The 57,671-nt window shown below is 37.8% G+C and carries 52 protein-coding genes, 1 pseudogene and 1 riboswitch (2 of these 54 cut by a window edge); of the genes and pseudogenes, 23 read left to right on the forward strand and 30 right to left on the reverse strand.

Annotated elements, in window-relative coordinates; translation table 11 throughout:
* Positions 1-967, reverse strand: the 5' portion of a protein-coding gene (locus tag NSQ40_RS26225) for a UDP-glucose dehydrogenase family protein (RefSeq protein ID WP_003202043.1). The gene continues 359 nt to the left of window position 1, outside the view; 967 of the gene's 1,326 nt are visible here — the first part of the coding sequence; the start codon lies at positions 965-967; its stop codon lies beyond the left edge, outside the window.
* 643 nt (positions 968-1,610) lie between these two features.
* On the opposite strand from NSQ40_RS26225, the gene NSQ40_RS26230 reads away from it, so the two are divergent.
* The 3 genes from NSQ40_RS26230 (at position 1,611) to NSQ40_RS26240 (ending at position 6,393) form a co-directional block, all read left to right on the forward strand.
* The gene (locus tag NSQ40_RS26230) at positions 1,611-2,681 is read left to right on the forward strand and encodes a glycosyltransferase family 4 protein (protein WP_003202041.1); all 1,071 of its coding nucleotides are present in this window, start codon (positions 1,611-1,613) and stop codon (positions 2,679-2,681) included.
* 199 nt (positions 2,682-2,880) lie between these two features.
* The gene (locus NSQ40_RS26235) at positions 2,881-3,615 is read left to right on the forward strand and encodes a polysaccharide deacetylase family protein (RefSeq protein WP_003202039.1); all 735 of its coding nucleotides are present in this window, start codon (positions 2,881-2,883) and stop codon (positions 3,613-3,615) included.
* Between the two features lie 102 nt (positions 3,616-3,717).
* Positions 3,718-6,393 carry a sigma 54-interacting transcriptional regulator gene (locus NSQ40_RS26240; protein WP_003209045.1) on the forward strand — a complete coding sequence of 892 codons (2,676 nt, stop codon included), beginning with the start codon at positions 3,718-3,720 and terminating at the stop codon, positions 6,391-6,393.
* Positions 6,394-6,436: 43 nt separating this feature from the next.
* Here the strand turns inward: NSQ40_RS26240 and NSQ40_RS26245 are convergent, their stop codons facing one another.
* Positions 6,437-6,862: a CHRD domain-containing protein gene (locus NSQ40_RS26245; RefSeq protein ID WP_003202035.1), complete on the reverse strand. Its 426-nt coding sequence runs from the start codon at positions 6,860-6,862 to the stop codon at positions 6,437-6,439.
* A gap of 225 nt (positions 6,863-7,087) precedes the next feature.
* On the opposite strand from NSQ40_RS26245, the gene NSQ40_RS26250 reads away from it, so the two are divergent.
* The gene (locus tag NSQ40_RS26250; protein WP_033796541.1) at positions 7,088-8,248 is read left to right on the forward strand and encodes a chromate transporter; all 1,161 of its coding nucleotides are present in this window, start codon (positions 7,088-7,090) and stop codon (positions 8,246-8,248) included.
* A gap of 199 nt (positions 8,249-8,447) precedes the next feature.
* Here NSQ40_RS26250 and chbG read toward each other — a convergent pair whose 3' ends face one another.
* From chbG to NSQ40_RS26300, 10 genes are all read right to left on the reverse strand, one after another.
* Positions 8,448-9,152: a chitin disaccharide deacetylase gene (gene chbG, locus NSQ40_RS26255; RefSeq protein WP_258248362.1), complete on the reverse strand. Its 705-nt coding sequence runs from the start codon at positions 9,150-9,152 to the stop codon at positions 8,448-8,450.
* Between the two features lie 53 nt (positions 9,153-9,205).
* Entirely contained in the window at positions 9,206-10,531 is a 1,326-nt protein-coding gene (gene celF, locus NSQ40_RS26260) for a 6-phospho-beta-glucosidase (RefSeq protein ID WP_033797439.1), read from the reverse strand.
* Positions 10,532-10,534: 3 nt separating this feature from the next.
* A complete protein-coding gene (locus NSQ40_RS26265; RefSeq protein WP_003202028.1) occupies positions 10,535-10,858 on the reverse strand; it encodes a PTS lactose/cellobiose transporter subunit IIA in 324 nt (107 codons plus the stop codon).
* Positions 10,859-11,039: 181 nt separating this feature from the next.
* Positions 11,040-12,347 (reverse strand): PTS cellobiose transporter subunit IIC, encoded by a 1,308-nt coding sequence (gene celB, locus NSQ40_RS26270; protein WP_003202026.1) that lies wholly within the window; start codon positions 12,345-12,347, stop codon positions 11,040-11,042.
* A 17-nt stretch (positions 12,348-12,364) separates the two neighbouring features.
* A complete protein-coding gene (locus tag NSQ40_RS26275; protein ID WP_003202024.1) occupies positions 12,365-12,667 on the reverse strand; it encodes a PTS sugar transporter subunit IIB in 303 nt (100 codons plus the stop codon).
* 542 nt (positions 12,668-13,209) lie between these two features.
* Positions 13,210-13,623: a DUF3021 domain-containing protein gene (locus NSQ40_RS26280; RefSeq protein WP_033797440.1), complete on the reverse strand. Its 414-nt coding sequence runs from the start codon at positions 13,621-13,623 to the stop codon at positions 13,210-13,212.
* Between the two features lie 4 nt (positions 13,624-13,627).
* Positions 13,628-14,077 (reverse strand): LytTR family DNA-binding domain-containing protein, encoded by a 450-nt coding sequence (locus NSQ40_RS26285; RefSeq protein WP_033797441.1) that lies wholly within the window; start codon positions 14,075-14,077, stop codon positions 13,628-13,630.
* 133 nt (positions 14,078-14,210) lie between these two features.
* Positions 14,211-14,528: a PTS lactose/cellobiose transporter subunit IIA gene (locus NSQ40_RS26290; RefSeq protein WP_003202017.1), complete on the reverse strand. Its 318-nt coding sequence runs from the start codon at positions 14,526-14,528 to the stop codon at positions 14,211-14,213.
* Positions 14,529-14,537: 9 nt separating this feature from the next.
* Positions 14,538-15,839 carry a PTS cellobiose transporter subunit IIC gene (gene celB, locus NSQ40_RS26295; RefSeq protein WP_003202013.1) on the reverse strand — a complete coding sequence of 434 codons (1,302 nt, stop codon included), beginning with the start codon at positions 15,837-15,839 and terminating at the stop codon, positions 14,538-14,540.
* Between the two features lie 14 nt (positions 15,840-15,853).
* Entirely contained in the window at positions 15,854-16,156 is a 303-nt protein-coding gene (locus tag NSQ40_RS26300; protein WP_003202011.1) for a PTS sugar transporter subunit IIB, read from the reverse strand.
* A gap of 232 nt (positions 16,157-16,388) precedes the next feature.
* Here NSQ40_RS26300 and NSQ40_RS26305 point away from each other — a divergent pair, with 232 nt between their 5' ends.
* Entirely contained in the window at positions 16,389-17,606 is a 1,218-nt protein-coding gene (locus tag NSQ40_RS26305; RefSeq protein WP_026008517.1) for a dicarboxylate/amino acid:cation symporter, read from the forward strand.
* Between the two features lie 176 nt (positions 17,607-17,782).
* Here NSQ40_RS26305 and NSQ40_RS26310 read toward each other — a convergent pair whose 3' ends face one another.
* Positions 17,783-18,061 carry a hypothetical protein gene (locus NSQ40_RS26310; protein WP_003209040.1) on the reverse strand — a complete coding sequence of 93 codons (279 nt, stop codon included), beginning with the start codon at positions 18,059-18,061 and terminating at the stop codon, positions 17,783-17,785.
* A gap of 257 nt (positions 18,062-18,318) precedes the next feature.
* Here NSQ40_RS26310 and NSQ40_RS26315 point away from each other — a divergent pair, with 257 nt between their 5' ends.
* The gene (locus tag NSQ40_RS26315; RefSeq protein WP_003205094.1) at positions 18,319-19,488 is read left to right on the forward strand and encodes an acyltransferase family protein; all 1,170 of its coding nucleotides are present in this window, start codon (positions 18,319-18,321) and stop codon (positions 19,486-19,488) included.
* An 83-nt stretch (positions 19,489-19,571) separates the two neighbouring features.
* Positions 19,572-19,778 (forward strand): annotated as a pseudogene (locus NSQ40_RS26320) (LysR family transcriptional regulator); the annotation flags it as partial.
* 129 nt (positions 19,779-19,907) lie between these two features.
* Here the strand turns inward: NSQ40_RS26320 and NSQ40_RS26325 are convergent.
* Positions 19,908-20,993: a hypothetical protein gene (locus tag NSQ40_RS26325; RefSeq protein WP_003205092.1), complete on the reverse strand. Its 1,086-nt coding sequence runs from the start codon at positions 20,991-20,993 to the stop codon at positions 19,908-19,910.
* A 108-nt stretch (positions 20,994-21,101) separates the two neighbouring features.
* Positions 21,102-21,245: a hypothetical protein gene (locus NSQ40_RS26330; protein ID WP_003205090.1), complete on the reverse strand. Its 144-nt coding sequence runs from the start codon at positions 21,243-21,245 to the stop codon at positions 21,102-21,104.
* A 281-nt stretch (positions 21,246-21,526) separates the two neighbouring features.
* Between NSQ40_RS26330 and NSQ40_RS26335 the strand changes: the two genes are divergently transcribed.
* The 3 genes from NSQ40_RS26335 (at position 21,527) to NSQ40_RS26345 (ending at position 25,983) form a co-directional block, all read left to right on the forward strand.
* Positions 21,527-22,882, forward strand: a complete 1,356-nt coding sequence (locus NSQ40_RS26335) for a cytochrome ubiquinol oxidase subunit I (RefSeq protein ID WP_018781264.1) — start codon at positions 21,527-21,529, stop codon at positions 22,880-22,882.
* The gene (locus tag NSQ40_RS26340) at positions 22,875-23,900 is read left to right on the forward strand and encodes a cytochrome d ubiquinol oxidase subunit II (protein WP_018765147.1); all 1,026 of its coding nucleotides are present in this window, start codon (positions 22,875-22,877) and stop codon (positions 23,898-23,900) included. The genes NSQ40_RS26335 and NSQ40_RS26340 overlap by 8 nt, the downstream gene beginning before the upstream one ends.
* Before the next feature lie 724 nt (positions 23,901-24,624).
* Complete coding sequence (locus NSQ40_RS26345) at positions 24,625-25,983, forward strand: arsenic transporter (protein ID WP_018781262.1); 1,359 nt, start codon at positions 24,625-24,627, stop codon at positions 25,981-25,983.
* A 151-nt stretch (positions 25,984-26,134) separates the two neighbouring features.
* Here NSQ40_RS26345 and thiC read toward each other — a convergent pair whose 3' ends face one another.
* Positions 26,135-27,895, reverse strand: coding sequence for a phosphomethylpyrimidine synthase ThiC (gene thiC, locus NSQ40_RS26350; RefSeq protein WP_003205081.1), 1,761 nt, complete (start codon positions 27,893-27,895; stop codon positions 26,135-26,137).
* A 266-nt stretch (positions 27,896-28,161) separates the two neighbouring features.
* Positions 28,162-28,277, reverse strand: a riboswitch (TPP riboswitch).
* Between the two features lie 426 nt (positions 28,278-28,703).
* Here thiC and NSQ40_RS26355 point away from each other — a divergent pair.
* Positions 28,704-28,886 carry a hypothetical protein gene (locus tag NSQ40_RS26355; RefSeq protein WP_003205080.1) on the forward strand — a complete coding sequence of 61 codons (183 nt, stop codon included), beginning with the start codon at positions 28,704-28,706 and terminating at the stop codon, positions 28,884-28,886.
* Positions 28,887-29,012: 126 nt separating this feature from the next.
* Here NSQ40_RS26355 and NSQ40_RS26360 read toward each other — a convergent pair whose 3' ends face one another.
* The 3 genes from NSQ40_RS26360 to NSQ40_RS26370 all read right to left on the reverse strand — a co-directional run bounded on the left by NSQ40_RS26360 (position 29,013) and on the right by NSQ40_RS26370 (position 31,970).
* A complete protein-coding gene (locus NSQ40_RS26360) occupies positions 29,013-30,677 on the reverse strand; it encodes a lactate permease LctP family transporter (RefSeq protein ID WP_033798201.1) in 1,665 nt (554 codons plus the stop codon).
* A gap of 382 nt (positions 30,678-31,059) precedes the next feature.
* On the reverse strand, positions 31,060-31,554 hold the full coding sequence (locus NSQ40_RS26365) for a metal-binding protein (RefSeq protein WP_003209033.1): 495 nt from the start codon (positions 31,552-31,554) through the stop codon (positions 31,060-31,062).
* Positions 31,555-31,604: 50 nt separating this feature from the next.
* The gene (locus NSQ40_RS26370; RefSeq protein ID WP_016112579.1) at positions 31,605-31,970 is read right to left on the reverse strand and encodes a YkvA family protein; all 366 of its coding nucleotides are present in this window, start codon (positions 31,968-31,970) and stop codon (positions 31,605-31,607) included.
* Positions 31,971-32,785: 815 nt separating this feature from the next.
* Between NSQ40_RS26370 and NSQ40_RS26375 the strand changes: the two genes are divergently transcribed.
* The 5 genes from NSQ40_RS26375 (at position 32,786) to NSQ40_RS26395 (ending at position 39,997) form a co-directional block, all read left to right on the forward strand.
* The gene (locus NSQ40_RS26375) at positions 32,786-32,926 is read left to right on the forward strand and encodes a hypothetical protein (protein WP_003205072.1); all 141 of its coding nucleotides are present in this window, start codon (positions 32,786-32,788) and stop codon (positions 32,924-32,926) included.
* On the forward strand, positions 32,895-34,823 hold the full coding sequence (locus tag NSQ40_RS26380; protein ID WP_033796538.1) for an LTA synthase family protein: 1,929 nt from the start codon (positions 32,895-32,897) through the stop codon (positions 34,821-34,823). The genes NSQ40_RS26375 and NSQ40_RS26380 overlap by 32 nt, the downstream gene beginning before the upstream one ends.
* Before the next feature lie 431 nt (positions 34,824-35,254).
* Positions 35,255-36,139, forward strand: a complete 885-nt coding sequence (locus tag NSQ40_RS26385) for a D-amino-acid transaminase (protein ID WP_003209031.1) — start codon at positions 35,255-35,257, stop codon at positions 36,137-36,139.
* Positions 36,140-36,349: 210 nt separating this feature from the next.
* The gene (locus NSQ40_RS26390) at positions 36,350-38,065 is read left to right on the forward strand and encodes a C40 family peptidase (protein ID WP_003209029.1); all 1,716 of its coding nucleotides are present in this window, start codon (positions 36,350-36,352) and stop codon (positions 38,063-38,065) included.
* A gap of 720 nt (positions 38,066-38,785) precedes the next feature.
* Positions 38,786-39,997, forward strand: coding sequence for a NupC/NupG family nucleoside CNT transporter (locus tag NSQ40_RS26395; protein ID WP_003205061.1), 1,212 nt, complete (start codon positions 38,786-38,788; stop codon positions 39,995-39,997).
* Positions 39,998-40,352: 355 nt separating this feature from the next.
* On the opposite strand, the gene NSQ40_RS26400 is transcribed toward NSQ40_RS26395, so the two are convergent.
* Entirely contained in the window at positions 40,353-40,487 is a 135-nt protein-coding gene (locus NSQ40_RS26400; RefSeq protein WP_003205060.1) for a hypothetical protein, read from the reverse strand.
* Between the two features lie 254 nt (positions 40,488-40,741).
* On the reverse strand, positions 40,742-42,256 hold the full coding sequence (gene opuD, locus NSQ40_RS26405; protein ID WP_003205058.1) for a glycine betaine transporter OpuD: 1,515 nt from the start codon (positions 42,254-42,256) through the stop codon (positions 40,742-40,744).
* A gap of 656 nt (positions 42,257-42,912) precedes the next feature.
* On the opposite strand from opuD, the gene NSQ40_RS26410 reads away from it, so the two are divergent.
* Both NSQ40_RS26410 and NSQ40_RS26415 read left to right on the forward strand, forming a co-directional pair.
* Complete coding sequence (locus NSQ40_RS26410) at positions 42,913-43,809, forward strand: cell wall-binding protein EntA (RefSeq protein WP_003209025.1); 897 nt, start codon at positions 42,913-42,915, stop codon at positions 43,807-43,809.
* Between the two features lie 244 nt (positions 43,810-44,053).
* The gene (locus NSQ40_RS26415; RefSeq protein ID WP_003203149.1) at positions 44,054-44,347 is read left to right on the forward strand and encodes a DUF3910 family protein; all 294 of its coding nucleotides are present in this window, start codon (positions 44,054-44,056) and stop codon (positions 44,345-44,347) included.
* A gap of 58 nt (positions 44,348-44,405) precedes the next feature.
* On the opposite strand, the gene NSQ40_RS26420 is transcribed toward NSQ40_RS26415, so the two are convergent.
* From NSQ40_RS26420 to NSQ40_RS26430, 3 genes are read right to left on the reverse strand one after another with little or no spacing between them, the layout of a single operon-like run.
* Complete coding sequence (locus NSQ40_RS26420) at positions 44,406-45,785, reverse strand: zinc ribbon domain-containing protein (RefSeq protein WP_003203148.1); 1,380 nt, start codon at positions 45,783-45,785, stop codon at positions 44,406-44,408.
* 12 nt (positions 45,786-45,797) lie between these two features.
* Complete coding sequence (locus NSQ40_RS26425) at positions 45,798-47,336, reverse strand: zinc ribbon domain-containing protein (RefSeq protein WP_341286160.1); 1,539 nt, start codon at positions 47,334-47,336, stop codon at positions 45,798-45,800.
* Between the two features lie 5 nt (positions 47,337-47,341).
* Positions 47,342-47,833, reverse strand: a complete 492-nt coding sequence (locus NSQ40_RS26430; RefSeq protein ID WP_018765163.1) for a zinc ribbon domain-containing protein — start codon at positions 47,831-47,833, stop codon at positions 47,342-47,344.
* A 153-nt stretch (positions 47,834-47,986) separates the two neighbouring features.
* Here NSQ40_RS26430 and NSQ40_RS26435 point away from each other — a divergent pair, with 153 nt between their 5' ends.
* Positions 47,987-49,606 (forward strand): SWIM zinc finger family protein, encoded by a 1,620-nt coding sequence (locus NSQ40_RS26435; RefSeq protein ID WP_003209022.1) that lies wholly within the window; start codon positions 47,987-47,989, stop codon positions 49,604-49,606.
* Complete coding sequence (locus NSQ40_RS26440; RefSeq protein ID WP_098159067.1) at positions 49,590-52,346, forward strand: DEAD/DEAH box helicase; 2,757 nt, start codon at positions 49,590-49,592, stop codon at positions 52,344-52,346. The genes NSQ40_RS26435 and NSQ40_RS26440 overlap by 17 nt, the downstream gene beginning before the upstream one ends.
* A gap of 81 nt (positions 52,347-52,427) precedes the next feature.
* On the opposite strand, the gene NSQ40_RS26445 is transcribed toward NSQ40_RS26440, so the two are convergent.
* The gene (locus NSQ40_RS26445; RefSeq protein WP_003203138.1) at positions 52,428-52,913 is read right to left on the reverse strand and encodes a VanZ family protein; all 486 of its coding nucleotides are present in this window, start codon (positions 52,911-52,913) and stop codon (positions 52,428-52,430) included.
* A 109-nt stretch (positions 52,914-53,022) separates the two neighbouring features.
* Between NSQ40_RS26445 and NSQ40_RS26450 the strand changes: the two genes are divergently transcribed.
* Positions 53,023-53,247, forward strand: a complete 225-nt coding sequence (locus NSQ40_RS26450) for a DUF1659 domain-containing protein (protein WP_003203136.1) — start codon at positions 53,023-53,025, stop codon at positions 53,245-53,247.
* A gap of 28 nt (positions 53,248-53,275) precedes the next feature.
* Positions 53,276-53,491: a DUF2922 domain-containing protein gene (locus NSQ40_RS26455; protein WP_003203134.1), complete on the forward strand. Its 216-nt coding sequence runs from the start codon at positions 53,276-53,278 to the stop codon at positions 53,489-53,491.
* Between the two features lie 20 nt (positions 53,492-53,511).
* Here NSQ40_RS26455 and NSQ40_RS26460 read toward each other — a convergent pair whose 3' ends face one another.
* Positions 53,512-53,910, reverse strand: a complete 399-nt coding sequence (locus NSQ40_RS26460; protein ID WP_026008518.1) for a DUF4359 domain-containing protein — start codon at positions 53,908-53,910, stop codon at positions 53,512-53,514.
* Positions 53,911-54,250: 340 nt separating this feature from the next.
* Between NSQ40_RS26460 and NSQ40_RS26465 the strand changes: the two genes are divergently transcribed.
* Positions 54,251-54,742: a competence protein ComK gene (locus NSQ40_RS26465; protein WP_258248368.1), complete on the forward strand. Its 492-nt coding sequence runs from the start codon at positions 54,251-54,253 to the stop codon at positions 54,740-54,742.
* A gap of 62 nt (positions 54,743-54,804) precedes the next feature.
* On the opposite strand, the gene NSQ40_RS26470 is transcribed toward NSQ40_RS26465, so the two are convergent.
* The 4 genes from NSQ40_RS26470 to NSQ40_RS26485 form a co-directional block, all read right to left on the reverse strand.
* The gene (locus NSQ40_RS26470) at positions 54,805-55,278 is read right to left on the reverse strand and encodes a sigma-70 family RNA polymerase sigma factor (RefSeq protein WP_003203127.1); all 474 of its coding nucleotides are present in this window, start codon (positions 55,276-55,278) and stop codon (positions 54,805-54,807) included.
* A gap of 214 nt (positions 55,279-55,492) precedes the next feature.
* Positions 55,493-56,188, reverse strand: a complete 696-nt coding sequence (locus NSQ40_RS26475; RefSeq protein WP_003203125.1) for a Yip1 family protein — start codon at positions 56,186-56,188, stop codon at positions 55,493-55,495.
* A 267-nt stretch (positions 56,189-56,455) separates the two neighbouring features.
* Positions 56,456-57,655 (reverse strand): ABC transporter permease, encoded by a 1,200-nt coding sequence (locus NSQ40_RS26480; protein WP_018765168.1) that lies wholly within the window; start codon positions 57,653-57,655, stop codon positions 56,456-56,458.
* On the reverse strand, positions 57,652-57,671 hold the 3' end of the coding sequence (locus tag NSQ40_RS26485) for an ABC transporter ATP-binding protein (protein WP_018781240.1). It continues 661 nt past the right edge of the window; the window shows 20 of its 681 coding nt (coding positions 662-681); the start codon falls outside the window, past its right edge; the stop codon is at positions 57,652-57,654. The genes NSQ40_RS26480 and NSQ40_RS26485 overlap by 4 nt, the downstream gene beginning before the upstream one ends.

Raw genomic sequence — 57,671 nt, forward strand, 5'->3', positions numbered from 1 at the left:
CTGTATTCGGCTTAAAGGCTGCTCCTAACACCGCAACCTGCTTTCCCCTCATATCCATTACGCTTCTAGCTTTCCGAACAAGCAACATCTGTTGTTTGTTATTCACTTCAATTACTGCTTTTAACAATCTAAAATCATGCGCAACATTACCTGCAATTTGAACGAGAGCATTTGTATCTTTTGGGAAACATGAACCCCCATAACCGATACCTGCCTGTAAAAAATGGGGACCGATTCGCCGATCTATTCCCATGCCACCTGCTACTTCTAACACATCTGCGCCCACTTTCTCACATATATTAGAAATTTCATTTATGAAGCTAATTTTCGTAGCCAAAAAAGCATTTGAAGCATATTTAATCATCTCCGCACTGCGGATATCTGTAACAAACGTTTCAATTAACAGCTTACTGTATAGCCTCTCTACCTTCTGCGCGATTTCTTCTGTCTCCGCTCCTATGACGATGCGATCACCATGAAAAAAGTCATGTATACCAGAACCTTCACGTAAAAATTCCGGATTCGATACCATATGTATCATATGCCGCCCTTGTAGCTTCTCCTGAATCCATTCTTTCATTTGATCGTTCGTACCTACAGGAACCGTACTTTTTGTAACCACAATTATATCTGAATTGGCACACATACCAATTTCATAACAACTATTACGAATATATGTTAAATCTGCCGTTCCATCCGGTAAAGATGGTGTTCCTACTGCTACAAATATGAAATCTGAATGTTTAAATGCCTCTGTTTGACTTGATGTAAATGCTAATCGTTTTTCTTGGACTGCTGCATCTACTAATTGCCCCAGACCAGGTTCATAAATTGGCATTTCCCCTTGCTTCATTCTCGCTATTTTCCCTTGATTTATATCAAAACAAGTAACCGAATGACCTAATGTGGCTAATCCTACTCCAGTAATTAATCCTACATATCCAGTACCTATCACCGTAATTTTCATTAGATGTTCCGCCCAGAATACCTAAGATTATAGTTTAGATATTCTGGGCTTCCCCCTTTCATACTAAAACTGAATATATGTCGATGTCTTTAAGGCACTCTTTTTCCCATACTAAGACATGAAGTTGTTGCTTTTAAATATATAAAAATGAGATAGCATGCAAGCCCTCACTCCCTATTATATGAGACACCTGCCCTTTCCTTTTTTAAGATTTTGTAAAATAACGCCCTCCAATTGGACATTTTTCTTTACAAACCGCTTTATTACTGGCTCATTTCATATTTCCATATTTTAACGCGAAACGTACGTATTTTAACGTGCAACACTTATAGTAAAGAGAATCGGTCACATCCTACCATCCCTACTAGGAACAGACTTATATGTAAATGTCATAAATCTGTACCACAATTTAAAAACTATGCCATACAAGTTAATGATAAGATATATTATAACCTTCTTGTGCGACATCGTATTTATTATAAACTTGTCATATATTTTATCTATTTCCAATTACAGTGAATAGAAAAAAAGATTGAATTCTAATCTTTTTGTGATACCATATGTTATGAGCCTGCAAACAATCATCATAATTTTCAGATAACTTGTTCAAAAATTACGTTAAAATATAAAAGGTGGGGTATTAATGGACTCACAAGTGATTTATGCTGTTTTGGCATCTTTCATTACCGTATTAGTTGTTACTCCTTTCGTTATCAAATTAGCATTTAAGATTGGAGCAACTGATAAGCCAAACGCACGTAAAGTACACCAAAAAATTATGCCTCGTCTAGGTGGACTGGCAATTTTCATTGGTGTAGCCGTTGGGTTCTTTGTTAGTGGATTATATGAACAAAGAATGATGTCGATTACTATAGGTGCTGTTATCATTATCATCATCGGTATTTTAGATGATATGTACGAATTATCAGCAAAGGTAAAGTTCGGTGGACAACTGTTAGTTGCCGTACTTATTGTAAAAAGTGGATTATTAGTACAGGTGTTGTATATTCCAATCTTAGGAGATACTGAACTTGGTATCCTTGCATATCCAATTACAGTATTTTGGATTGTAGGTATTACAAATGCCATTAACTTAATTGATGGATTAGATGGATTATCCGCTGGGATTTCATCTATCGTTCTTGCAACATTAGCATATATGGCCTTTACTAGCCCTATGGGTACTGGTGCTGTTATTATTCTGCCACTAGCACTCATTGCACTTGCAAGTACACTTGGATTTTTATTCTATAACTTCCATCCAGCAAAAATTTTCATGGGAGACACAGGTGCATTATTTTTAGGATATTGTATTTCTGTTATATCGTTACTGGGATTATACAAAAGTGTAACGTTATTCAGTTTCCTTGTTCCTATTATTATTTTAGGTGTACCTATCTTCGATACCACATTTGCAATTATCAGACGAATTGTGAATAAAAAACCAATTTCTGCACCAGATAAATCGCATTTACATCATCGTCTATTGGCAATGGGCTTTTCTCATCGTACGACGGTACTTATCATTTACGCATTTGGTATTTTCTTTAGCGTAAATGCAATTATTTTCACTAGCGCAACATTGTGGTTATCCATTATCCTTCTGTTCGCTTTAATCTTCTTTACTGAAATCGTAGCAGAAGTAATTGGTCTTGTGCACGAACGTTACAAACCAATTATTTCCTTCTATAAAAAAGTAAAAAAACGCGAATAATAACTGTAGTATAGCCTTTATTAGTGTAAAATATTCAAATAGCACTCTTTCTTCTTAAGAAAGAGTGCTATTTTTTATTTCCAAAATATAGTTTGTTTGAGAGTTCTTCTATTGGAGAAAGATATACATGTAAAGAGGATAATGAGACTACAATCTTAACTCCTTCTCCATGACTGTTAGACTGAGGGTGAGTATTTTGATGAAGCAAATGTTTCAATGTATTATTATATTTTTAAGTATTACTACATGTTCGGTATCTTATACTGAAGCAGCCGCTAACTCCCCACTTACACATCAATCTACGATTCAGAACGCGGCCCTTCCGCCTAAAATTGCATACTTAACATTTGATGATGGGCCAAACAAATACACATCACAAATTTTAAACATCTTAAAGCAAAAGCAGGGAAAGGCAACCTTCTTTGTAATTGGTGGCAAGGCTTCACATTATCCACAAACAATGAAACGTTTCATACAAGAAGGTCATTATATCGGTCTTCACAGCATGTCTCATGACGTAAAGCGTTTATATACTGGTGATCCATCCGTTTTAATTACCGAAATGGAGCAGGCCCGCTCTATTGTCCGCCATATAGCAAATTTAGATACACACCTTGTTCGCGTCCCATATGGTAGTATGCCTTATTTAAAAAAGAATTATCGTGATGCACTTGTTTCCGCTCAGTACAAAATGTGGGATTGGACAATCGATACATATGACTGGAAAAGTTATCATAATCCTTCTGCTATATTAGAGCGTGTTATGAACCAAAGCGACGAACAAGTTGAAGTTATTTTAATGCATGATTCTAGCGTTACAGTAAAAATTCTTCCAAAGGTAATTGACTACCTTAAGGCGAAAGGATACACACTTCTTCCCTATAATCCTTCCTCTCATTCAGAAGTGAATTTCTGGAAGGACGAAAGATTGTAACAGCTTTAGTATATACTAGAGCTGTTTATTCTTTTTCTCTTCCCACACTTCCCATTTTTGTGTAAAATTTTAAATAGTGACGAAGTTTCGAGGTGAAGAAAAATGAAACGAATGGACCTCATTTATAATGCAATGCAAAAAGGGAATTACTCAGAAGGTGTAACAGCATCTGAACTCGCTACACTTCTACAGCTAGACCGTGCAAATGTAAGCAGCGATTTAAATAAACTTGTGAAAGATGGTCGTTTATCCAAAACGGGAACACGCCCTGTCCGTTTCTATTTAGGAGCCAACTCCCACGTGGAAACGCATTCACAAAATAATACTTCACTCGATGCCTTTGCAAGAAAAAACACAAGCCTCAAAATTGCGATTGAAAAAGCAAAGGCTGCTGTACTCTATCCTCCAAATGGTATGCATACATTACTACTTGGAGAAACGGGTGTCGGGAAATCTATGTTTGCCTCTTTAATGCACGAGTATGCAATTGAAGTAAATCAGCTCCCAAAAGATGCACCGTTTATCGTTTTTAACTGTGCGGATTACGCAAATAATCCACAGCTCCTGCTTGGACAACTTTTCGGGATAAAAAAGGGGGCTTACACTGGTGCAAGTGACCAAAAAGGGTTAATCGAAAAAGCCCACGAAGGAATTCTCTTCCTGGATGAGGTGCACCGCCTCCCGCCAGAAGGTCAAGAAATGTTATTCACATTTATTGACCGCGGTGTGTATCGTCGCCTTGGAGAAACAGAGAACGAGCGCCGAGCACGCGTATTAATTATTACTGCAACAACAGAAGAACCAAACTCTTTTTTACTCAAAACCTTTACAAGACGGATTCCGATGACCGTAACGCTTCCACCACTTCGTGAGCGAACGCATCAGGAACGCTTCGCCCTCTTGCAGCTCTTTTTTACAAATGAAGCAATTCGTCTGCGAAAAAAAATTCATGTCAGTCCGAACGCAATGCGTGCTTTCGTCTTTTATCAATGTCCAAACAATATCGGACAATTAAAAACCGATGTACAAATTGCCTGTGCGAAAGCCTATTCTGATTTCGTAACAAAGAAAAGAGATCATGTCCGCGTTTCAAGTGCTGACTTGCCATGGTACATGAAGGAAGGCTTGTTTATTGAAAGAAAAAGCCGTCATCTGTATCAAGTGCCAAACGAAACATTTGTATTTACGAGTGACGAAGGATGGAGCAAACATAAAACAGAAGATTCACGTTCTTCCATTTATGATTACATTGATCATAAATATGAAGAATTACAAGCACGCGGTATTGAAGAAGAAGAATTAGAATTACTAATAGACAATGATCTCCAAAGCTTTTTCGTTCAGTATTTTAATCAAATGTCACAAAAGACAAGTCATGAAAATGTCTTTAAAATTGTCGACCGCAATATTGTTTCTGTATGCGAAAAAATCGCTGAACTAGCCGAAAAACATTTAGCTAAGACATTTGATGAAAAAGTCTTTCTTGCTTTAAATTTACATGTACAGACAACTTTACAACGACTGCAGGGCGGGAAACAAATTCATCATCCGCAGCTGAATCAAATTCGTACGAAATATAAAGAAGCTTTCTCAGTTGCCATGCAATGTATTCAACTATTAGAAGAAGAATTACAAGTAACGATGCCAATTGATGAAGCTGGATTCTTAACGATGTTTTTCGTTGTTGATCCCATTCCTGCTTCCCAAACAGAAGTAAAAGTATTAATTTTAGCCCACGGCAATGGTATCGCAACAGAAATGGCAAATGTCGCGAATGAACTCCTCGGTATTGATGAAGTAACAGGAATTGATATGCCGCTTCATGAATCACCGAAAGATTTCTTAGAACGAGTAAAAGTGTACATGAAAACACTGAGACATATAAATGGTCTTCTCTTACTTGTCGATATGGGTTCACTCGCCTATATCGGGGATATACTAGAGACAGAATTTCATATCCCTGTACGCGTTCTTTCGATGACAAGTACGCCGCACGCATTAGAAGCAGCAAGAAAAGCTCAGCTCGGGTACTCATTAGATGCATTATACGAAACCGTGAAAAACTTAACACCGTTTTACCTTAATGTACAAGAAGAAAAGAAAAAGCCACTCGCTCCAATGAAATCAGTCATTTTAACAGCTTGTTTAACAGGAGAAGGAAGCGCACTGGCCATTCAAAAAATGCTTGAAAACTATTTACGATTCGATAAAGATTTAATAGAAATTATTCCGATTAGTATCGTTCATGAAAAAGATTTAACAAAAATGATCGAAAATATAAAGAAAGAACGCAATATGATTTGTATTGTGACAAACTTTGATGTACAAGTACCATGTTTAACTTATCATTTCCAAGATATTGTAAACTACAAAGCCATTCAACCGATTCAAGAATTAATTACCTATGAAGAAACATATGCAAAAATGGCTGATATTCTCGGGCAACAAATGCAGCGCGATGATGGGGCACTGATGATTAAAACAATACGGTACGCGCTCAATACAATTCAAGAGTTCATCTCCTTACAGTTAAACCCCGATAGTTTAATGGGAGTTATTTTGCATATGAGCTGTATGATTGACCGGCTACAAAAGGGAGAAAAGCTCCTTCCTTATCCTGACAAAGAAGCACGTAGACAAGATGAATATTGGATGTATATGAAAGTAAAAAAAGCATTGCAACCAATTGAAAATACATTTGAAATACAAATTCCAGATGATGAAGTTTTTTATGTAATGGACTTCTTCATAAAGAATCAACCAGAAAAAAAAGAGTAACGTAAACATGCCCATGAACTTCAAAATTCATGGGCATGTTTATTTACCGGCTCATGGACCTGATATATTCTTTTACCTTCCCACGAATTTCTCCGCTTGCATGTGCTTTTGTATGAACATTTACATATGCATTCGCTTCATCAATTGCCTGCACAAGATTTTCAAACGTCTTCCCTTGCAAAGGTCCCTCTAAATCTTCAGTGGACACCACACCCGTTATCGTTCCTTCATTTACGCTAATTCCATGCTTCACAGGTCCATATAAAAACACAACTACTGGCCCGGTCTGATTCCCTTTCCCTAAATGAATTTGACAAGATGTTACCTTCTCAATATTTTTCAATATCACCCTATAATGTAGTTTCGTAAAGTCGCTATTAAAAATAAGCTCCGCGACCCCATAGGCTTTCGATTTTACAGGAGGTAATTCATTACCGCCTTTCAGCTTAGCAACAAAATGTTTTGTCATACTAGCAACATTCTCCTTATATAAATTTCAATTTGAATAGCTGGTATCTCTTTAACTAATTTATTGCCGGGACACGATTAATTATGACTCTTTCAGAAATGCTTTTTCATGATGGTTATTCTACTCAAGAAATATTTACAAAAATATTACATAACAATCATTCCTGACAGCACACTGCTTACTATATAATGCACGTAGATTTAAAATTTCTTTAGGAGGTTCTTCTTGAAAACAATAATAGAAATCTTTCTCGTATCACTCAAGTTAGGCCTTACTTCTTTTGGAGGACCCGTGGCTCATCTTGGGTACTTTCATCACGAATATGTACAAAAACGAAAATGGATGGATGAGCGGGGCTATGGGGATTTAGTGGCACTCTGTCAATTTCTACCCGGTCCTGCAAGCAGCCAAGTTGGAATTGGCATCGGTTTATCACGAGGCGGGCTCCTTGGAGCTGTAGTCGCTTGGATTGGCTTTACACTCCCGTCAGTTCTCGTTCTTGTTTTTTTCGCTTCACTACTCCAGCAATTTCATGTGGTGGAAGCTGGCTGGATTCATGGATTAAAACTTGTAGCAGTAGCGATTGTCGCACATGCGATATGGGGAATGGCACAGAAATTAACACCGGACCGTAACCGAGCAACAATTGCAATTATTACTGCTGCAATTGCGTTATTATTTCCAAGCGCTTGGACACAAGTCACGCTTATTCTACTTGCTGGTCTTCTCGGTTGGCTCTTATATCGTAAGCATGAAATTCCATCTGCTAGCAAAACACATATTCCTGTTTCACGTATAACAGCTACCCTTTGTCTCTTACTATTCTTTAGTTTATTATTCTTGTTACCACTATTACGACCATTTTCGCACTGGATTGCCATGTTTGATAGTTTCTATCGCTCTGGCTCACTCGTGTTTGGCGGAGGACATGTCGTTCTTCCCCTTCTTGAAAATGAATTTGTATTAAATAGCATGATGACAAAAGAACAGTTTCTAGCAGGATACGGCTTAACACAAGCGGTTCCAGGTCCTCTTTTTACATTTGCATCTTACATAGGAACGGTACTAGGCGGGGCACTAGGAGCTACTATTGCGACAATCGCTATCTTTCTCCCGGCATTCTTACTTGTCATTGGTGTATTACCATTTTGGGATCAAGTGAGACGCTTGTCTTATGTACAAGGGGCACTCCTTGGCATTAATGCCGCCGTCGTCGGTATTTTACTAGCTGCTTTTTATAACCCTATTTGGACAAGCACAATCATGAGTAAAACTGATTTTGTTATCGCTTCTCTCTTATTTTGTCTATTAGCATTTTGGAAAGCACCTCCATGGATCGTTGTTGTTCTTGGTGCTTTAAGCGGTTATATTCTTTCTATTATCTAGCCATACAAAAAGACGGTCTTACTAAACCGTCTTTTCTACTATAGATTTTCAAACGTCTAAATCGCGGCCATGGAAAACAAAAAGTGACCTGTACTCATTTTCTCTCTTTGTTTTCACTTGGCATGGGGCTAAAAAAGGATCTGACCGCTTCTATGCATGGCCGGATCCTCTCTCCCTCCTAAAAGGAAAGTTTTTTATATTAAAATTTCACAAGCTCTATTCCTTTTGGTAAAACACTTTCCGTTAAAATCTGTAGTTCCTTCACACGGTCCATTACATAGGAAGAACGCTTTACAAGCTCTGGATCAATGTAAGCAGGGTGTGCCATTACCTCTACTGTTTTTCCATCCTGTACACGCTCTGCTAATTTGACAAAGTAATCTTCCTGCACGCCATCGCTATAGAAGTCACTATAAAACACATCAGAAAATGGACGCACCGCCCTCTCTTCTGCGCAGCGGCGGATTGGCACATTATATTTATCTGCTAATCGTTCAAGAACATCGTGCAAAATCGGTAAACCATGTGCATGATGATGACTATCTAAATGTGTTGGCTTTAATCCGTAAGATAGAAACTTTTCAATTTGAGCCGTCCACTCTCTTTCAACTTCTTCAGGGTTTATGTTTCCTTCTCTTACTACACTTTGCTTATGAAACAATCCATCTTCACCTACAAGAGACAGAACATCTGTAAGAAGAGATTTTCCCGCAGTTAAGACGAGATGCACCCCTACTCCTAATGTCTTATATTCTTTTGCTAAGCGTACTGCATGCTCCGTCCCTGGCATGTTCATCATCATCGTCGTAGAATTCACAATCCCGTTTACATGTCCTTCAATAATGCCGTAATTTGTACCTTCTGTAAGACCAAAATCATCTGCATTTACAATTAATCGAATCATAGATTTTTTCCCTCCTGCAAAATGAAAAAAGCGGGCTGAGTCAGCGCCGCTTTTTACTTTTCTACTTTTTTGAAGAACTGCGGAAGATATTCTTTATGTGCTTCCAACATTTCATCTAAAATTTGTTTTGCTACTTTATCTGATGGTACAAGTGGATTAATTGTCATAGCAAGCAGCGCTTTATGATAATCCCCTGTAACAGCAGCTTCAATTGACGTGCGCTCAAATGATTTAATTTGCTGAACTAAACCGCGAACAGGAACCGGTAAATCACCTACTGCAATCGGCTTTGGACCATCCTTCGTAATGATACAGTTTACTTCAACAGCAGAATCATGTGGCAAGCTTGCAATTGCACCATTGTTTCTTGTATTAACAGGTTGGATATCACCTTTATTATTATAAATAGACGTAATTAAACTACATGCTGCATCACTGTAGTAAGCCCCGCCGCGCTTTTCTAATTGCGGTGGCTTACTATCTAAATTCGGGTCTTTATATAACTCGAATAAGTCATCTTCTAATTTTTTCACCACTTCTGCACGTGTCCCTTTTTCAATAGAAGCTTGTTTTTCCTCTTCTAACATTTCACGTGTTTTATAGTAGTAGCGATGGTATGGACATGGAATTGCACGAAGTCCGCGAATGAAATCTGGCTCCCAATCAAGTGCAGCGATGTTTTCCATCGTAATTTGCTTTTCCGGATCTGTTACAAGTTCTAACACGCGATCCATCACACTTACTCCATCTAAATACACATTTAATCCATAAACCATGTGATTTAAACCAGCAAAGTCAACATGCACACGGCTTGCATCTACTTCAAGTAATCTTGCAAGTCCCATACGAATACCAATTGGAACATTACATAAGCCAACTACCTTTTGAATACTTGTATAACGCAGTACAGCCTCTGTTACCATACCAGCTGGATTTGCAAAGTTAATGAGCCAAGCATTTGGACAAAGTTCCTCCATATCCTTACAAATATCCAAAATAACAGGAATCGTTCTCAATGCTTTGAATAAACCACCCGGACCATTCGTTTCCTGACCGATTACGTCATATTTTAATGGAATGGCTTCATCTTTCGCGCGCGCTTCTAATAAACCAACGCGAAGCTGTGTTGTTACAAAGTCAGCATCTTTTAATGCTGCACGGCGATCCAGTGTTAAATGAATATCAATTGGTAAACCAGCTTTTTTCACCATACGTTTTGCTAAGTTACCAACGATTTCTAACTTCTCTTTTCCCGCCTCAATATCTACTAACCAAATCTCACGAACAGGAAGCTCATCATAACGCTTAATAAACCCTTCAATTAACTCCGGTGTATAACTAGAGCCACCACCGATTGTAACAATTTTAATTCCGCTCATATCTTACTCCCCTTTCGCATCAAGCTTTTTATAAAGGTCGATAAATTCCGCTGCTAATTCTTTCACAGTCATTGAATTCATTAAATGATCTTGTGCATGAATTAAAAGAACACTAATCTCTGTTTTTTCTCCTCTTGCTTCTGATTGTATGAGTTCTGTTTGGAAATGATGTGCTTCATTAATCGCTTCTTTCGCTTTTGCCATCGCTTCATCTGCTTCCCCTAATTTCCCCTGTTTTGCATATTGCAGTGCTTCCATCGCATAGCTTCTTGCGTTACCGCTGTGTAAAATTAATTGGAATGGGATTTGTTCTGCTGTAGTCATCATAAATACCGCCCTCTCTATATAGTTCAACCGATTAAAATACCCCTTCAGTTTAAACGTGTCTATGAAAATATTATTTTCTTAAATTGGTTTTGGTGTTCTTCTAGATGTGTGCCATCTTTCTGAACAAGATATAAAGTTATTGTTCTCACGAGCTCGTTTCACCCGTGAGAACAATCATGTATTACATAGGTACAGATTGATTATTTCCTTGTGCCGCTGCTTTTTCAGTTTTAACAATAGAACGGTCACATAATACAACGAATGGATAATAAATAACCATCGCAATTACAAAGTTGAATAACTGTAGAATTGCACCGGAAATGTGTCCGCCTGTTACAAGGTAACCACTAATGATTGGTGGTGTTGCCCATGGAATCATCGCAACTGTTTTTGGAACAAATCCAAGAGATATAGCCATGTAAGAAGTAATTACTAATACAACTGGTGTCACAATAAACGGAACGAATAAAATTGGGTTTAAAATAATTGGTGTACCAAAGATTACTGGTTCGTTAATGTTAAACGCACCAGGTCCAATTGATAATCGGGATACCCCGCGCAATTGCGCACTTCTTGCTACAATTAATACAACCACTAAGAATGCTAATGTTGCACCAGAACCACCAAGATATACGAAAGTATCAAAGAATGGTTTTGTAATAATGTTTGGCACATCAAATGAAGACACGCCATCTTGGAACATCTTGATGTTTTTTTCTAATGCCGGTAAGTATAATGGCTCGATAATCCCACCAACAATGTTTGGACCATGTAAACCAAAGAACCAAAGAACGTGAACAAGAATTACAATTACAATCGCACTTGGTAATGTACCTGCTAAACCTTGTAATGGTAATTGAATTGTATTAAAGATAAATTCATGAACACTTGTACCTGCTAATTTCACTGCTAATTGAATACCCGCAACTACTGTTAAAATAACAAACGCTGGAACTAATGCTGCAAATGATCTTAAAACTGCTGGTGGTACTCCGTCTGGCATTTTGAAAGTAATTTCTCTTTGTACAAAGAAGCGGAATGCTTCAGTAACAAGAAGCGCTACAATGATTGCTACGAATAAGCCTTGTGACCCTGTCCAAGCTAAGTTCAATCCGCCCTCTTTCGGTGTTGTTGGTGTAAGAATAATTAACGCACCAAATGAAATAATACCCGCTGACAATCCATCAACACCGTAAGATTTTGCTAAGTTATAACTTGTTGTAAACGCTATAATTAGTGCTAAAATTGCGAAAGACCCTGTCCACATTCCACCGCCGACGTCTTTCCAAACTTCTCCGAATGTACCTTTCATAAAGTTTTGGAAAGCCTCGGATGGAAAACCATTAATAAGTGATGCAAATGCACCAACTAAGATAAGTGGCATAACCGCGATAAACCCATCACGGATCGCAGCTAAATGACGTTGTGACCCGATTTTACCAGCGACTGGAACAATATATTTTTCCATAAATGCGATAAACTTTTGCATTTTCTTTCCCTCCCTAATTATTTTTTAAGTGTTAAAGCGTGATCTAAAACTGCTTCTCCATTCATCATGCCGTAGTGCATTGGATTAATAACATCGATACCAACGTTCCTCTCATCAGCAAGCGCTTTCATCGAAGACAGCATATAACGAACTTGTGGTCCTAGTAATAATACGTCTGCTTCATCAATATTGTTTTTTACTGCATCCCCAGATACAGCCCAAATCTTTCCTTCTAACCCGCGAGCCTTTGCAGCTGCTTCCATTTTTGTAACTAGTAAACTTGTAGACATTCCTGCTGAACAACAAAGTAAAATATTCATTAATTAGTCCCCCTATGCATGTAAACTATTTTTGTTTATTTGTTTTTCTTTACGCCTTTTATTAATGCAACTTCCGTGCCAATTTTTTAAACCGCCTAAAATTAACGTTTTTCTCTGTGTTTTCATTGTGTGTTATCGCTTTCAAAAAGTGTGTTACCCAAAATATTGATAGTGTGTTATAAAACAACACGCTTGTAACACATATCTGTATGAAAATAGATTAGTGTTTAGTTGTCTAGTTGTGCTTAAAACATAAAATAAAATATTTTTATAAAAAACATTCATTTTCTTTGTAATAAGAAAAAATTTATGGGAATTATATTTTTCAATATACAAAAGGATAAATTAAGAGGAAAGAACTCATATATGTCAACTATGAAAAACGAGGACTTTCAGTCATAACAGTACCATCAGTGGATTCACTGATGGTACTGTTATGATTCATACAAGACTAAATGTGATTAAACCGACTCTCGATTTATCATTGAACTCCACCAAAACAATATGATTTTCACTAAATGGCCTACTTCATTTCGATTCCTTTATTTCAAGCTATTATTCAATCCCTCAATTTTCTTTTTCCAATACATTGTCATCGCAAACCATATAATGAAGTAAATAACGATGAAGCTACCTGTGCAAATGAGAAGCGGAACGAGATGATTTGGAACCCAACCAACCCAAATTGCAGTCGGTAAAAATGTGCCTAATAAAATGATGAAGTGAATGATTGTTTGCTTTAAAATGCCCCATTCTTCTTTCTCAAATACAAAGGAAGCAAACGAGAAAATCAGCCCTACAATATTTGATGCTACAAGGTGAGTAAGCAGTATTTTTGTCTCTAATACATCCATTCCATTTACATAACCAATTCCTAAAAACAATAAGCTATAAAGCATCGCCATCGCCATTCCTGCGATAACCTTGGCACCTATCCTATCAAACAAAGTAACCATATTCCTAACCTCCTCCCATATTCAAAGCTTCTTTAATAAGCGGTACATATTTTCTTGAAACGTATTCTTTCATTCCATTTGAAAAGTGTGCACACATACTGCCGCTAAATGACATTTCAAAGTTTATTACATGTTGCAAGTTAGCGAGTGTAGACTTTGAAAATCGTACAAAGCGATCACCCTGTAATTTTGTTTCTAACTCATACAAACGAGATTTCACTTCAAGACTTCCTTTCATCGTTTGAGCCATTACCTTTCGATCCTCTGTATAAAACCAATAAATATCTTTTGGCTCTAACAAATAATATTGTTGCTTCAATACTCCAACAATTTGCTTCACATTCCCCCCTTCTATCCTTTTTAAAAGTTGCTGAACTTCATCTGTCACTTCTTTTGCTTTAACAATAATCTCTATCTCATCTTGTGATGGATTTAATTCAAGGTGAATTTTCACTGCCTTCCACCTCCCTTACGCCCTTATTGTTACATATATTTCAAAAAAAGAAATAGATTGGTACATGAGTGGTATTCTTTACGTCATAACTGACTCTTTTTCAAACATAAAAAAACCTTGCATACGCAAGGCCTCATTCTTTCGCTAACATTTTCTTATATAACTCTACAAATTCACTCGCTAATTCCTTCACCATAATCGCATTCATTAAATGATCTTGCGCATGAACCATGAGCAGTGTAATCTCTGTCTTTTCCCCCCCAGCTTCCCTCTGTATTAAATCCGTTTGTAAACGATGTGCCTCTTGTAGTTCTTGTAAGGCCTCCTGCAATTTCGCCTCCGCTTCTTGAAATTCTCCCCGCTTTGCATAATCAATGGCTTCCATCGCACAACTTCTCGCATTTCCCCCATGTAAAATTAAATGAAAGGCTTGCGTCTCTAATATATCCATCTTAATTGCCTACTCCCCTTTTTCTTCGGCTACTTTTTGTTTATCCCACATTTTCAAGAACGGTAAATAAATCAAAAATGCAAGTATAAAGTTAACAATTTGCAAGACAACTCCTGAAATTTTCCCACCCGACCCTAAATATCCACTAAAAAGAATTGGTGTAGTCCACGGTACTGCCGCACCGCTTGGCCGAGCAACAAGCCCCCATTCCATTGCAAAATAAGAAACAAATGTCATAACGACAGGAACAAGTATAAATGGAATGAGCAAAAGTGGATTCAGTACAATTGGCATTCCAAACGTGACCATTTCATTAATATTAAAAATGCCTGGTGCGATTGATAGCCGACCCAAACTTTTTAATTGCTGACTCCGTGCAAATAATAACATCGCTACAACAAGTGCAAGCGTTGCACCAGATCCACCTGTGTAGATCCACAAATCAAAGAATTGTGCTGTTATCGTGTTTGGGACATCTTGCCCCGCCTGAAAAGCAATACGATTTTGATCCATTAATGATAACCAAACCGGGCTCATAACACCGCCTACAATTGCGGCCCCGTGAATCCCACATGCCCAAAGCACATGAACAACAATAACCGCTGCCACCGCGCCAAAAAGACTTGCTCCAAGTACACTAAGCGGAGCTTGCAGAAGCTGCCCTACAATATTATGAATACTACCAAAAGTGGTTTGCTCCAAAATTAAGCGCAGAATCCAAACAACCGTCACAACGATAAAACCTGGAATGAGTGCAGTAAATGAACGTGTTACAGCTGGTGGAACCGTTTCCGGCATTTTAATAATCATCTTCTTCTGGATAATAAACCTGTAAATTTCGGTAGATATAAGTGCTATAATCATCGCCACGAATAGCCCTTGACTCCCCATCAATGCAGCAGGTATAACCCCATCTACTACTACACTTTCCTTCGTACTAGGTATAATATGTGTCACTTGAAATGGAGTTGCTAGTAAAAAGGATACAAGTGACAATGCTCCTGCTGCTAATGCATCTACTTTATATTGTTCTCCCAGTCTGTAAGCGATTCCAAAAGTAGCTATTAAAGACATTATATTAAATGTTGCGCTAACTGGATACCCTAACGCCTTCTGCCAATTCCCTCCAAATAAACTTTCCATAAAACCGTTATATCCAGGTATTGGTAAAGCGCTGATAATAAGAAAAAATGAACCGATAATTAAGAAAGGCATCGTTAAAATAATCCCATCACGAATTGCTTGTAAATGCCGCTGCTGCGCAATTCTCCCTGCTACTGGCATAACATATTTCTCTAAAAACCGGACCATCTACTCCACTCTCCTTATGCTCTCATTGACAATGCTGCCTCTAATACGGCTTCTCCGTTACAAAGCCCATAATGTACAGAGTGAATAATATCAACAGGTATCCCTTTTTCTTCACACATTTCCTTCATCTTCGGTAATAAATAACGCACTTGAGGTCCAAGCAAGAGCACATCCGCTTCATCAATATGATTCCGTATTTCCGAACCCGATACAGCCCAAATTTTTACTTCTAACCCTTTTGCCTGTGCCGCTTTCTCCATTTTCGTTACAAGCAAACTAGTAGACATTCCTGCTGCACAGCAAAGTAAAATGTTCATTAAACTCCCTCCTTACTTTTAATCAGCTGGAATCCTATCCACATTTCTCTTCATATCCACTACTAGGTTACCAATGTATATGTCTATATTGGTTTCCATATGACGAGCATAAAAACAAAAATTTCCCCGTTTTCACTCTATTCCATCTATCTGTATTTTCCTAGTAAACTGCCTCATAAATCGCTATAATGATTCAGTATGATTTTTTACATTAAATAGGAGGAGATATATGATGAAGGCTTATCGCTTTCCAATTATTTTATTATCTTCCATCCTAATTGGTGGTTTCATTGGTTATTTCATGGGTACCGATGCAGTTGCTTTAAAACCGCTTGGTGACATTTTCTTAAACTTAATGTTTACGATTGTTGTACCTCTTGTGTTCTTTAGCATTGCTTCCTCTATTGCCAATATGGATGGATTAAAACGTTTCGGAAAAATCATGTCTAGCATGGCAGGAACTTTCTTATTTACAAGTATTATCGCTGCAATTTTTATGATTATTGTTGTGAAAGTATTCCCGCCCGCACAAGGTGTTGTACTAGAGTTAACACAACCTGATAAGGCTGAAAAAAGCATTAGCGTTGCTGATCAAATTGTTGGCATCCTTACAGTGTCAGATTTCTCAAAGTTACTTTCTCGTGAAAATATGCTAGCTCTTATTTTCTTCTCTATTTTAATGGGAATCGCAACTTCAGCAGTTGGCGAAAAAGGAAAACCATTCGCTACCTTCTTACAATCTGGTGCAGAAATTTCAATGAAAGTTGTTTCTTTCATTATGTACTATGCTCCAATTGGACTAGCTGCTTACTTTGCAGCCTTAGTTGGGGAATTTGGGCCACAGCTTCTTGGAACATATTTCCGAGCAGCAATGGTATACTATCCAGCTTCTCTTGTATACTTCTTTGTCTTCTTTACCTTCTACGCATACCTTGCAGGACGCAAACAAGGTGTACAAATCTTTTGGAAAAACATGGTCTCTCCTACAGTTACATCACTTGCAACTTGTAGTAGTGCCGCGAGTATTCCAGCAAACTTAGAAGCAACGAAAAAAATGGGCATCTCTTCTGACGTTCGTGAAACAGTTGTCCTTCTTGGTTCTACACTTCATAAAGACGGATCTGTTTTAGGTGGCGTAATTAAAATTGCTTTCTTATTCGGGATTTTCAATATGGAATTCTCAAGTCCAAAAACATTGGCAATCGCACTTGTTGTTTCCCTATTAGTTGGAACAGTAATGGGTGCAATTCCTGGTGGCGGTATGATTGGTGAAATGTTAATTGTTTCTCTATATGGCTTCCCACCAGAAGCTTTGCCAATTATCGCAGCTATTAGTACAATCATTGACCCACCAGCAACGATGTTAAACGTAACAGGAGATAACGCTTGTGCCGTAATGACAGCTCGTCTTGTTGAAGGTAAAAACTGGATTAAGAATAAAGTAATGTAATAGGTTCTTATCATTCTTTTAAAATAAAAAATCGCTAGAAACAAAAACCTTTTCTTTTAAAATAAAGAAAGGGTTTTTGTTTGATCAACGGAATATTCAGTTAACTATTTATCAAACGGAACGACTGGTAAAAATATTGAAAAAAGTAAAAAAAGTAAGATAATTAGCAAGAATACTTAATGAGGGGGTTCTTTTATGAAAAAAAAGTTTTTGATATTGCCTGCCGTAGCACTGCTAGCACTTCCTGCCTTCAGCTTTAGCAATGCTTCTACTAATCTAACAGCTTTTAATCCACCACCACCTGATAGAGTTTCTAACAACTTAACAGCTTTTAATCCGCCACCACCTGACAGAGTTTCTAACAACTTAACGGCTTTTAATCCACCACCACCTGACAGAGTTTCTAACAACTTAACGGCTTTTAATCCACCACCACCTGACAGAGTTTCTAACAACTTAACGGCTTTTAATCCGCCGCCACCTGATAGAATCTCTAATACAATTGGTTAATATATTCATGCATCATGGATCCTATTCCATTGATGTATGAATTATCTTAAATTGAGAAGAAGCTAGATATTCACTCTAGCTTCTTCTTTGATGTTACAAGTTTGTTTTATAACTACAAATTAATCAGATTATACCCACAACTTTGTTATAACTTTCACAAAGTTTCCATAGCCCTTTCCTCTCCTTCGTACTATAATCATGTATGGAAAAGGAGATGGAAACTATGACACACAGCGCCCCAGAGTTTAAAGTTTTGCAAAGCATTGCGTTCCTTGCTGTTGTTTTGCAAAGTTCCTTACTATATACAATGAATCAAGGACATATTCTACTAGAACAATCTCTCATTATGGGAATGCTATTTAATCTCGCAAAATTTTCAGCACCTGCATTCATCTTTATCGTCGGGTTCCATTTAATTCAGCAATACACAAAACAAATGGTCTATACAGAATACATCTATGAAAAAACAGCACACTTGCTTGCTCCTTACTTCTTCTGGTCCGTCGTGTACTTATTGACAACAAACCAAGTCGTTACAGTGCAAAGCGGGATAAAAAGCCTATTACTCGGAACAGCTGCGCCTCATCTTTGGTATGTCATTATGATGTTCCAAATTCATTTGCTGTTTCCCTTATTATGCACCTTATTTTATTGGTTTAAAAAAAGAACACAAAATCAGCAAGATATATACCGATACATGGCCGCTTTTGCTAGCATTTATTTTCTCTTAATGTGGTATTCTTCTCACTATATTTTTAACGGTGAAGTGCTAACTCAATCGACTGTTTTGCATTATACAGATCGTTCCTTCTTCTTCTATTCATTTTACTTTGTCATGGGAGGAATCGCTGCTGTAGCACTTCAAGCTTGGCGCTTATTTGTAATGAAACACATACCACTTATAACAATCTTGTTTTTTATTCTATTCTTATTCATCAACTATGAACTATTTAGCTTTTATGGTGTAGATTCCATTCACCTTACTGTATCTACCTATTTAAAGCCATCCATGTTTCTGTACATTGTATGTGAAATTTTAATACTATACGTACTATCTATCATGATTGTACAGCGGCGAGGTGCTTTATATAAAACATTACGCTTTATCGGAAACTACACGTACGGAGCCTATTTAGCACACTTTTTCTTTTTACAGCTAATTACGAAATTACTATCTCTATTTACAATACAGGCAAATACAATTCTATATAGTCTATTACTATTTCTTCTAACGGCAACATTCTCTATCATCACAATGGTTATATGTAGCACGATTCCATTCCATACATGGATTACAGGACCTTCTCCCACGCCTGTATTAAAATGGCCAACGCTCCTGCCTTTACTGCCATTATTAAGAAGTAAAAAGTAAAAGAAGCTGCTTTGCAGAAGTTTCTTTAAGCTGTATGTGACTTGTAATCCAAGCAATTCCACCAGCAACAACTAAATAACATAATAAAATTAAAATTTGCATTTGTCCCTAACCTAACTTTGTTACGAAATTCTAATCTTTCATCAAACAAGCTCCGCATTATTGAACCAAGGTGCCAACGAACTATTGGATTAAGTTGGTCAAAAAGGCGTTACTTATCATCAACAGCTCAGAAGTTCCGTCAATTCGTTATTCACTATTTCTCGAGCATTTCATCACCACGTACTTAAAAAATCTCCAAAATAAAAATGCCACTTTTCAGTGGCATTTTTATCCCGCAGTAACCGGCAGTAATATCCCGATTGGTGAAGGGTCATAATCAGTGGGGAATAAAGCTCCCCACTGATTAAAGTTTCATTTTACTTCTTATCCATTTTCAATTCCGTCTCAGCTAATAGCGGCAACACATTATCAAAAATATGCGTGTTGTTCTCTTTTCCAGTCACATATCCACCATAAAACCTGCTGAATACATTGTCATTCCGAAATTCACTCATGCGCTCATACAATTCTTGGGCAAATTTTTTATCTCCTACTTGTAATACATATAAAATCGTTAGCCCATATGCTGCTGGTGATTCAAAATCTACTACTGGTTTTCCTGTTTCTAAATCATAGCGACCGTATAACTTCCCATCTTTGCGGAATACCTTTTTAATAAACTCTAAATATGCTTCGGAGGAAATTCCGCCTAAACTACGATGGTAAGCAACATACGATTGATCAATGAGATTCACCCGGTTTTCATATGTAAATGTACCATCCTCTTTGTATTCTTTCGGGAATGCCCAGCCACGTCTTGGATAATCCGTTAAAAATTGAATAGCTTCCTGATACTGCGTTTCTGAAATTTTTCCGTACTTTTTCATATAAGAGAATGCACTTGGATTTATGTAAGATGTCGTTAATATGTTATTTTGCATACCCTTATCTGCGTCATAATAGTCAACATAGATTTTCTTTTTCTTATTATAACGTAGTACAGCATCACTCACTTGATCCGCAAGATGCTTATACCGCTCTTCTTTATACATGTCATAAGCACGATATAGCTGTTCGATGATGCGGAGATCATCAATGAGAGCATTCGTACCAGCCTGTCTTTCTCCTGTTTCAGAAATCTTCCATAAAACAATATGGACTGGATGTATAAAATAATTTTGGATCACCTTTACTTGTTCATCAAACAATGATTGATCGTCCATATCAAGCGTATATTGTAACCATAGCCCTGATGATTCTGATAATGCTTCACGGCCGGTAGCCTCGTTCGTTCCTACCTTTGAATCAGCTATGCGATATGTTGCGAGCGTCCCATTCTCGTTCATCATATGTCTCATAATAAAATATTCTGTTCGATTTCCTTGTAGTGCAGTCCAAAAAACAATTCCACCTAAAACCATAAATAAAGTTAACGCAATCCATATATACAAACGTTTCCGCACTTTTTCTCACCTCTATAATAAGACTAACCGTAATCTTAGTAGAGCATACGAAAACATTAAAAAGACAATCCTTTAGATTGTCTCTTACTTTTCTATCCTTTACACACGTTAATTAGCCTCTTTTGTAGGGCGATACAATAATTGCACAAGGTGATCATATTCACGCCGTGTAATTTCTTTATTATATAGCTTTAATAACAAATCTTTATGCTCTTTCGAAAACGCCATTTTTCTAATGACTTCAGGATACATACAAACATCCCCTCCGTTTTACGTGAACTTCCACATTCTGTTAAACTCTAGCTTGTCCTTCTACAACTAAAACCCCTTAGGTAGAACTAACGTTCGCATAAGCATTATAAAAGATTTTGTTCCAAAACACAAATAAAATATTCTTATCTTTCTTTTCTGAAGATTTCAAAAATATAATATCATATCCACTTTTTAAAATACATATATATTTTTGGCATTTTTTTGAATAAATTTTCCAATCCAATCAGAAAATAATGGCAAAAATGAAGAGGAGTAGAATTATGGATACTGTTACATTGTCACGGGCTTTCTTTGGGTCATCACTAGCATTCCACATCATTTTTGCAACACTTGGAATCGGACTATCTTTAATGATTTTTATAAGCGAAGTATTATATCATTGGAGAAAGGATTCTGATTACGCCGTTATGGCAAAAAGGTGGACAAAGGCTTTCGCCATCCTTCTTGGTGTCGCAATTCCTACTGGAACAATCGTCGGTGTACAAATTTCACTTCTTTGGCCCGGATTCGCCAAAATTGTCGGTCAAGTGATTTCTGTTCCATTTCAGATTGAGATTTTCGCCTTCTTCTTAGAAGCTTTATTTATGTCCATTTATGTATATGCAGCAGATAAATTACCACCATTTATGAGATTAATCTCACTCTTTTTTGTCATGCTTGGTGCCACTGCATCTGCCGTATTAATTACCTCAGCAAACACATGGATGAATACACCGGCAGGCTTTTCTATGAATCCTGATGGCTCTGTTTTTAACGTTGACCCGTGGAAAGCATTCTTTAATCCAAGCTTTTTCACAAGCTCCCTTCACGTTGTCATTACGGCTTATGCAACAGGAGCGGCAGTCATTGCTTCTATCGCTGGGTTTAAATTATTAAAACGAAATCTGGGTGCAAGAGAAATCGCTTATCATAAAAAAGGATTATTTTTAGGCCTTGTCGTTACATTTATTACAGGTGCTACGATGTGGCTTTCTGGACATGAATCGGCAATTGCTTTGCATGAACATTCTCCGGAAAAATTAGCATCTGCAGAAGCTTTATTTGAAACGACATCACATGCTCCTTTGTCCATTGGCGGAGTTGTCAATCCTGAAACTCTTGAACTGAACTACGCCCTCGAAATCCCAAATATGCTAAGTATGTTAGTTGGATTTAATCCTAATACCGTTGTAAAGGGGTTAAATGAATTTCCACAAGAAACGTGGCCGCCATTTTATACCCATACGTTCTTTAATTTAATGGTTGGTACAGCTGCATTCACTTTTGCTGTAGCAGCAATCGCTCTTGTATATTGGTACTTTATCTATCGAAAAAAAGGAGCAGAATTACCAAAATGGCTTCTATGGGCTACTGCTGCGTGCGGACCGATTATGATGCTCGGCATTGAATTTGGATGGGTTTTCAGTTGTAGCGGTCGTCAACCTTGGACGATTTATGGGATGCAGCGCACAATGGATGCTGCTACGCGCGCTGATTTCGTCGGGCCTTTATTTATTTTATTCATCATTTTGTATATCGGTCTTGGCGCTTTAACGATTTTCGTACTACGAACGTTCTTTAGAAGACATCCATTAAAAAATGATCTAGGGCAGCAAGGAGGAGATCCTCGTGCATGAGGCAAGTATTGCGATTATCATCTTATGGGCCATCATCTTCGTATACAGCATTTTAGGTTCCATTGATTTTGGAGCCGGATTTTGGGGCATGGTATACGCAAAGCACCCGACACTAGCCGGAAAGCTTGCCAATCGTTATTTATCACCAACATGGGAAGTAACGAATACATTTCTCGTCTTTGTCGTTGTCGCATTTCTTGGCTTCTTTCCGAAAGCAGCTTTTACACTCGCAACAGTGATGTTTGTACCGGTGACATTAATTTTAGTTCTCGTTGCCATTCGTAGCACATTCATGGTTTTTGCATATTCCGTACCGAAGTATGAGCATATCTTGCGCTTTATTTCTGGTATTACAGGGCTCTTAATTCCAGCCTTATTAATTACAGTTTTGCCAGTAACAGAGGGTGCTTATATTACGACCTCTAGTGGAAAAGAAGTGCTATTATACGGGAAACTTCTATCAAGCCCTGTAATCTATTGGTATATGTTATTTGGGTTAACTTCAGAGTTGTTCCTATCCTCTCTTTTTCTAGCTGACTTTGCAAGAGAGCAGCGCTCAGAGGATACGTATCGACTCTACAGACGAAACGCCATCGTACTTGGTCCGGCGACGCTCGTTACAGCCATTATCGCCCTGGTTGTTATGGAACCAGAAACACATTGGCTCATGCAAGGATTAATTAAGCAGTTTCCATGGTTCACAGTCTCCATTCTTTTATTTGTAATCGGGTATTCTTCCCTTTGGTGGACAAATAAAAAATACGATTCACTCGGCTGGCCTCGCATCGCTGTTTTAGCAGTTGTTGCACAATATGCCTTTGCTAGCTACGCTTACGGCGTCGCGCATTTACCGTATATCATTTATCCGGACGTTACTGTATTTACAAGCTTTACAACGAAAGAAACATTCTATGCGCTGCTCATCCTCTATGCAATCGGCATCGCGATCTTGCTTCCAGGCTTTATCTTCTTCTGGAATTTATTCTTAAAGGATCGAACGTTCCTCAAAGAAAAATAACGATTTAAAGAGAAGCTACTCCAAACATTTACTAAAATGTCTAGAGTAGCTTCTCTTTATAATAATGACTCCCTAAATAATTTCTACATCTTTACAAACATAACAAAAACACCATATATATATCCATTTTGTTTTTCCTTCATACTAAGTCGCGGCTATGAAAACAAAAGAAGATTCCCACTCGTTCTCCCCTTTTGTTTTTACTCGGCATGGGGCAGGACCTGATCGCTTCTATGCTCGGGCGGACGCTCTCTCCACCTAAAAAGAAAGAGTTTATATCGGTTTTTTAATTTTTATTTATATAAAACGAAACTTCCATCACTGATTGTATTTTTTGGGGATAACTCCTTTTTGGATTTTCACATATAAGTTACTGCTATGAAAACAAAAAGTGGCCTACTCTCTTTTTCTCCCTTTGTTTTAAACTCGGCATGGGGCCAAAAAAGGACCTGACCGCTTCTACACTCGGGCGGACGCTCTCTCCCATCTGAAAAATAGGTTTTAAATCGTTTTTTCAATTTGTATTTATATAGGTTCTTCTCTCTATCAAAAAGCACTAGTTATCTCTCTCGTATCTATATTTGCCTTTTAACATCAAATACACATATTCACTAGATTCAGGTACATGCCTAGTTCTTCTTATTTTTTTTTGAATATAATGCTGTATACACTTGAGACAAGCTCAAATCTATTTGCTCAAGTACAAAAGAAAGGTAGGCTAACAATGAGTACTGAAATATTGATTACAATCGTCGTCTTCTTCTTAACCATGATCATCATTTTTTGGCGACCACGGGGATTGAATGAAGCATGGCCCGCTGCAATTGGTGCCGGTATCATTCTCCTTACAGGACTTGTATCAAAACCGGATGTTATGGATATTATTAGTAAAATAGGAGGCGCCTCCATAACTATCTTAGCAACCATCGTTATGGCCGTTATATTAGAAAGCTTCGGCTTCTTCCATTGGGCGGCTGCAAAACTGGCAAATCTAGCAAAAGGTTCTGGTCACCGTTTATACTGGTATATTCAATTACTATGCTTCCTCATGACTCTTTTATTTAACAACGATGGCAGCATCTTAATTACAACTCCAATTTTAATTTTACTTCTCAAAAACCTTCAATTAAAACCACACCAACAAATTCCGTATTTACTAAGTGGTGCTTTAATTGCTACTGCTTCAAGTGCACCAATTGGTGTAAGTAATATCGTAAACTTAATCGCATTAAATATCGTACACATGACACTTTATATGCACACTGCAATGATGTTCGTACCTGCAACACTAGGACTACTATTTATGTCATGGCTCATGTACACTGTTTTAAAGAGAAAACTACCTAAAAAATTACCAGTTTCCTCTTATGATATTGAAGAAATCTTCTTCACAAAAAATTTCCATCCTCTAAAAGGAAAAAATTCCGTTGATACAAAACAAAAACGGACAAAATTTATGTTAAAGGTATTACTTTTCGTATTCCTTATGCGCTGTCTTCTCTTCGTCGCTTCCTTCCTATCCATACCAATTGAAATTGTAGCTGTACTCGGTTCACTCGTTCTCCTTGTATGGAGATGGTACTATTTACGTACAAACCCTGTCGATATCTTAAAAAAGACACCGTGGCACATTTTGATCTTCGCATTCTCCATGTATGTTATTATTTACGGGCTTCACAATGCAGGATTAACAACGTTTCTTGTAAAGTGGCTCGAACCGATTGTTAACCAGCATCTACTATACGCAAGCTTTACAATGGGTGGATTGGTTTCACTTCTCTCCAACGTCTTTAATAATCACCCCGCATTAATGATTGGTACCATTACATTAACCGAGATGGGACTCGATCCAGTCACTCTAAAAACAATTTATCTTGCAAATATTATCGGTAGTGACATGGGATCGTTATTATTACCAATCGGTACACTTGCTTCCCTCATTTGGATGTACATCCTAAAACAAAATAAAATTAAAGTGAAGTGGAAAGATTATTTAAGCGTATCCCTTATCGTCATCCCGCTCTCAACAATCGTAACATTATTCCTCTTATTCTACTGGGTACAACTTTTCTTCTCCCTCTAAAAAACAATAGCCTCCTTTGCTACCGTCTTAGCAAAGGAGGCTTCTTCTATATTTAAATTAGATACACGTGATCAATCAAGTTAAAAGGTGTTCGGAAGCCGTACATATCCCCCACTATTTGTGGGCATTCGTACCCCCATCTCAAATCCAATTATTGATATAAGTGACTACCAGCTTCTTTAAATTCTTCTGATTTCTCTTTCATGCCTTTTTCAATTGCTTCTGTTGTTTCTAAATCATTTTTTTTTGCATATTCACGAATGTCATGTGAAATTCTCATACTACAGAACTTCGGACCACACATGGAACAGAAATGAGCTGTTTTTGCTCCTTCTGCTGGTAATGTTTCATCGTGGAAATCCATTGCCCGTTCAGGATCTAACGATAAGTTAAATTGATCGCGCCAGCGGAATTCAAAACGCGCTTTTGAAAGAGCATCATCACGCTGCTGCGCTGTTTTGTGTCCTTTCGCAAGATCAGCCGCATGCGCCGCAATTTTATACGTAATAACCCCTTCACGAACGTCATCTTTGTTCGGTAAGCCTAAATGCTCTTTCGGTGTTACATAACAAAGCATTGCTGTACCAAACCAGCCAATCATCGCTGCACCAATCGCCGATGTAATATGATCATAACCCGGTGCAATATCCGTTGTTAAAGGTCCAAGTGTATAAAATGGTGCGCCTTGGCAAATATCAAGTTCTTTATCCATATTTTCTTTAATTAAATGCATTGGTACATGCCCTGGTCCTTCAATCATAACTTGAACATCATGCTTCCAAGCAATTTTTGTTAACTCACCAAGCGTTTCAAGCTCAGAGAATTGCGCTTCATCATTCGCATCCGCAATCGAACCTGGACGTAATCCATCTCCAAGAGAGAAGGAAACATCATATTGTTTCATAATTTCACAAATTTCTTCAAAGTGAGTGTATAAGAAGTTTTCTTTATGATGGAATAAACACCACTGCGCCATAATAGAACCACCGCGCGAAACAATTCCTGTCGTACGTTTTGCTGTAATTGGAATGTAACGAAGTAGTACACCTGCATGAATTGTAAAGTAATCCACACCTTGCTCCGCTTGTTCAATTAACGTGTCACGGTATACTTCCCAAGTTAAATCTTCAGCAATACCATTTACTTTTTCTAGCGCTTGATAAATCGGCACTGTTCCAACTGGTACAGGAGCATTACGAATAATCCATTCACGAGTCGTATGAATATTTTTCCCTGTTGATAGGTCCATAATTGTATCTGCACCCCAGCGCGTTGCCCATGTCATCTTCTCTACTTCTTCCGCGATAGAAGAAGAAACTGCAGAGTTACCGATATTCGCATTTACTTTCACGTGGAAATTGCGTCCGATAATCATCGGTTCTGCTTCTGGGTGGTTAATGTTTGCTGGTAAAATCGCACGTCCTTCTGCGATTTCTTTGCGAACAAACTCAGGCTCTACACCTTCACGAATCGCAACATATTCCATCTCAGATGTAATGATACCGTTACGTGCATAGTGCATTTGCGTTACATTTGCGCCCTTTTTTGCACGAAGTGGTTTACGATCCATCTGCGGGAACACAGGTGTATGCTGAGAAGCAGCCTTCACGCCATCATCTTCCGGTTTAATTTCACGTCCTTCATACTCTTCTACATCTCCACGGTCAACAATCCAAGCACGGCGAGGTGTTGGAATTCCTTTTTCCAGCTCTACTTTGTACTCAGGGTCTGTGTACGGACCACTTGTATCATACACGCGAATCGGCGGATTTGATACACCGTTTGTATCACTTTGCTCAATCTCACGCATTGGTACTTTCATACCTTCACGCGGGCCATCCACATAGACTTTCTGACTTCCTGGTAAACTCGACTTCAATTCAATTTGCTCAGCTGAAACAGATTGCTTCATAATTTGTGTTTCCTCCCCTTTATCATTTCAGGCAAATCGAACTTGCTCAGAATCTCGGGCCACCTTCTGGGCAATTCGATTCCCGCTTCAGCAGCTAGAATGGTCGGTGGCTTCGCCTCTTCAGCTGAAGCTCCATCCCCTCCCATTCTGACCGAGCCGCTTTCGCTTTACTTGTGAAAAGGACAAGAACTAGTGACCAGCGCATGCCAAAATAAAAAGAGCCAGGTCCATAGTAAAACAAGGACCTGGCTCATAAAGACATAGTTATGTAAAGCCGTTAACTTCCCTACGCTGGTACGAGCCAGATCAGGTCCAGAGGGTTAAGAAGTTCTCGCACTTCTCTCTCAGCCCACGCTTCTCTTGGGCACCCCTAGTTTATCACTGATTTAATTTTCAATACTTTCCCATCATACACGATAATCAGAAAAATGCAAAGGCATGAAGTACAATTTTTACATGTCGTTTTTTATCTGCTAGTCGATACTCCCTATTGAACCACTGATTATTAGCCCGACCAATCGGGCTTTTACAGGCAGTTCATCTCCCACCTAACTTCTTTGTTTCCACTGAATTTTGAGGTGGGGGTCAAAACTTATCCATATTCAGCTAAAATCAGAACACCTAAAAAGTTAGTCATATTATTTATTCACATATGTAAAGTAAAGTTTAGATCAGGAGTGAAATTATAATGGGTTGTTTGGGATCTATCTTCCGATTTACGTTTTTCGCAATATGTATCATTTTTGTCCTCTGGTTTGGAGGCTCGTCAATTATAGCCTTCTTTTCCGCTCTGTTTGGGGGAAGTTGGATGCATTTCTGGACACTATTTTCTATCTGGATTACTGCAAATTACGGAATCGGTTGGCTGTTTGAAGTTCACTGGAAAGATGAGGACGCAGGCGAAGAATTCTTTGCAATTTTCATTCTTTTCATCAGCATACTTATTTATAGAGGGATCAATAAACTTGGGAGGGTATTTATTCGAGGGTGAATAGTCTTTCATGCCGTACATAACCATCGGGTTAAGGGTATGTATCATTTTAGGCACAAACAAGCCAGGTACTTTCAGCACCTGGCTTGTTTGTGTTAAGTTGGTGGCTATGAATCTTTTCTCTACTTACGGTATCATCCACGTTAAATAATAAGCTTGTACATATGTCATAATTCCAACAATAACTACAAAGAATATACTATGTTTTACTGTGAAGCGGAATAAGTCAGATTCTTTTCCAGCGAGACCTACTGCTGCACACGCGATCGCAATCGATTGCGGAGAAATCATTTTACCCGTTACACCACCTGTTGTATTTGCAGCAACAAGCAATACTTCTTTCACACCAACTTGCTGTGCTGTAATAGCTTGCAAATTGGAGAATAGCGCGTTTGCCGATGTATCTGATCCTGTTAAGAATACACCGAGCCAGCCAAGGAATGGTGAGAAGAATGGGAATAATCCACCTGTTCCTGCTAATGCTAACGCGAGTGTTGAGGATAAACCAGAATAGTTTGCGATGAATGCGAATCCTAATACTAAACCGATAGATAGAATTGGCATTTTTAATTCTTGTAACGTTTCTGCAAATGTTTCTATAGCTTGTTTTGCACTCATTTTTAAAATAATGATAGAAATGATACAAGCGATTAAAATTGCTGTTCCAGTTGCTGATAAAATATCAAGTTTGAATACTGCCTCATAAGGCGTTGGTTTATTTACAATTGGCTCTGCCTTCATGACTAAATTGTGCAGACCTGGAATTTGAAACTTAAAGACAAGACTTTCTAACGTCCCACCTGGAGCAAATAATGCTTTAAAGAAACTTTGACTCCAAATAACAACCATCACTGTCAAAATAATAAATGGTGACCAAGCCTTTACAACTTTTCCTACTGTTAATTTCGGCATGGATGCAGCCGTTGTTGTTGCTGCCGCTGCTTCAGCATTTGCTTGATTAGATTGATAGATTTCTTTCGGCTGCCATACTTTTAGGAATAATGCTAAACATACTAAGCTGACAAGTGCTGATGTAATATCTGGAAGTTCTGGTCCTAAAAACGTTGCTGTAATAAATTGCGTAATTGCAAAGGAACTACCTGCTACAAGTAATGCAGGCCATGTTTGTTTTATACCTTTGAAGCCATCCATTAAAAATACGATAAAGAATGGAACAAACAATGATAAAAACGGCAATTGGTGTCCAGCCATTTGTCCGATTTTGTGGGGATCAATACCCGTTACTTGCCCCGCAACTGTAATTGGAATTCCCATCGCTCCGAACGCCACCGGTGCTGTATTTGCAATTAAGCAAAGTCCTGCTGCATATAACGGATTTAAACCAAGACCAGCAAGAAGCGCTGCTGTAATTGCTACCGGTGCACCGAATCCTGCTGCCCCTTCCAAAAATGCGCCAAATGAAAAGCCAATTAAAATAACGAGTAAACGATGGTCATTCGTAATCGATAGTACCGATGCACGAATCACATCAAACTGTCCTGTTTTGACAGAAATTTTATATAAAAATACCGACATCACAATAATCCATGCAATTGGCCATAGCCCGTATGCAAAGCCATATCCGGTTGCTGCCATCGCCATTGTAAACGGCATTTTATACGCAAATAGCGCAACTAAAATTGTTAATACAACTGTAATAAGTCCTGCTACATAGCCCTTCATACGAAAGACTGCTAAAGCCAAGAAAAAAAAGATAATTGGAATAAGTGCTACCGCTGCGGAAATCCAAATGTTACCGAACGGATCGTAAACTTGTGTCCATGTGCCCATTGTCCTCTCCCTTTCTGTAATCCCCTGTTTTAAAACCCTTATAATCCTATCAATAGACTATCCGGTCATCATACCTTTAAGTCCAAAATAAAAAACGTTTAAGAAAACGTTTTCAATTATTGTATTTATACTTTACCATACCATTTTTATTTTAAAAAGATTTTTCTGATTATTTTTCCCGTTTTTTCGTTTAATTGCACTTTCTATAAATAGGAAAAAAGTAAGTTTCATTCTTCCCTCATTATTTTAAACAAACGTTTGATTAACAAAAGAAAAGACTGTCCCTCTGGCGTATTTCACTTTAAACAAACGTTTGATTAAAAGCCTTATGCCTCGTTCAGCACAACTAAAAAAGAAAAAGCACTCGCAATTCGCAAGTGCCCTACCTTCTTCTTCTTTTCTTCTTTTTTCTCATAAGCTTTTTCCGGCGCGTATTCAATCGATCCGCTATAATATGGAGTGCACTCGCAGCGATAACTCCAATTACAAATGTCGTTAAAGCAACATCATGTTCCTTTGCAATCTCAAGCAACCTTCCGTCTAGCACCATTTTATTTACTATGTATAGGAATGGAGAAAAGACAAGAAGCATATACAATATACGAATGAGATCACCGATTACAAGCGTATGCGTTAAAAAAGAACGATGCGGCATCACACATTGATACGGATACCAAAAAATACGAAGTAATCCCCATTTATTATAGGCGTTACTATGAATATCCAAATCTGGTGTTAAGAAAAATGTGCCGATTAAAAATCCTATCGCAAAAGTGAGTAAAAAATCAAAATTTGTTAATCCATACGAAACAAGCATAAATAAAACAATCGGAAGAGAAAGTAAGTTTATTTTCGTATGTGTTTTTCCTGATGGCATAGTACACTTCCTCGCTTATGTTTGCCCTGCCAGCACATGACAGTTCTCACCTATTGATCTAATTTTTGATCGATAAACGATGTGTCTATATCCGAACCAAACCAATCCGCTAATTTCATCTGCGCTTTTTCTTTTACATCTTCATTTACATACATGGATGCTTGCAAAAGTGCAGCTGTTAATGCCCCTAAATCATCCGTATAACCAATTCCAGCTATAAAATCCGGAATCGCATCAATTGGCGCAATAAAGTAAGCAAGTGCTCCAATAATGGTTGCCTTTACTCGTTTTGGAACATCCGGTCTTTGCATAACGTAAAACAGCAATAAACTTGCATAAATAACCGATTGTCCCGCTTGTTTCGCTACATGTTTCACTTTATTCCAAAACGCTTCAACTGAAAATTTTCGTTCCATATAAAGGGCCCCCATATTTTGTTTTTTCACTATACGCAAAAGTAGATGTGCCTTCAAAAAGAAAAAACTAGCCTCATTAGTCAATAAAAAGCTCATCAAATATACACATAACCGATCGATGAAAACTTATTGTAACAGACAACACCAGAAAGAACAAGTGTTCGTGATAATTTCCCGCTATTTACTCTAATTATAATAAGATTTTTCACATATAAATCACGGCTTCGGGAACAAAAGAAGACCTGCTCTCTCCTTCTCCCTTTGTTTTAAACTCATCATGGGGCGAAAAAAGGGCCTGACCGCTTCTATGCTCAGGCGGACGCTCTCTCCCATCTAAAAAGAGGGGAGGTATACATTAAAATTTCCATCACCAATCAAAATTTTGCTAAATCACTCTTTTTGTTCTTTCACTTATAAATTGCTTTGCATACAAAATGGACCTGCTCTCTCCTTCTTCCTTTGTTTTAAATTCGGCATGGGGCGAAAAAAGGACCTGACCGCTTCTATGCTCAGGCGGACGCTCTCTCCCATCTAAAAAGAAAGGGTTTATATATTTCCTATCAATATTTCTCAATATAAAATGTTCTATTTCTCTTAACATTCTCTTTTATCTTTGTTATATTTTCTAGTTGACGAGCATATAAACCAATGTTAAAGTTTTCTCTGGCAGCAACAACAAAAATACAAAAACTGTAAAATGTTATAGTGTTTCTAAGAATTGAATTTTGTTGTATAATACAGAAATGACGTTATGCTTATGGATCAACAAAAGAAATGGCAGGAAACCAAAAGGGTATGCATAGTTAAAGTCGTATATGGGTGATATAGAAAACCCTGCTCATGGCCAAGAAAACTATGTATTTTTTATTTTAGCATTTTTCTCTCAAAAATCGACCAAGCCTGATAGAGAAAGGGTGGAAATGGATGAAGGAATCTTTAAAATCACAATTTCATAATGTGCGTTTTACTTTGTTCGTCGCTTTGGCCTTATGGCTAAAAACTTACATCATAACGCGTACGAGCTTTGATTTGAAACTTGAATCTTTCATGCAAGAATTTATCTTATTCATTAGTCCATTGGCAACATCATTACTGCTTGTGGGTCTTGCATTATTCGCAAAAGGAAAAAAACGTAATTATATAGCACTTGGAATTGATTTTGTTTTAACAATCGTTCTTGTTGGTAACGTAATGTTCTACGGATTCTACAATGATTTCGTTACTTTACCGGTACTTGGGCAAACGTCCAACTTTGGACAGTTAGGTTCTAGTGTAAAAGAACTACTCAACTACAAAATCATTGTTGCATTTGCCGATATTATTCTTTTCTTCGTTTTATTAAAAAAGAAGAAAGACTTTGCAAAAACGGAGCGTGTGTCACGTTCAATGCGTTCTTTATACTTCGTATCAACGGTTGCTATTTTCTTCGCAAACTTAGGTCTTGCAGAGACTGAGCGTCCGGAACTATTAACGCGTTCATTTGACCGTGTTATGCTCGTGAAAAACTTAGGTTTATATACTCACCAATTATATGATCTTGGCTTACAAGCGAAATCAAGTTCACAAAAAGCATTTGCTGATGGTAGCAAATTACAAGAAACAGAAAACTATGTGAAGACACTCAAAGAGAAACCAGATCCAAATATGTTTGGCGTTGCGAAAGGGAAAAACGTAATCGTCGTTTCTCTTGAATCCTTGCAAACATTCTTAATTGGTGCGACAGTAAATGGTCAAGAAGTTACACCATTCTTAAACCAATTTGCAAAAGAAAGCTATTACTTCGATAACTTCTTCCACCAAACTGGACAAGGAAAAACATCGGATGCTGAATTCTTAGTAGATACATCACTATATCCGTTAGACCGAGGCGCTGTATTCTTTACACATGGTAATAACGAATATACTGCAACACCAGAAATCCTGCGTCAGCAAGGGTATTACACAGCTGTATTCCACGCGAACAATGCAACATTCTGGAACCGTAACATCATGTATCCTGCACTTGGTTACGACCGTTACTATAACGAACTTGACTACAAAATCACACCAGAAACAAAGTTAAACTGGGGATTAAAAGATATTGAGTACTTTAATCAATCCGTGGATATGTTAAAACAAGTGAAGAAGCCATTCTATACTCGCTTCCTTAGTTTAACCAACCACTATCCATTTACTTATGATGACGGTACAAAATTAATCGAACCTTACAACTCTGGTGATGGTGTATTTGACCGTTACATGGTAACAGCTCGTTACTTAGACGAAGCACTGAAAAACTTTATTGAACGTCTAAAAGCAGAAGGTATTTATGATAACTCGGTTATCGTATTCTACGGTGACCACTATGGTATTTCTGAAAACCATAACCGTGCGATGGCACAATTCTTAGGAAAAGAAGAAATTACAACATTTGATCATATGAACTTACAACGTACACCAATGTTCATTCACGTTCCAGGTCAAAAAGAAGGTAAAACAATTTCAAAACCAACAGGTGAAATTGATATTAAACCAACAATTCTAAACTTACTTGGTGTTGATTCAAGCAATGACATTAGCTTCGGTCATGATGTATTCTCACCAGATTATAAATCATTCGTTGTTCTTCGTGATGGAAGTTTTATAACAGAACAATATATATATACAAACAATACATTCTATAACCGCGAAACAGGCGAAATTGTAGAAGTACCGAAAGAAGAAGCTCAAGCGATGATTGATCGTGCGCAAAATGAACTGCACATGTCTGATAAACTCATTGAGGGAGACTTACTTCGCTTCTCCGAAAGCAACAAAATTAAAACGGGCGAAGTAAAAACAATTATTAAAGAAGACAAAAAAGGCGCTGAGTAATCTCAGCGTCTTTTTTGTCTACATTAGTATGATAAAATTACACAATCTTCACCAAATATTTACATAAAATTCATGAAACATCTCTATAATAGAATTTGTAAACAGTGTTCTGTTCATTCCTCATGGGGAATAATAGTATCATTTGTGTAACAATTTTCCTGACGTTACCGGGAAGTAACATCCATTGTCTTAGTAAAGCCGTTTGGTTTACTGGTCACCTTTCTAAGCTATACCAAGACAATATCCCTATGAAACAAGCTACCCTCCTTATGCAACATTGTTGCAAGCAACGTTCTATATGAATGTTGCTTTTTTTATTTCTAAAAAGCAGGATTCTCATTTCTCATTTGCGAATTTGTATATGCGAAATACAATAAATTGGCGTTTCCATACGGGCTCTCACCACTCATCATTAAAACAATTAAGAAAGGATGGGAAGTAAAATGGCATATGAAAGATTTGTATTATGGAATGACACAATTATTGATACAAATAACAAACAACCGTACATACAATTAGAAGAACGTGGTTTACAATTTGGAGATGGTGTCTATGAAGTAATTCGTATTTATAAAGGAAACATCCACTTATTAGATCCACATTTAACTCGGTTATACCGTTCAATGGATGAAATAGAACTAACACTACCTTTCTCTAAAGCAGAACTCATTACACTACTTTACAAATTACTCGAAAATAATAACTTCCAAGAAGATGGTACCATCTACCTGCAAGTTTCTCGAGGAGTACAGCATCGTGCGCACGCATTCTCTTTTGATGTAACCCCAACGATTTATGCTTATATCTCAAAAAAAGAACGACCCGCTTTATGGATTGAATACGGAATACGTGCCATATCAGAACCTGATACACGTTGGCTCCGCTGTGATATTAAATCCTTAAATTTATTGCCAAATGTATTGGCTGCCACAAAAGCAGAACGCAAAGGATGTAAAGAAGCCCTTCTCGTTCGTAACGGAATAGTTACAGAGGGTAGTCACTCGAACTTTTTTCTTGTAAAAAACGGGATCCTTTATACCCACCCTGCTAATCACCTAATCCTAAACGGGATTATTCGTCAATATATTCTTTCCTTAGCCCATAAACTACAGATTCCTGTTCAAGAAGAATTATTCAGTATTCGTGATGTCTATAACGCTGACGAGTGCTTTTTTACAGGAACAACTGTAGAAGTGCTGCCTATGACACATCTTGATGGAACTGCCATCCAAAATGGTCAAGTTGGGCCAATCACCAAACTACTACAAAAAACATTTGTCCAAAGTTTTTCAACTTCTAATATCCCATTGCCTTAAACACGAACGTTTTAAATTTAACAACAAAATAATGTATGTATTTTCGTTCAAAATCAAGGTGGAGCATGCACCTTGATTTTTTTTCGTAATATTTTTGACATATTCAGATTCCCGCATAAGCCTTGACAGTAATCGACATGCCTTTTAGAATTTTTAACAGTTGGTAAATATTTCATCACTACATTACAGACAGAAAGGAATCGACAAAACATGAAAAAATATCTTGCCGGTCTTGCGGCAGTGTCTGTAGCAGGAGGAGCAGCCCCGACATTAGATAGCGTTCAAGCTGCCCCTGAAAATACACAAAAGCCTGCTACACAAACTGTTCAAGCTGCACCACAAAACAATTCAAACTACACAGTTACTGCTGACGTATTACACGTTCGTTCAGGAGCTAGCACTTCTCACGACATCATCTCTCGCGTATATGAGGGTCAAACATTAAACGTAATCGGTGAAGAAAACGGTTGGGTTAAAATTAACCATAATGGTAAAACTGGTTACGTTAGTGGACAATTCGTATCAAAAAATGGTACAACACCAAACGTAAGCACAGGTGGCAAAAACAAAGTTACTGCTGATGTATTGCGTGTTCGCACAAGCCCAAATACTTCTAGTTCCATTATGGGACGTGTATATGAAGGACAAACATTGCAAGTTATTAGCATAGAAAACGGATGGGTTAAAATTAACCATAACGGCAAAACTGGTTACGTTAGTGGACAATTCATATCTGGCATTTCTTCAAACGCTGGTTCTTCAAATAACAACAATGTTCAAGCAGCAAGCGGAAACTATACAGTAAATGTATCTTCTCTTCGCGTCCGTACAGGCCCTAGCGCTTCTCATACAGTTTTAGGATCTGTTCATAAAGGACAAGTTGTACAAGTTGTTGGCGAAGTTCAAGATTGGTTCAAAATTAACTATGCTGGACAAACTGCTTACCTTAGCAAGGACTACGTAACAAAAGGTGGTTCTAGTAACGATGTTGTCCAAGGTAATGATCAACAACAAGAAATCAATAATAATGTAACTGTTCAAACTGGCGGTACTTATGTTGTTAATACAACATCATTACGTGTTCGTACAGGCCCAGCTACATACCACGGTGTACTTGGTGGCGTATTAAACGGTCAAACATTAAATGTAACTGGTGTAGAAAATGGTTGGTACAAAATTAATCATCACGGTAAAACTGGCTATGTAAGCAGCGAATTTGTGAAATTTGTTAAAGGTGGCACAACGACACCGGAACAACCAAAACAGCCTGAGCAACCACAAACATCTGTTGGTGAATACTACATTAATGCGGCAGCATTAAATGTACGTAGCGGCGAAGGTACAAATTACAGCGTAATCGGTGCTCTTCCACAAGGTCAAAAAGTACAAGTTATTTCTGAACATTATGGATGGAGTAAAATTAACTACAACGGTCGCACTGGCTATGTAGGAACTCGTTTTCTATCTAAAACACCAGTCGGCGGCGCTGTAGACAATAAACCTAACAACAGTAACAATAACAACAACCAAAATAATAATAATAACAACGCAGGCAACACAAGTGGTGATACATCATCTATTCTTGCATATGCAAAATCAATGCAAGGCGTACCATATGTATGGGGTGGCACTTCTGCTAATGGCGTTGACTGCAGTGGTTACATTTTCCACGTATTTAACAAATTCGGTCACAACATTAGCCGTCAAACTGTAGCAGGATATTGGAGCAGTCTACCAAAAACTTCAAGTCCACAACCAGGCGATTTAATCTATTTCCAAAACACTTATAAGCCAGGTCCTTCTCACATGGGTATCTACCTTGGCGGCGGATCATTTATTCAAGCTGGTGACAACGGAGTTAAAATTGTTTCAATGAATAACTCTTACTGGAGCAGCCACTTCTTAGGATATACAAAAGCACCTTAAGTCATAGTTTCAGAGTCTTCTAGATTACTAGAAGACTCTTTTTATATAAATCCTTTTTGATTTTTCACATATAAGTCGCTGCTACGAAGAACAAAAGGTGACCTGCTCTCTTTTTCTCCTTTTGTTTTCAATTCGGCATGGGGCGAAAAAAGGCCCTGACCGCTTCTATCCATGGTCGGATGCTCTCTCCTTACCTATAAAAGAAAAGTCTTTATCATTTTTTCAATTTGTATTTATATAAAATAAAACTTCCATCACCCACCTTGTTTTTTGAAGGATAAGTTCCTGCTATGAAAACAAAAGGTGACCTGCTCTCTTTTTCTCCTTTTGTTTTCAATTCGGAACGGGGCAAAAAAAGGCCCTGATCGCTTCTATCCATGGTCGGATGCTCTCTCCCTACCTATAAAAGAAAAGTCTTTATCATTTTTTCAATTCGTATTTCTACAAATATGTTTCTCTCCTCTTATTTCATACACTATATTCTATAAAAACAGCTCATAGCGTTATAATAATGAATATATCTCCCTAAAAAACATAACCTATTTCGCCTCCATAAGATTGATATGTGTTTTCTTAAAGAATTTTCTTTCTATTAAAACTTTTCAATAGACGTTTGACCTCTGATGTCCGGTGTGATAAGTTACTTAAGATGCTATTTTCGTAGCGTATAGACATCTGTTATGTATACTTTTTTACTATGAGAGAGGAGATTTATACTGCATGAATGTTTTATGGGGAATTGGCGGCGTGATTGGAGTTTTAGCAATTGCTTTTTTACTATCTTCCAACCGCAAAGCTATAAATTGGCGCACAATTTTAATTGCGCTAGCATTACAAATTACGTTTTCTTTCATCGTGTTACGATGGGATGCCGGAAAAGCTGGCTTAAAAGTTGCTTCTGACGGCGTTCAAGGCTTAATCAATTTTTCTTATGAGGGAATTAAATTCGTCGTTGGGGATTTAGTAAACTCAAAAGGTCCTTGGGGCTTCGTCTTCGTAATTCAAGCACTACTTCCAATTGTATTTATTAGTTCATTAGTAGCAATCTTATATTATTTTGGCATTATGCAAAAATTCGTTAGTATCGTTGGTGGTGCATTAAGCAAACTTCTTGGCACTTCTAAAGCAGAAAGCTTAAACGCAGTAACAACTGTTTTCTTAGGACAAACAGAAGCACCAATTCTAATTAAACCGTACTTAACACGTCTAACCAACAGTGAATTCTTCACGATTATGGTAAGCGGTATGACAGCCGTTGCTGGGTCAGTTCTTGTTGGTTATGCAGCAATGGGAATTCCGCTAGAGCACTTATTAGCAGCAGCAATTATGGCAGCACCATCAAGCTTATTAATTGCAAAACTAATTATGCCAGAAACAGAAAAACCAGATAACAATGTACAACTTTCTACAGAGCGTGAAGATGCTAACGTTATCGATGCAGCAGCACGCGGAGCTTCTGAAGGAATGCAGCTTGTTATTAACGTTGCAGCAATGTTAATGGCGTTCATCGCATTAATCGCTGTATTAAACGGCCTATTAGGATGGGTTGGATCTTGGTTCCATATTAAACTTAGCCTTGATTTAATCTTTGGATATATTCTATCTCCATTTGCTATCCTAATCGGTGTTTCACCAAACGAAGCTGTACAAGCAGCTAGCTTTATCGGACAAAAACTTGCAATCAACGAATTCGTTGCATATGCAAACTTAGGTCCACACATGTCAGAGCTGTCTGATAAAACAAATATGATCTTAACATTTGCAATCTGTGGCTTTGCAAACTTCTCTTCTATCGCAATTCAATTAGGTGTAACAGGGACACTTGCTCCTTCTCGCCGTAAACAAATTGCACAGTTAGGGATTAAAGCAGTAATCGCTGGTACACTAGCGAACTTCTTAAATGCAGCAGTTGCAGGTATGATGTTCTTATAATAAAAATCGAGCTGATCCGAATTTTCGGGTCAGCTTTTTTTATGAATGTATTTCACATACGCCCAGCTCTTTACGTACCTATTTATCAGAAGCCTCTTCCTATACTTACGCGCTAAAAATAAAAAACAAATTATCGGATGGGACAAGACAGTCAGGTTTAAAAAGTAAAAGTGGCAGCGGCTCGTTCAAAATTAAACAAACGTTTGATTAAAAAAATAAGCACAGAGCGCCGTATGCTCTGTGCTTATTTTTACTTTAAATCTATATATCGGACAATACCCCTTAGTCGAAAGTAATTTTCACGTCCATCCCCCAACGAACGATCTACTTTCATTTATATACGAAAAAGTGACTGCTATTTTTGTAAAACCAATTGCTTCTCTTGCTGTTCTTTAGACACTTCAGTCTTTGGTTCCGTGTTTTCTTGGACACTACGATGTGCCACACGTTTCAAACAAATATGCTTCCACTTTCTTTCGTAACGCTTCATTATTCTAGTTGTCCCCCTTGAATACGCTTAAAAACCATTTGAAATCGCTTACAGGAAATAATATAGCACATATACGCAAAAGTGACAACACATTTCCGACAAATTTTTGTCAAAAATATGGATTACTTTTGACAATATATCGGCGGTTCGACACAACTTATCGACCATTCGACAACCTGCGACAACTGCTAATCAACAGGAATTCGCACAACCTATCAAAAAAGAGCTGATTCAAAATCAGCTCTTTCCTTCTATTATTTATGGTGATGACGAACTTCCTTCTGTAATTCTTTAAATAGGGAAGCAGCCATAAAGAAGATAACAAATACAAACGGGAATGCTGCGATAATCGAAGCAGTTTGCAATGCCTCTAATCCACCTACATATAATAAAATCGCTGCCAATGCTGCTTGAACAAGACCCCAAACCAGTTTAATACGATTTGGTGGATTTAAACTACCATTTGTCGTTAACATACCAAGAACAAATGTCGCAGAGTCTGCTGAAGTAATAAAGAATGTTGAAATCAGTAAAATCGCAAGAACAGATAAAACTGGTCCTATGCTGCCCATATGATCTAACATAGCGAATAATCCAATTTCTGTGCCCATCTCTTTAATTTGTCCATAAATATTTGCTCCATCAAACATCTCCATGTGAATACCTGTTCCTCCAAATACAGAGAACCAAAGCGCACCAATAATTGTTGGAACGAGCAACACACCAATAACAAACTCACGAATCGTACGTCCACGTGAAATACGGGCAATGAATGTACCAACGAATGGGGACCATGCAATCCACCACGCCCAGTAAAATATCGTCCATGATTGAATCCATTGGTTACCACCCTCATTTAATGGGCTTAAACGGAAGCTCATACTTGGCAACTCTTGAATGTACGAACCGATTGTAGAAGTAAAGTAATTCATAATAAAGTTCGTTGGACCTGCAAATAATAAGATTGCCATAAGTGCAAAGGCTAAAATAATATTTATATTACTTAAATATTTAATCCCTTTATCTAATCCTGTTTGTGCAGATAACATATATAGGACCGTTACTACCCCAATAATAACTAACTGCGTTGTTAATGAGTTTGGAATAGATGTTAAGTAACTAACGCCACCTGCAATTTGTTTTGCTCCAAGTCCTAATGAAGTTGCAACACCGAATACTGTCGCAAATACAGCTAATACGTCAAACGTATGTGCGATCCGTCCGTGCTCACCACTCTTAAATAAAGAACCAACTGTTGCACTAATTGTACTTGGTTTCCCTTTTCGGAACGTAAAATAAGCAATACAAAGTGCTACAAGTGCATACAGACCCCATGGATGTAATCCCCAATGGAAGAATGAAAAACGAAGTGCAAGACGTGCACTCTCTTCTGTTGCACTCTCTCCAAATGGCGGTGCGTATAAATGATTTAATGGTTCCGCAACTCCCCAGAAAATCAAACCGATTCCCATGCCGGCACTAAAGAGCATAGCGAACCAGGTCATATAACTATAATCAGGCTTATCATCATCTTTCCCTAAACGGATCGAACCATATTTTGAAAAGATTAAAAAGATAGCTAAACCTAAGAAAACAGAAACAGAAATGATATAGAACCAACCAAATTTACTAACTAATGCAGTTTGAATTGCAGTAGTCACATTTCCTAAATTACCTTTTCCGATTATAGATTCGGGAATAATCCCCCAAATTGTAAATGCAATACATAATGTTAATGAGACAATAAATGTTTTTGTCAGTTTCCTCATAAAATCCCCCTTTTGTAGGTTTCTTTTTTTCGTAAAATGACTCTAATTCCGATATGTTAAATCGGATAAAGTGAAATATTTCTTGCGGTGATTTTCTTTCAGCTCTCTAAAATCAGCCTTCACCAATTAGAATTCTTATGGACAGTTGAGCCTCCATATAACCGTTCGGATTATAAAATGGAGATGCTACCGCCAAATCGTGCGAGATAGATGCGGATGGGAGTGTGTTTCCCAAAAAAGGTGTGTTACAGTTGGAAAAAAGCCAAATTTACGGATAGCAGCTCTTTCTTTTTGTAACAATTATGCGGTTGTTTTTGTAAGGATATAGCACTTCTTTGTGAATACACAAACAAATTATTTATGTTTATATAACTATTTTAGTCACAAATCGACGAATTACTCAAGGATTGTAACCATTTAGTAACCCTATCGTAATAACTGCGTAACATTATTATCTCAGTTGAAAAATATCCTCTATGCTATAAGTAATAGAGATATCTATCAAACCTCCTAAAAACACGGAATGAAAACTGCTTTCTATTATTTCTTTCTATATTACAGAGTATTAATGATTTGTTACGAATGGTTTGTAATTGTGTGATTTCCCAAATTCCGAAAAAAACTGTTGCTATAATGAGGACACGAAAACAAACGCAATGGAGGCTATCATGAAAAAATTAATTGGTATAGCAACGGCAGCGGTTTTTGGTCTTGGGATTTTCACTACTTCTGCAAAAGCAGAAACTGTTGTAACAACAGACGTATTAAATGTACGCGAGAACCCAACTACTGAATCACAAGTTGTAGGCAAATTATTAAATGGTCATAAATTAGATGTTACAAATACAGAAAACGGATGGTCAAAAATCAAATTAGATGGTAAAGACGCATTCGTAAACGCAGAATTTACAAAAAGCATCTATTACGTAACAGCAAACGTATTAAACGTACGTGCTGAAGCAAACACAAACTCAGAGGTTCTTGGTACGCTTAAGAAAGACGATATGATCGAAACAACGAACCAAGTACAAAATGAGTGGTTACAATTCGAATATAATGGGAAAACGGCTTACGTTCATGTTCCTTTCTTAACAGGTACAGCACCTGTTATTGAAAAACAAGAAACGCCTGCTCCTGCTCAAGCTGCAGCACCTGCTAAAGCAGAGGCAAAAGCACCAGCAGCACAAGAAAAACCAGCTGCTAAACCTGCTGTCAAAGCAGCAGAAACAAACACTCCTTCTGGTGGTCGTGAACTAACAGTTGAAGCTACAGCATATACAGCTCATCCGAGCGAAAATGGCGGCACATACGGCGGCCGTGTATTAACTGCAATGGGTCATGACCTAACAGCGAATCCAAACATGAAGATGATTGCTGTTGACCCGAAAGTGATTCCACTTGGATCAAAAGTATGGGTAGAAGGTTACGGAGAAGCAATCGCTGGTGACACTGGCGGCGCAATTAAAGGTAACCGTATCGACGTTCTAGTTGGCTCTGATTCAGCTGCTAACAAATGGGGACGTAAATCCGTTAAAGTGAAAATTTTAAAATAACCAATGACTGCTAAAAATTCAGCCAGTTCTCATATATTGAGAGCTGGCTTTTACTTTTTTATATAAACACAAATGAAAAAACATCCTTTTTTAGGTGGGAAAGAGCTGCCGGCCATGGAAAGAAGCGGTCAGGGCCTTTTTTAACCCCATGCAAAGTAAAAACGGGCGCAAGTCTCCTAGCAGCGACTTATATGTTGGAAAACCAAAATGGATATATATATAATGACGATAAGGAGGCTATACCATGAACCCACATGCAAAAATAGACTGGATCGGCACACCGAAGCCATACATCTACAAAGATGATGTAACATACGACGGGGCTACAATTGATTTTTCACTTGAACATGATGACAATCGCTATAAGCTGATTGTGCTCAAACACGATCAATCCGTTCAATATAAATTTGTGCAATACGGCACAAAACCGGGATCACAAAAACCATTTCCAATTGATATACCCTTTCAAGAAGAAATGCTTCTGTTAGTAGAAAGAATTCTACAAGATCCATATGTACAAGCTTGTCGTATTTTGTAGAGAAGTCGATATATCAAAAAAAGACTACCTCTTTGTAAAGAGATAGTCTTTTCACATTTTAATGCGTTGGGCCAGATACGTCTTCTGTTTTCAATGTATTATTCGCACTGATTGAATGATACAATAGTTTCCCATCCGCATTTACTGTAACGATATGTTCATTGCTAAAGCTCTTAAACTTTACAGATCCATCACTATAGCGAATATTGTATTCTTCATATGTCGTTACTTTATATTTCGTAGAACTTTGACGTTCAACATTACGGACTTCAAATTTTAATAAATCCTCAGTAATTCCTTTTTTCTTTAAATATTGCAGATAATCACGGTCTTCTTTATATGATTTCCCGCTCTTATCATAGTCATTTTCAATTAGACTAAAGTCATTTAAAGAAATAGCACGCACGTTGTTATAAATATGAGTGCGAACAAAGTCACCAACTGCCGTATCCGATGTTTGTTTTGGGAATTTTAAATAATAGGAGCTCTCCTCATCACCAATTTTTACGCTTTCGGTTTTCACAACACCAAAATCAGTTTGTTTCTCTAAATGAACTTCGACCGTCCCATCTGTTGGTACTGGTCCGAGCTTATAGCTTCCATACGCTAGTTTCCCACGTTTTTTACCATTTACAAAGACATTAGCGCTATTTTCGTCAGAAGAGATTGTAACATATTTTCCTTCAAGTGGTAATTTCACATCCACTTTCCCTTCTTTTTCTCCAGCTAACTCAACTTCCTTTTCCGTTTCTAGTTCAGTAAGCTCTGCCTTCGCCTTTGCTTTTACAACATACGTCCCAGGGAAATAAGGTCCGATTTCTTTAGAAGATTTTTCGCTAGAAATATCAGCCGTTTTTTTATCATTTACATATACTTCTGCATTTTTTGCAGTTGTGCTGACCGTCATAAAATACGACTTAATGCTGAACTTATATTTTGGATATAAGAACCACTCTTTTCCATCTTCTACAATTTGTCCGTCCACAAAGCTTTCTTTGTTAACGAGCTTTGTATCTACCGTTTGCTTTTGTAAGTAAGATAACAATTCTTTATTGTACGAAGGACTATCCTTTAAATAACGTAAATAAGATTTAATATCTTCTGTTTTAATTTTCAAACCTGGGTCATCCGATTTTATAAGAGAATCAATTGTATTTATATCTTTTTTATTGAAAGCATCAATTAATGCATTGATTTGCTTTTCTTTCGAGAATTTATATGCCCCGAATTTATATGCTCCAAATAGTAAAGCAGCGAGTACGACGAATACAATGAGGAGTACAATATTTTTCTTACTCTTCTTTGGTTGCATTTCCCTCTGTACATCCGCTCTCGAAGCCGCTACATTTTCTTCAATCACTTCTACTTTACTTCCGCATTCAGAACAAAAATTCAAGTAATCTGCGACTTGTTTTTTACATGTTCCACAAAACTTCACGATACTTCCCCCCTACTTCCTTGCCAATTTCATTCCAGCGAAGGCAGCTGCATATGTCAGAATAAAACTACCGAGTATTAAATAGATCCAGCCGCCCTGCATAGAAAATACTGTTCCACCTACTCCAAATTCCTTTGTTAGCTTTCCTGCAATATTAATTTCAATTTTAGAAAGAAGATTCATTACAATCATCATAATTGTATAAGCACCGCTACATACAGCTAACGTTACATACATATTAGAGAATGGCACCCTCGCTAATTTTTGTCCCGCTCTAAACATAAAGAATACTGGGATCATAAGGAGCAACAAACCAAGGTGGAATTTACCATTTATCTCATCAAAACTTTCCATTGCTGATAGCGGAGCACCTTCAGCAATTAAAATATCTTTTATTTTAACGCCACCAGCAGATACACCTGATATGAATGAAAGTTCTATCATACTTTTGTCACCTGTTGTCATTACTTTAGACATTTCCTTTTGTAACGCTGGAACCTTTATTTCTACTGGTGCAAAATGAGTCATACTCCATACATTTGGTGTGAGTTGCAATGCCATCATTGCACGCGCTGAAATTGTCGGCGCTACATCTTCGAAAGGCTTTGCATTACTACCAGATAGTGCAATGAGTGTCGTCACACAAAAAATAGCAGCTGTCAGCAAAAGACCTTTCACCATCGCTGCCATTCCATGATATAGCGATGCCCCGTATGGAAGTAGCTCCTGAAACGCATCTGCTATATTGTTTCGGCTTGTATGCGCAATCAATCCAAATAAACTAAAGAAAGTTCCGTACATAAAACCACTTACTAAACTTTTCAACGAAGAGTATCCAACTGTTATCGTTCCTACTTCTGGGAGTGCAACTGATTGTGAGGCAATAAAACTGATTACAAATAAGAATAATCCATAAATAATACCGACTGTTGCCGCTAGTACGATTTGTTCTCCAATCGTCTTTGCAACACGTTGTTTCCCTATCCAAATCCCTACTCCACATAAAATAATAAATGGAATAATTAATAGTAAAAAGAATGGAGTATGCCAAGATAACGACATAACAATTCCGCCTTCATCTCCTGCTGAAAAACCAAGTAAATGATAGCTTAATAGTGTAGAGGGTGTACTCGCATAAAAATCAGGTAACATTGTTAATTCCCTAGCAAATTCATGGAATATCTTTTTCATCATCTCTGAAACCGCTAAACTTCCAAGCCATCCCGCAAGTAACATAAGAACGCTTGCAATTGCTCCGCCAATTATCCCTGTCTTCAGACCACCTTTATGTAAGCCTAATTCAACTTTATGACCTTTTTCCATACTAGGTAACTTTACGATATGTTCTTTTTTCTTCACTGTAAATAAAGAATGTCCGCACTTTTGGCAATACAGGTTCTGCTCTGCATTTTCATTCCCACAATCACGGCAATATTTAGAGTTGTCTTGCTCAAGAACGACACTGCCTCCAGACACCATTGTCATACTTCCTTCATTTGGACAGTAGTTCACTTCTTCTCCATGTTGATTCCCACACATGCGACAGTACATTTCGTTCACTCCCCACCTTGCTTAATTCCGCAAACTGGACAAAAAATGGAGCCTTTTGCAATGTGCTCATTACATGATACACACGTAACCTTTTCTACGTTGCTCTCTACAAATAGCATTGGATTTGGTTTTCCGCATGTCCCACAAAACTTATCACCAATTGATAAAGAGCCTCCACACTCACACGTTACTTTCTCTCCTTGTTGTTTTTGCAGTTCAACAATTCGTTTTCGTGCTTGATAAATTAAAACGTCAAATTCTTGAATCGGAGCAACTAATTGCTTTAATACCTCTTCCTTGACCCCAGTATCTCGAATCTGAACATATACCTGTTGGCCAAGCTCTAATAAAACTTCTGTCTTCTTATGAAGCTGCACTTGTATTTCCTTTTTTAATTGCGCAATCTCTTGTGCCACTTGCAACTTTATCTTTCCCTGTTCAATTCCTTCTTGTAGCTTATTCATACCGCTTCCTAATTTCGTCTGAAAATCTGACAAATCAAATCCCCTCCTAAACAAAAAAGTCACGTATTTAACTATATATATTACCATATTTTTCTAGATTAAATACGAGAAAATTCATTTTTTCTGTTTTCGCCTCTTTTTGTTTATAATGGTAGAGGAAATAAATCTTTTGTACGGAGGAAAACTATGCTGCAACATTCAATTACGAAAGATGAAATTATGATGATCGCGAATGAATTTGTTCAAGGACTCGATCCGCAGCAAGTAGCCGATCAAGAGCATGTTGCCACTGCTCGTCATTTATATCGCAGCGGTCTTGTCTACAACGTTGATTTTGATGGCTATACGTTATCAGGTACCGTAGATGCTGAAGGAAATGTGTATAGCGTCCATATTCCGATTCGTAATATCGCGGAAAGCTATTGTGATTGCTTCGCGCCGACGCAGTGCGAGCACATGCTTGCTGTTCTACTGTCTGCTGCTTCTAGCTTCGGACAAGTGGGAGAAGTATTAACATTATTTAAAAATAAAACGAAACCATCACTCCCTCCGATTCGAACAGCACGACAAGTATTACAATCGTCTGCATTTGAAGAAACGGACTTTACAAGTTGGCACGCATATTTTGAATCTGAATATGACGCATTTAAAAAAGAACAAACACGACTCTCGTATAGACAAATGTATTTTCTTATGAGCATCTTTACAGACTTTTACATGAAATTAGAACGAAAAGCGCCGCGTGTCGTTGCTATACATGAATTGTTCAAATTACATGGTGCACTTTTTTGCTTTCAAAAGCTATTAGAAGAAATCCTTGACTTTGAGACAAACAAAACGTATTCCTATCACCAACCTATTAACGTTGTCCGGCTATTTGTTGATAAAGTTGAATCACTTGTACGTGACTTGAAATCAGAATCGATTCCTGCTGAATGTGAACCAATTTTGCAAGAAACAGCTCGACAAGTGCATGACATTTTCTTCTCTACCGATTCCTATACACAGGAGAGGTTCTTTATTTACCGGCATATATGGGGAGAGTTGCTAGCAGAAAAATCTTGGATACAAGAAGAAGAAAAACGAATTGATGCGAAGATGAATCCACTTTCGAAAGCACTCGCCTCTTCTCACCTCTTCTTTTTAAAAGAAGAGGATCATTTAGCTATGGTCTTACTCGAAACACAACCGGCTCAAGTTGTCGGTCTTTATTTCGACTGGCTCGAAGATTTACTGAGTACAATGCAATGGGAGCGCGCCAAAAATTGGCTGTCTTTCACATATAAACAAGTGAAAAAGACAATGAATGATCAGGCCGATCCCCTTTTTGTAAAAGATATCGTTCGTTTGTTTGTCATGATGTATGAAACATATGCAACACACACAAATGAACAAGCAGGTCTTGAAATGATTTTGCAAGAACTATTGCCATACAGCTTCACAAACTACGAACAATATGTACTAGCAAAAAAACAATATCATGCATGGACAGAACTTCATCTCTTGTATGGATTTGAAGCAATTGAATTGCTAAAAGAACCACTGAAAGAAATTGAAAAAGAAGCACCAGAAGCAGCTCTTCCGCTCTATCATCTTGCAACGATGCAAGCAATTGAGGAACGGAATCGCAAGTCATACCGCCGTGCAGTCCGTTACTTAAAGAAATTGCGTATGCTCTATAAACGGCTCAAACGAACAGATGAATGGCACATTTTCATTGTCCAAATCGCTAACTTATATTCACGTCTAAGAGCACTACAGGAAGAACTGCGGAAAGGAAAGTTAATCGATGATCATACAAACTGAAGTAACAATTCGGCTCCAGCACGTAAGTCAAGGTTGGTTCCTTTGGGGAGAAGATGAAACCGGCAATCTCTTACCTGCAAGAGATTGGAAACAACATGCCTTCACATGGCATTCAACTTCCTTCTATGGCACCTTCTTGAAAGAAGCTACATACGAAGGACGAAGCGGGATTATGCTAACGAGCGTTCAAGCATTTGAATATCTCGCCAAGAAACCAATGAATTCATTTGCCAGGCTCCAAATGAATGATCCCATTACCGCACTTACGCCAAATGCAAAAGAACTATGGGATGCCTTTGTAACTGGAAGCTTTATACCTGATATGAAGCGCTGGTCCGATTATCCGTCATGGAAAGTTAGCAATGTTTCAACTCAAGATGATACGCTAGCATCCCTTTTCTCTCAGGCAGTTAATGAGAGTATTCTTCAAGATGCTCGCTCTAATGATGGCTGGGAAGATGCGAAGCGACTATATGAGCACTATGATTTTACGAAAAGACAGCTTGTAACAGCAATGCATGAAGAAGATTGGCTCCGGAAAATTGGCTACATCGAGGATGATCTTCCCTTCACAATTGGACTTCGTCTCCAAGAACCACACAATGATTTTGAACTGTGGAAACTTGAAACGATTATCACCACAAAACGCGGAGCACACCGGATATACGTCTATAATGACATCGATTCACTACCAAAAAGATGGCATAACTACGAAGAGCGTATTCAAGAAACGCAGGAAGGGTTCGGTAAGCTAGTTCCATGGCTTAAGGAAGATGATCACTTTCGAACTGAGCTCTATGAAACAGAAGCATGGAACTTCTTAACAGAGGCGAGTAACGAATTATTAGCAGCCGGTGTTGATATTTTACTACCGTCTTGGTGGCAAAACTTAAAAGCAACGAAACCAAGGTTACGCTTCCAATTGAAGCAAAGTACGAATCAAACACAATCCTTCTTCGGCATGAACACTCTCGTCGATTTCGACTGGCGCGTTTCCACAGATGGCATCGACCTATCAGAGAGTGAGTTTTTCGATCTTGTCGAACAAAACAAACGACTCTTCAATTTAAATGGACAATGGATGAGACTCGACCCTGCCTTTATTGAAGAAGTGAAAAAACTAATGAAACGTGCAGATAAATATGGCCTTGAAATGAAGGATGTTTTGCAGCAGCACTTATCAAACTCTGCCGAAGCAGAAATTGTAGAAGAAGATAATCCATTTACAGACATTGAAATTGAGCTAGATGGCTATTACGAAGAGCTCTTCCAAAAATTATTGCATATCGGAGACATTCCAAAAGTTCCAATACCATCTTCCTTGCAAGCCACACTTCGCCCATACCAAGAACACGGTGTAGAGTGGCTCTTATATTTACGAGAGCTCGGATTTGGAGCGTTGTTAGCGGATGATATGGGTCTTGGAAAAAGCATCCAAACCATTACTTACTTATTATATGTGAAAGAAAAAAGCCTCCAAACAGGTCCGGCACTAATCATAGCACCGACGTCTGTTCTTGGAAATTGGCAGAAGGAGTTTGAACGCTTCACGCCGCATTTACAGGTTCAACTACATTATGGAAGCAACCGTTCGAAAGGCGATTCATTTAAGGACTTTCTTCAGAGTACGGATGTCGTATTAACTTCTTATGCATTAGCACAACTTGATGAAGAAGAGTTAAACGCGCAGTGCTGGGATGCGATCATCCTGGATGAGGCGCAAAATATTAAGAACCCGCAAACGAAACAATCGAAAGCGGTTCGTAATTTGCAAGCAAATCACAAAATCGCTTTAACAGGTACGCCGATGGAAAACCGGTTAGCAGAGCTATGGTCTATTTTCGACTTCTTGAACCACGGATATCTTGGTAGCCTAGGACAATTTCAGCGCCGCTTCGTAACACCCATTGAGAAAGATCGTGATGAAGCGAAAATTCAGCAAATACAAAGATTCATCTCACCGTTCTTACTGCGCCGGACAAAACAAGATCAAACAGTCGCATTAAACTTACCGGACAAACAAGAACAAAAAGAATACTGTCCACTAACAGGTGAGCAAGCATCACTATATGAACAACTCGTACAAGATACACTACAAAACATTGAAGGCTTAACAGGCATTGAAAGACGCGGTTTTATTTTAATGATGCTCAGTAAGCTAAAGCAAATTTGTAATCATCCCGCTCTTTACTTAAAAGAAGAAGCGCCGAAAGATATTGTGCAGCGCTCCATGAAGACGCAAACATTAATGGATCTTATTGAAAATATAAAAGATCAAAATGAAAGCTGCTTAATTTTCACGCAATATATTGGAATGGGGAATATGTTACAAAAAATATTAGAAGAGAAATTCGGTCAGCGTGTTCTCTTCCTAAACGGTAGTGTACCGAAAATAGAACGTGATAAGATGATCGAACAGTTCCAAAATGGAACATATGACATCTTCATCCTCTCATTAAAAGCTGGCGGCACAGGTCTAAATTTAACTGCCGCAAACCACGTCATTCACTATGATCGCTGGTGGAATCCAGCTGTAGAAAATCAAGCGACAGACCGAGCATATCGCATCGGTCAAAAGCGATTTGTACACGTCCATAAACTCATTACAACAGGTACACTTGAAGAAAAAATTGATGAAATGCTAGAACGTAAACAATCGCTGAGTAGCGCTATTATCACAAGTGATAGCTGGATGACAGAACTCTCAACAGACGAGTTGAAGGAATTACTCGGTGTATAAAATCCATTTTAATAATGAGATGCTGTGTCGCATATTATCGAGGCGTCGATATATTCACAAAAAAGGAGCTATCCCGAAGGGTTAGCTCCTTTTTCTATGCCAAAACCAATTGCTTATTATAATTCCTGTCAGTCCGCCCGACGTATCTAAAACTGAATCTTGCCACATCGGTGTACGGTCACCTGTAAACGATTGATGAATTTCATCGAATGTTGCATATCCAGCGACAATCAGAAGTGCGAATACGAAGGAACGCATTCTTGAACAACCAGAACGGTGCAATGCATAATACGAAAGCGCACCAAGAATCAAGAATACTGTGAAATGAGCTCCTTTACGAAGGAAAAACTCAACAAAACCACCAACGCCTTTATTTTCAATGCTAACCGGTGTTCCCCCGCCATAGTCAATCGATACACCGGAGAATTTTTCTTCTACAAATTGAGACGGAACATACTTCTCAATATCTGAACGCATATCCTGCTTCTTATACGGCTGTGCTGAAGAATAAAAAATAATCCCCATCCATAGTAAAACGGGAATCCAAACTAACCATTTACGATTCATCTTTTGAAACTCCTCTCTTATTCTTCTAAGCGTACCAAAAAAAATAAAAAATTTCACGCCAAAATATGACCGTTGCCTCCTATATATATGACGAAAAGGGGGTGAAAAAATGGCGATTGAAACGATTGTAACTGACTTAAGCTTGCGCCTTGTCCTAAACGGTGGCACAGACAAAAACGGGAAAACTATTTTGAAAAACAAACAATTTAAACGAGTAAAGCCAAATGCTGATGTAGCACAGGTCCATGAAGTGGGACGTGCCCTTGCTTCATTACAAGGATTAAAACTTCATGCAGTTCAACTTTTAAGTACATCTGACATCTCAAATCCGTAAAAATTTAGTGACAAGGAGGTAAATGATAATGACAGTACTCGAACTGATTTTCTTAAAAGAGGATGGAAAAACAGTCGTCTTCTCTATCGACAATCCTATTACACCTGTGAATGAACAAACCATAAGCCAAGTGATGGACACAATTCTCTCCTCTGCAATTTTCTTATCACTTAGTGGGAACACTCGTAAAAAAGGGGCACGCCTTGTTGAAAAGACAGTATCAGAAGTAACAGTTGCTCCTTAAACGCAAAAGACGAAGCTGCATCAATTTGCAGCTTCGTCTTTTTTCTTCGGCATCTCAATCGGAATAAAAATATGAGAGAATCCGATTGAAACATATTTATAATTTTCTTTCCCAATTGTAAATTCCGTCTTATACGTCGAGAAGAAAATATAATCGCTTCGCTTTGTATAATGGTTAATCAACACGTCAACTTGTGGCTCTACATATTTCTTTGCTAACTTCTTACCAATTGTCGCAAGTTCACCAACAAGCCCATCTGGGTCTTCTTTTTCAACCTCTGTTAATTTCTTACTAATATCATTGCGATTCATAAATTGCTTTGCTGCCCATTCTGTATATTCCCCTTTACTCGGGTTGCTATTTGCTAAATATACGAAAAGAAGGACAACAAGTGCCATAATTATATACTTCCTTTTCATATTCTATCACCGCCTAACTGTTTCTATTTTCATATATATGTACAAGCGATGCAAATTATATAAATCTAAATTGAAAAAACGATAGAAACCCTTTCTTTTTAAGGAGGAAAAGAGGGTAGATTCATTTTTGTATGCAAAACAGCTTATATGTCGAAAAATTAAAATGAATTTATATAGAAGGCTTGCTTTTTACAAAATAAAGTAAACTTTACAAACATTTACAAATATTTAAAATTATTTTTATATTCCATCTATATACTAAAATATGTAAACAAATACTTTTAAGGAGGCTTTTCCTTTGGACGACCTAGTTAGTCATGATACTATCTCTAGTTCTACAATGATACTTGAGCCTTACGCCCATCCTTTTCACCGTACTAAAATAACAGAAAATGATGGAAATATTAAGTTTTCATCTAAAACATCATTACAATTGGTACAGCTATCTTGCCTATTACATAACCATTCTACCTATAAAGGAAGGCGAGATGCGATTCAAGAAAATTATTACTTTAAACAAAATATCCCAATCCCAATTGATCATCGTCATTATATTTGCGCCATTCCAACGAAATCTCCTGCATCTCCAGACTGTATTTGGGTTTTCTATAGTCATATAAACAAAATAGAAATTTATAATAATCGCAAGCAATCCAAACTTCATTTTTATAATGGTACAACCATAATTGTTGCTATTAGTTTTTATCAAATGCAACAACAATTTTTGAAAGCTGGATTTCTCTTGTGCCGCATGAACATGCAAGATTCACAACAATTTCGAGATATTTATAAAGTCATGCGCCTCCTAGACAAACTATTACTTCCTTGCTAGTACAAATTTGTTATAAAAAAATGGAAGACACAGAATATTCCTGCCTTCCATTTTTCTTTTTTTCACTCTCTTATACTGCTGCGCATCTTCCCCAGTGCCTGCCGATATACCCATCTCACTTGATGATATGTCATCTCCATCTCTTCCGCAATTTCATGTATCTTCTTTCCTGCATAAAAACGTTCGTAAATAATATGTTTCTCTTTCTCATCTAACAAACTCATATAATCCTGAGTTTCTGACAACACTTCTGCTCCGCATACATTTTGTAACATTTCCTGTCCGGCGAATGTATGCCGCTTTTGAAATCGATTTTCTTTCTTTAGTTTCTCTAGCAAATATCCACGTACTGTTACAAGTGCATAAGCTGCAAAAGTTCCTTTCTCCTCCTCATACTTTTCGTATGCCATCCAAAGTCCAATTAAACCACATTGATAGTACTCTTCATAATCCCGGTACAGATAAAGCTTTTTCATTTGATTTTTAATCATCTTTTCATACAACGTAACTGTTTCTGTAAAAGTAGCCGGTTTCATATTATACCTATTTCTAAAAGGTATACCTCTTTGTTATTCCGCGGTACCTTTACAATATAAGAAGATAAAGAGGATTTCATGGTGAGTTATTTAAAATTCTGCATAGGGAAATTTCAAATATCTGTAGAGGAAATTTGAAATACGAGGCCTAGTATTTCAAATACATACAAAAATAAAAAACGGCTCCTGATCGAGCCGTTTTCTGCACATATTCTTACCCATTGAAACTTTGCATAAACTTTGCTACTGCGATAATCATTACACTTACAAACGCTACTTTAATAATAAAGAGAACGATAATTGGAACCGCAGCTTTTACTTTTCCTAACCCAGCTGTTATTTGTAATCCCATCCAGATTAAAACGATATTCCATAAATAGAATACCTCAACTATACTACCGATTGCATACCCTGTAGTACCTTGTTCAAATAATGGTGCCAAGCTTGTATACCCAGTTGCACCACTTCCAAAAATTAAATCTAAAAGAGAATTAATAAGTCCACCAATTACAAGCACAATATTCGCATATACAATAATGGCTAACAATTTTTTGTACGAAGTATCATTTCCAAAAAACATCATAAAGATTTTATAGACAGCTGCTACAATAAGAGTTCCAATTATTATCCCAATAAAACCTGAACCGATTGACTTACCAACTAAATATCCGATAGAGTCTTCTTGGCCTGTGCCAAATTTCTTCTGAATTTCCATCATCTCAGGCGATGATTGCGCCACATATGTAGATAATCCATTTACAAGTGCTTGTAACAACGCAACCAAAAAGAACATACCCCAAACCTTATCAGTCGCTTTCATTCTCTCAAACTGTAAGCCAGGAGATGTGATCATTCCTAGTAAAGATGGTTTTTCTCCACTAACCTTTTGCGAATTAACATTCGGTTCCATTCTAAAAAACCTCCTTGTATTTTTCTCACCCGTTCTAACGGGCGGTTCACTTCCTCTTCTTCAGAGACTGTGAACCGCCCACTAGAATAATATAAAAATCGACTTGCACTCTTGTTCTCTCTTTGGTTTCACTTAGCATGGGGACAAAAAGGCTCTGACCGCTTCTATCCTCGAGCGGATTCCCTCTCCCACCTAAAAGAAATGGTTTTATATCTTTTTTCTATTTGTATGTGTAGTAGAGGAACGCCCCTCTACTACACTACCAATCTATTCATAACGAAGTGCTTCAATAGGATCTAGTTTCGCTGCTTTATTCGCTGGAATTAATCCGAAAATAATACCGAGCGTCATCGAGAATAACACGCCACCAACGACAACTTCCCATGAAACGAGCGGTGGCCATTTCGCAAATGTAGAAACAATATATGCACCACCATAACCAAGACCGATTCCGATCAATCCACCAAGAAGCGTTAACATAACGGCTTCAATTAAGAATTGTAGCAAGATTTTACTGCGCGTTGCTCCAAGTGCTTTACGTACCCCAATTTCACGTGTACGTTCTGTTACGGATACGAGCATAATGTTCATAACACCAATACCACCAACGACTAATGAAATACCAGCAATACCACCAATAATCATTGTCATAATGCCCGTCATTTTTGAAATACCTTCTTGAATTTCTTTTAAATTCATCACTTCGTATTTACCAGATGCATCACTTGGCTTACGACTATTTAATACATCAGCAGCTTTTTTACCCGCTTTTTCTAAATCATCCACATTTTTCGCTTGAACAGAAATACTTTGAATCTCATCTTTTCCATATATTGTTGGCCACAATGTAATTGGAATTAAAGCTTCCGATGGCCCCATTCCCATAAACTCATTATTTGATTTATAGACACCGATAATTTGCATCGGTTGTCCTTTCATCTCAATAATTTTTCCGACTGGACTTTCCTTTTTGAAGACCTTTTCTTCCATACTCTTACTGATCATCACGACGTTATTACCTTGCGCAATATCCGATTCTTGTAAGGATCGGCCTTTTAACACTTTCACTTTATTTACTGAGAAGTACTCACTATCTAATCCTGTAATACTCACCATCTCTTTTTTATCTTCAATATCGAGTGGCTCCATACTTGAATTGGTTGTAAGAACATGCGCAATCTCTGGAAGTTTTTTTATTTCAAAAATATCTTCCTCAGTTAACTTTGGTTGTTCCATCATTTCCATACCATACGGATCATTTATATCCGCACTATAGTGAATTGGGATTACGTTATTACCAGCTCCAACGAATTGCGACTTTAACGCTGCTTCTCCGCCCTGCCCAATCGCAACAACAGTAATAATGGAACCAACGCCTATAATAATCCCAAGCATCGTAAGCGCTGAGCGCAGTTTATGAGCTAGAATAGAAGATAGGGCAATTTTTATACTATCTAGTAAACTCATACCGCACACCTTCTAT

Origin of the sequence: Bacillus sp. FSL K6-6038, from assembly GCF_038050455.1 — a bacterium.
In the GTDB taxonomy this organism is placed as follows: Bacteria; Bacillota; Bacilli; order Bacillales; family Bacillaceae_G; genus Bacillus_A; species Bacillus_A pseudomycoides.

Coding starts and splice junctions, on each gene's coding strand:
- NSQ40_RS26450 (WP_003203136.1), top strand. CDS start 53,023: ATGGCGATTGAAACGATTGTAACTGACTTAAGCTTGCGCCTTGTCCTA.
- NSQ40_RS26395 (WP_003205061.1), top strand. CDS start 38,786: ATGAATGTTTTATGGGGAATTGGCGGCGTGATTGGAGTTTTAGCAATT.
- NSQ40_RS26245 (WP_003202035.1), bottom strand. CDS start 6,862: ATGACAAAACATTTTGTTGCTAAGCTGAAAGGCGGTAATGAATTACCT.
- NSQ40_RS26425 (WP_341286160.1), bottom strand. CDS start 47,336: ATGTACTGTCGCATGTGTGGGAATCAACATGGAGAAGAAGTGAACTAC.
- NSQ40_RS26345 (WP_018781262.1), top strand. CDS start 24,625: ATGAGTACTGAAATATTGATTACAATCGTCGTCTTCTTCTTAACCATG.
- NSQ40_RS26370 (WP_016112579.1), bottom strand. CDS start 31,970: ATGGAACGAAAATTTTCAGTTGAAGCGTTTTGGAATAAAGTGAAACAT.
- celF (WP_033797439.1), bottom strand. CDS start 10,531: ATGAGCGGAATTAAAATTGTTACAATCGGTGGTGGCTCTAGTTATACA.
- NSQ40_RS26355 (WP_003205080.1), top strand. CDS start 28,704: ATGCATTTCTGGACACTATTTTCTATCTGGATTACTGCAAATTACGGA.
- NSQ40_RS26300 (WP_003202011.1), bottom strand. CDS start 16,156: ATGAACATTTTACTTTGCTGTGCAGCAGGAATGTCTACTAGTTTGCTT.
- NSQ40_RS26235 (WP_003202039.1), top strand. CDS start 2,881: ATGAAGCAAATGTTTCAATGTATTATTATATTTTTAAGTATTACTACA.
- NSQ40_RS26455 (WP_003203134.1), top strand. CDS start 53,276: ATGACAGTACTCGAACTGATTTTCTTAAAAGAGGATGGAAAAACAGTC.
- NSQ40_RS26330 (WP_003205090.1), bottom strand. CDS start 21,245: ATGTATCCTGAAGTCATTAGAAAAATGGCGTTTTCGAAAGAGCATAAA.
- NSQ40_RS26230 (WP_003202041.1), top strand. CDS start 1,611: ATGGACTCACAAGTGATTTATGCTGTTTTGGCATCTTTCATTACCGTA.
- NSQ40_RS26400 (WP_003205060.1), bottom strand. CDS start 40,487: ATGAAGCGTTACGAAAGAAAGTGGAAGCATATTTGTTTGAAACGTGTG.
- NSQ40_RS26375 (WP_003205072.1), top strand. CDS start 32,786: ATGGGTGATATAGAAAACCCTGCTCATGGCCAAGAAAACTATGTATTT.
- NSQ40_RS26475 (WP_003203125.1), bottom strand. CDS start 56,188: ATGGAACCGAATGTTAATTCGCAAAAGGTTAGTGGAGAAAAACCATCT.
- opuD (WP_003205058.1), bottom strand. CDS start 42,256: ATGAGGAAACTGACAAAAACATTTATTGTCTCATTAACATTATGTATT.
- NSQ40_RS26290 (WP_003202017.1), bottom strand. CDS start 14,528: ATGGATATATTAGAGACGCAAGCCTTTCATTTAATTTTACATGGGGGA.
- NSQ40_RS26335 (WP_018781264.1), top strand. CDS start 21,527: ATGGATACTGTTACATTGTCACGGGCTTTCTTTGGGTCATCACTAGCA.
- NSQ40_RS26460 (WP_026008518.1), bottom strand. CDS start 53,910: ATGAAAAGGAAGTATATAATTATGGCACTTGTTGTCCTTCTTTTCGTA.
- NSQ40_RS26470 (WP_003203127.1), bottom strand. CDS start 55,278: ATGAAACCGGCTACTTTTACAGAAACAGTTACGTTGTATGAAAAGATG.
- NSQ40_RS26480 (WP_018765168.1), bottom strand. CDS start 57,655: ATGAGTTTACTAGATAGTATAAAAATTGCCCTATCTTCTATTCTAGCT.
- NSQ40_RS26445 (WP_003203138.1), bottom strand. CDS start 52,913: ATGAATCGTAAATGGTTAGTTTGGATTCCCGTTTTACTATGGATGGGG.
- NSQ40_RS26365 (WP_003209033.1), bottom strand. CDS start 31,554: ATGCCATCAGGAAAAACACATACGAAAATAAACTTACTTTCTCTTCCG.
- NSQ40_RS26385 (WP_003209031.1), top strand. CDS start 35,255: ATGGGAAGTAAAATGGCATATGAAAGATTTGTATTATGGAATGACACA.
- NSQ40_RS26315 (WP_003205094.1), top strand. CDS start 18,319: ATGGAAAAGGAGATGGAAACTATGACACACAGCGCCCCAGAGTTTAAA.
- NSQ40_RS26265 (WP_003202028.1), bottom strand. CDS start 10,858: ATGATGACTACAGCAGAACAAATCCCATTCCAATTAATTTTACACAGC.
- NSQ40_RS26440 (WP_098159067.1), top strand. CDS start 49,590: ATGATCATACAAACTGAAGTAACAATTCGGCTCCAGCACGTAAGTCAA.
- NSQ40_RS26390 (WP_003209029.1), top strand. CDS start 36,350: ATGAAAAAATATCTTGCCGGTCTTGCGGCAGTGTCTGTAGCAGGAGGA.
- NSQ40_RS26380 (WP_033796538.1), top strand. CDS start 32,895: ATGAAGGAATCTTTAAAATCACAATTTCATAATGTGCGTTTTACTTTG.
- NSQ40_RS26240 (WP_003209045.1), top strand. CDS start 3,718: ATGAAACGAATGGACCTCATTTATAATGCAATGCAAAAAGGGAATTAC.
- NSQ40_RS26360 (WP_033798201.1), bottom strand. CDS start 30,677: ATGGGCACATGGACACAAGTTTACGATCCGTTCGGTAACATTTGGATT.
- NSQ40_RS26415 (WP_003203149.1), top strand. CDS start 44,054: ATGAACCCACATGCAAAAATAGACTGGATCGGCACACCGAAGCCATAC.
- chbG (WP_258248362.1), bottom strand. CDS start 9,152: ATGATTCGATTAATTGTAAATGCAGATGATTTTGGTCTTACAGAAGGT.
- NSQ40_RS26435 (WP_003209022.1), top strand. CDS start 47,987: ATGCTGCAACATTCAATTACGAAAGATGAAATTATGATGATCGCGAAT.
- NSQ40_RS26465 (WP_258248368.1), top strand. CDS start 54,251: ATGATACTTGAGCCTTACGCCCATCCTTTTCACCGTACTAAAATAACA.
- celB (WP_003202013.1), bottom strand. CDS start 15,839: ATGGTCCGGTTTTTAGAGAAATATGTTATGCCAGTAGCAGGGAGAATT.
- celB (WP_003202026.1), bottom strand. CDS start 12,347: ATGCAAAAGTTTATCGCATTTATGGAAAAATATATTGTTCCAGTCGCT.
- NSQ40_RS26410 (WP_003209025.1), top strand. CDS start 42,913: ATGGAGGCTATCATGAAAAAATTAATTGGTATAGCAACGGCAGCGGTT.
- NSQ40_RS26305 (WP_026008517.1), top strand. CDS start 16,389: ATGAAGGCTTATCGCTTTCCAATTATTTTATTATCTTCCATCCTAATT.
- NSQ40_RS26280 (WP_033797440.1), bottom strand. CDS start 13,623: ATGGTTACTTTGTTTGATAGGATAGGTGCCAAGGTTATCGCAGGAATG.
- thiC (WP_003205081.1), bottom strand. CDS start 27,895: ATGAAGCAATCTGTTTCAGCTGAGCAAATTGAATTGAAGTCGAGTTTA.
- NSQ40_RS26275 (WP_003202024.1), bottom strand. CDS start 12,667: ATGAATATTTTACTTTGTTGTTCAGCAGGAATGTCTACAAGTTTACTA.